Origin of the sequence: Corallococcus sp. CA049B (assembly GCF_003611685.1) — a bacterium.
GTDB classification, from domain to species: domain Bacteria; phylum Myxococcota; class Myxococcia; order Myxococcales; family Myxococcaceae; genus Corallococcus; species Corallococcus coralloides.
On record NZ_RAWC01000021.1, the window covers coordinates 1 to 55816 of the forward strand.

At 71.3% G+C, this 55816-nt stretch carries 51 protein-coding genes (1 of these 51 cut by a window edge); 30 read left to right on the forward strand and 21 right to left on the reverse strand.

Going from position 1 to position 55816, the window contains the following annotated elements; genetic code table 11:
- Positions 1-88 precede the first annotated feature (88 nt).
- On the forward strand, positions 89-1282 hold the full coding sequence (locus tag D7W82_RS07225; protein ID WP_120617623.1) for a glycosyltransferase: 1194 nt from the start codon (positions 89-91) through the stop codon (positions 1280-1282).
- On the opposite strand, the gene D7W82_RS07230 is transcribed toward D7W82_RS07225, so the two are convergent.
- The 3 genes from D7W82_RS07230 to D7W82_RS07240 are packed head-to-tail and all read right to left on the reverse strand — an operon-like array spanning position 1213 to position 4132.
- On the reverse strand, positions 1213-2436 hold the full coding sequence (locus D7W82_RS07230) for a glycosyltransferase family 4 protein (protein WP_120617624.1): 1224 nt from the start codon (positions 2434-2436) through the stop codon (positions 1213-1215). The genes D7W82_RS07225 and D7W82_RS07230 overlap by 70 nt on opposite strands.
- 9 nt (positions 2437-2445) lie before the next feature.
- Positions 2446-3219, reverse strand: coding sequence for a DUF5953 family protein (locus D7W82_RS07235; RefSeq protein WP_120617625.1), 774 nt, complete (start codon positions 3217-3219; stop codon positions 2446-2448).
- 1 nt (position 3220) lies between these two features.
- Entirely contained in the window at positions 3221-4132 is a 912-nt protein-coding gene (locus D7W82_RS07240; protein WP_120617626.1) for a DUF6310 domain-containing protein, read from the reverse strand.
- A 17-nt stretch (positions 4133-4149) separates the two neighbouring features.
- Here D7W82_RS07240 and D7W82_RS07245 point away from each other — a divergent pair, with 17 nt between their 5' ends.
- Positions 4150-4971: a hypothetical protein gene (locus tag D7W82_RS07245; RefSeq protein ID WP_120617627.1), complete on the forward strand. Its 822-nt coding sequence runs from the start codon at positions 4150-4152 to the stop codon at positions 4969-4971.
- Here the strand turns inward: D7W82_RS07245 and D7W82_RS07250 are convergent, their stop codons facing one another.
- Entirely contained in the window at positions 4972-6018 is a 1047-nt protein-coding gene (locus D7W82_RS07250; protein WP_120617672.1) for a pirin family protein, read from the reverse strand.
- A gap of 276 nt (positions 6019-6294) precedes the next feature.
- Between D7W82_RS07250 and D7W82_RS07255 the strand changes: the two genes are divergently transcribed.
- From D7W82_RS07255 to D7W82_RS07275, 5 genes are read left to right on the forward strand one after another with little or no spacing between them, the layout of a single operon-like run.
- Positions 6295-7251, forward strand: coding sequence for a hypothetical protein (locus D7W82_RS07255; RefSeq protein WP_120617628.1), 957 nt, complete (start codon positions 6295-6297; stop codon positions 7249-7251).
- Positions 7252-7283: 32 nt separating this feature from the next.
- Positions 7284-8192, forward strand: a complete 909-nt coding sequence (locus D7W82_RS07260) for a hypothetical protein (protein ID WP_120617629.1) — start codon at positions 7284-7286, stop codon at positions 8190-8192.
- Complete coding sequence (locus D7W82_RS07265) at positions 8189-8866, forward strand: hypothetical protein (protein WP_120617630.1); 678 nt, start codon at positions 8189-8191, stop codon at positions 8864-8866. Before D7W82_RS07260 ends, D7W82_RS07265 begins: the two co-directional genes overlap by 4 nt.
- Before the next feature lie 13 nt (positions 8867-8879).
- Positions 8880-9275: a hypothetical protein gene (locus tag D7W82_RS07270; protein ID WP_120617631.1), complete on the forward strand. Its 396-nt coding sequence runs from the start codon at positions 8880-8882 to the stop codon at positions 9273-9275.
- Between the two features lie 2 nt (positions 9276-9277).
- Entirely contained in the window at positions 9278-10273 is a 996-nt protein-coding gene (locus D7W82_RS07275; protein ID WP_120617632.1) for a hypothetical protein, read from the forward strand.
- Here the strand turns inward: D7W82_RS07275 and D7W82_RS07280 are convergent.
- The gene (locus tag D7W82_RS07280) at positions 10270-10656 is read right to left on the reverse strand and encodes a hypothetical protein (protein WP_014393086.1); all 387 of its coding nucleotides are present in this window, start codon (positions 10654-10656) and stop codon (positions 10270-10272) included. The two genes, D7W82_RS07275 and D7W82_RS07280, sit on opposite strands and share 4 nt — an antisense overlap.
- Positions 10657-10937: 281 nt before the next feature.
- Here D7W82_RS07280 and D7W82_RS07285 point away from each other — a divergent pair, with 281 nt between their 5' ends.
- Both D7W82_RS07285 and D7W82_RS07290 read left to right on the forward strand, forming a co-directional pair.
- Entirely contained in the window at positions 10938-12458 is a 1521-nt protein-coding gene (locus D7W82_RS07285; protein WP_120617633.1) for a HAMP domain-containing sensor histidine kinase, read from the forward strand.
- Between the two features lie 102 nt (positions 12459-12560).
- Positions 12561-13172 (forward strand): hypothetical protein, encoded by a 612-nt coding sequence (locus tag D7W82_RS07290; protein ID WP_233587355.1) that lies wholly within the window; start codon positions 12561-12563, stop codon positions 13170-13172.
- An 11-nt stretch (positions 13173-13183) separates the two neighbouring features.
- Here D7W82_RS07290 and D7W82_RS07295 read toward each other — a convergent pair whose 3' ends face one another.
- Together D7W82_RS07295 and D7W82_RS07300 are read right to left on the reverse strand one after the other, a co-directional pair.
- The gene (locus D7W82_RS07295) at positions 13184-13549 is read right to left on the reverse strand and encodes a response regulator (RefSeq protein ID WP_120617634.1); all 366 of its coding nucleotides are present in this window, start codon (positions 13547-13549) and stop codon (positions 13184-13186) included.
- 80 nt (positions 13550-13629) lie between these two features.
- The gene (locus tag D7W82_RS07300) at positions 13630-13911 is read right to left on the reverse strand and encodes a helix-turn-helix domain-containing protein (protein ID WP_233587365.1); all 282 of its coding nucleotides are present in this window, start codon (positions 13909-13911) and stop codon (positions 13630-13632) included.
- A 519-nt stretch (positions 13912-14430) separates the two neighbouring features.
- Here D7W82_RS07300 and D7W82_RS07305 point away from each other — a divergent pair.
- The 3 genes from D7W82_RS07305 (at position 14431) to D7W82_RS07315 (ending at position 19400) form a co-directional block, all read left to right on the forward strand.
- Positions 14431-15810, forward strand: coding sequence for a GDSL-type esterase/lipase family protein (locus D7W82_RS07305; RefSeq protein WP_233587356.1), 1380 nt, complete (start codon positions 14431-14433; stop codon positions 15808-15810).
- Positions 15807-18116 (forward strand): serine hydrolase domain-containing protein, encoded by a 2310-nt coding sequence (locus D7W82_RS07310; RefSeq protein WP_120617637.1) that lies wholly within the window; start codon positions 15807-15809, stop codon positions 18114-18116. Before D7W82_RS07305 ends, D7W82_RS07310 begins: the two co-directional genes overlap by 4 nt.
- Positions 18117-18515: 399 nt before the next feature.
- The gene (locus D7W82_RS07315) at positions 18516-19400 is read left to right on the forward strand and encodes a zinc ribbon domain-containing protein (RefSeq protein ID WP_147439256.1); all 885 of its coding nucleotides are present in this window, start codon (positions 18516-18518) and stop codon (positions 19398-19400) included.
- Positions 19401-19416: 16 nt separating this feature from the next.
- Here the strand turns inward: D7W82_RS07315 and D7W82_RS07320 are convergent, their stop codons facing one another.
- A complete protein-coding gene (locus D7W82_RS07320; RefSeq protein WP_120617674.1) occupies positions 19417-20487 on the reverse strand; it encodes a hypothetical protein in 1071 nt (356 codons plus the stop codon).
- 235 nt (positions 20488-20722) lie between these two features.
- Here D7W82_RS07320 and D7W82_RS07325 point away from each other — a divergent pair, with 235 nt between their 5' ends.
- Entirely contained in the window at positions 20723-22285 is a 1563-nt protein-coding gene (locus D7W82_RS07325; protein ID WP_120617639.1) for a serine hydrolase, read from the forward strand.
- Between the two features lie 25 nt (positions 22286-22310).
- Here the strand turns inward: D7W82_RS07325 and D7W82_RS07330 are convergent, their stop codons facing one another.
- Both D7W82_RS07330 and D7W82_RS07335 read right to left on the reverse strand, forming a co-directional pair.
- Complete coding sequence (locus tag D7W82_RS07330; RefSeq protein ID WP_120617640.1) at positions 22311-22967, reverse strand: metallophosphoesterase; 657 nt, start codon at positions 22965-22967, stop codon at positions 22311-22313.
- 86 nt (positions 22968-23053) lie between these two features.
- Positions 23054-23914, reverse strand: coding sequence for a sigma-70 family RNA polymerase sigma factor (locus D7W82_RS07335; RefSeq protein WP_120617641.1), 861 nt, complete (start codon positions 23912-23914; stop codon positions 23054-23056).
- A 318-nt stretch (positions 23915-24232) separates the two neighbouring features.
- Here D7W82_RS07335 and alr point away from each other — a divergent pair, with 318 nt between their 5' ends.
- Positions 24233-25450: an alanine racemase gene (gene alr / locus D7W82_RS07340; RefSeq protein ID WP_199727699.1), complete on the forward strand. Its 1218-nt coding sequence runs from the start codon at positions 24233-24235 to the stop codon at positions 25448-25450.
- Positions 25451-25553: 103 nt separating this feature from the next.
- Here the strand turns inward: alr and D7W82_RS07345 are convergent, their stop codons facing one another.
- Complete coding sequence (locus tag D7W82_RS07345; protein WP_233587357.1) at positions 25554-26588, reverse strand: lysophospholipid acyltransferase family protein; 1035 nt, start codon at positions 26586-26588, stop codon at positions 25554-25556.
- A 98-nt stretch (positions 26589-26686) separates the two neighbouring features.
- Here D7W82_RS07345 and D7W82_RS07350 point away from each other — a divergent pair, with 98 nt between their 5' ends.
- Positions 26687-29440, forward strand: coding sequence for a M1 family metallopeptidase (locus tag D7W82_RS07350; protein ID WP_120617643.1), 2754 nt, complete (start codon positions 26687-26689; stop codon positions 29438-29440).
- Positions 29441-29521: 81 nt separating this feature from the next.
- On the opposite strand, the gene D7W82_RS07355 is transcribed toward D7W82_RS07350, so the two are convergent.
- Positions 29522-30274, reverse strand: a complete 753-nt coding sequence (locus D7W82_RS07355) for an enoyl-CoA hydratase (RefSeq protein ID WP_014393101.1) — start codon at positions 30272-30274, stop codon at positions 29522-29524.
- 11 nt (positions 30275-30285) lie between these two features.
- On the reverse strand, positions 30286-31206 hold the full coding sequence (locus tag D7W82_RS07360) for a ribose-phosphate pyrophosphokinase (RefSeq protein ID WP_120617644.1): 921 nt from the start codon (positions 31204-31206) through the stop codon (positions 30286-30288).
- Between the two features lie 123 nt (positions 31207-31329).
- Between D7W82_RS07360 and D7W82_RS07365 the strand changes: the two genes are divergently transcribed.
- The 3 genes from D7W82_RS07365 to orn all read left to right on the forward strand — a co-directional run bounded on the left by D7W82_RS07365 (position 31330) and on the right by orn (position 33205).
- Positions 31330-32016, forward strand: coding sequence for a phosphoribosyltransferase (locus D7W82_RS07365; protein ID WP_120617645.1), 687 nt, complete (start codon positions 31330-31332; stop codon positions 32014-32016).
- Between the two features lie 65 nt (positions 32017-32081).
- Positions 32082-32522: an archease gene (locus D7W82_RS07370; protein ID WP_233587358.1), complete on the forward strand. Its 441-nt coding sequence runs from the start codon at positions 32082-32084 to the stop codon at positions 32520-32522.
- A 131-nt stretch (positions 32523-32653) separates the two neighbouring features.
- On the forward strand, positions 32654-33205 hold the full coding sequence (gene orn, locus D7W82_RS07375) for an oligoribonuclease (RefSeq protein ID WP_014393105.1): 552 nt from the start codon (positions 32654-32656) through the stop codon (positions 33203-33205).
- A gap of 7 nt (positions 33206-33212) precedes the next feature.
- Here the strand turns inward: orn and D7W82_RS07380 are convergent, their stop codons facing one another.
- The 3 genes from D7W82_RS07380 to D7W82_RS07390 form a co-directional block, all read right to left on the reverse strand.
- Positions 33213-33581, reverse strand: a complete 369-nt coding sequence (locus tag D7W82_RS07380; protein WP_120617647.1) for a response regulator — start codon at positions 33579-33581, stop codon at positions 33213-33215.
- Between the two features lie 177 nt (positions 33582-33758).
- Positions 33759-35321, reverse strand: a complete 1563-nt coding sequence (locus D7W82_RS07385) for a class I adenylate-forming enzyme family protein (protein ID WP_120617648.1) — start codon at positions 35319-35321, stop codon at positions 33759-33761.
- Between the two features lie 52 nt (positions 35322-35373).
- Positions 35374-36438, reverse strand: a complete 1065-nt coding sequence (locus D7W82_RS07390) for a hypothetical protein (RefSeq protein ID WP_147439257.1) — start codon at positions 36436-36438, stop codon at positions 35374-35376.
- Positions 36439-36655: 217 nt separating this feature from the next.
- Between D7W82_RS07390 and D7W82_RS07395 the strand changes: the two genes are divergently transcribed.
- From D7W82_RS07395 to D7W82_RS07415, 5 genes are all read left to right on the forward strand, one after another.
- Positions 36656-37900 carry an HlyD family secretion protein gene (locus tag D7W82_RS07395; protein WP_120617676.1) on the forward strand — a complete coding sequence of 415 codons (1245 nt, stop codon included), beginning with the start codon at positions 36656-36658 and terminating at the stop codon, positions 37898-37900.
- Complete coding sequence (locus D7W82_RS07400) at positions 37900-38643, forward strand: ABC transporter ATP-binding protein (protein WP_370450947.1); 744 nt, start codon at positions 37900-37902, stop codon at positions 38641-38643. The genes D7W82_RS07395 and D7W82_RS07400 overlap by 1 nt, the downstream gene beginning before the upstream one ends.
- 19 nt (positions 38644-38662) lie before the next feature.
- On the forward strand, positions 38663-39865 hold the full coding sequence (locus tag D7W82_RS07405) for an ABC transporter permease (protein ID WP_233587359.1): 1203 nt from the start codon (positions 38663-38665) through the stop codon (positions 39863-39865).
- 42 nt (positions 39866-39907) lie between these two features.
- A complete protein-coding gene (locus tag D7W82_RS07410) occupies positions 39908-41317 on the forward strand; it encodes a sigma-54 dependent transcriptional regulator (protein WP_233587360.1) in 1410 nt (469 codons plus the stop codon).
- 68 nt (positions 41318-41385) lie between these two features.
- Complete coding sequence (locus D7W82_RS07415; protein ID WP_120617677.1) at positions 41386-42696, forward strand: PAS domain-containing sensor histidine kinase; 1311 nt, start codon at positions 41386-41388, stop codon at positions 42694-42696.
- Here the strand turns inward: D7W82_RS07415 and D7W82_RS07420 are convergent.
- From D7W82_RS07420 to D7W82_RS07430, 3 genes are all read right to left on the reverse strand, one after another.
- On the reverse strand, positions 42665-43183 hold the full coding sequence (locus tag D7W82_RS07420; protein WP_120617652.1) for a hypothetical protein: 519 nt from the start codon (positions 43181-43183) through the stop codon (positions 42665-42667). The genes D7W82_RS07415 and D7W82_RS07420 overlap by 32 nt on opposite strands.
- Before the next feature lie 142 nt (positions 43184-43325).
- Entirely contained in the window at positions 43326-44603 is a 1278-nt protein-coding gene (locus tag D7W82_RS07425) for a hypothetical protein (protein ID WP_120617653.1), read from the reverse strand.
- Position 44604: 1 nt separating this feature from the next.
- Complete coding sequence (locus D7W82_RS07430) at positions 44605-47379, reverse strand: TonB-dependent receptor domain-containing protein (protein ID WP_120617654.1); 2775 nt, start codon at positions 47377-47379, stop codon at positions 44605-44607.
- Between the two features lie 411 nt (positions 47380-47790).
- Here D7W82_RS07430 and D7W82_RS07435 point away from each other — a divergent pair, with 411 nt between their 5' ends.
- From D7W82_RS07435 to D7W82_RS07465, 7 genes are all read left to right on the forward strand, one after another.
- A complete protein-coding gene (locus tag D7W82_RS07435) occupies positions 47791-48900 on the forward strand; it encodes a GRAS family protein (RefSeq protein WP_120617655.1) in 1110 nt (369 codons plus the stop codon).
- Positions 48897-49388, forward strand: a complete 492-nt coding sequence (locus D7W82_RS07440) for a CinA family protein (protein WP_120617656.1) — start codon at positions 48897-48899, stop codon at positions 49386-49388. Before D7W82_RS07435 ends, D7W82_RS07440 begins: the two co-directional genes overlap by 4 nt.
- A gap of 84 nt (positions 49389-49472) precedes the next feature.
- Positions 49473-49871 (forward strand): STAS/SEC14 domain-containing protein, encoded by a 399-nt coding sequence (locus tag D7W82_RS07445; protein ID WP_120617657.1) that lies wholly within the window; start codon positions 49473-49475, stop codon positions 49869-49871.
- A 12-nt stretch (positions 49872-49883) separates the two neighbouring features.
- On the forward strand, positions 49884-51212 hold the full coding sequence (locus D7W82_RS07450; protein ID WP_120617658.1) for an AHH domain-containing protein: 1329 nt from the start codon (positions 49884-49886) through the stop codon (positions 51210-51212).
- A 12-nt stretch (positions 51213-51224) separates the two neighbouring features.
- Positions 51225-52466, forward strand: coding sequence for an imm11 family protein (locus tag D7W82_RS07455; protein WP_120617659.1), 1242 nt, complete (start codon positions 51225-51227; stop codon positions 52464-52466).
- A 23-nt stretch (positions 52467-52489) separates the two neighbouring features.
- Positions 52490-53815 (forward strand): AHH domain-containing protein, encoded by a 1326-nt coding sequence (locus D7W82_RS07460; protein WP_120617660.1) that lies wholly within the window; start codon positions 52490-52492, stop codon positions 53813-53815.
- Positions 53816-54111: 296 nt separating this feature from the next.
- A complete protein-coding gene (locus tag D7W82_RS07465; protein WP_370450946.1) occupies positions 54112-55074 on the forward strand; it encodes an imm11 family protein in 963 nt (320 codons plus the stop codon).
- On the opposite strand, the gene D7W82_RS07470 is transcribed toward D7W82_RS07465, so the two are convergent.
- Together D7W82_RS07470 and D7W82_RS07475 are read right to left on the reverse strand one after the other, a co-directional pair.
- The gene (locus D7W82_RS07470; RefSeq protein ID WP_120617662.1) at positions 55075-55701 is read right to left on the reverse strand and encodes a hypothetical protein; all 627 of its coding nucleotides are present in this window, start codon (positions 55699-55701) and stop codon (positions 55075-55077) included. It lies immediately after the preceding gene.
- A protein-coding gene (locus D7W82_RS07475) for a fatty acid desaturase (RefSeq protein WP_120617663.1) crosses the window boundary here: on the reverse strand, positions 55701-55816 show its end. It continues 808 nt past the right edge of the window; only the last 116 of its 924 coding nucleotides appear in the window; its start codon lies beyond the right edge, outside the window; it ends in the stop codon at positions 55701-55703. The genes D7W82_RS07470 and D7W82_RS07475 overlap by 1 nt, the downstream gene beginning before the upstream one ends.

Genomic DNA, 55816 nt, shown 5'->3' on the forward strand with positions numbered 1-55816 from the left:
GGATTGGGCGTTGCAACGGGACGCCTTCCGCCTTTCATCCCTCGCGGTTCCCCGCCTGCCGGCGCGCGCGGCCGGGTAGATTCAGGGCATGGCCTCCGGTCCCCGCGTCCTCCTCCTCGCCGAGCGCTTTCCCCCTGACATCGGAGGGCTCGCGCGCAGCGGGGCGCGCACCGCGGGCTCGCTCGTGCGGTTGGGCGCACGCGTGGACGTGGTCGCCTGGACCCGCACGGCGCAACCCGGAGCGCTGGAGACGGTGCAGGACGCGGGGGACGTGTCGCCGTTCGCGAAGGGCGTCACGCTGCACCGGCTGGGGTTGTTCGGCAGCGCGGACCTGTCCATGCAGCACACGCTCGATGTGCTCGGCCACCTGCACTCGCGGCGGAAGTACGACCTGGTGTGGGGGCACTACCTGTACCCGCCGGGCTTCCTCGCGGTGGTGTTCGCGCAGAGCGCGGGGCTCAAGTCCATCCTGAGCGCGCGGGGCAATGACGTGGATCAGCTGATGTTCCCGCCGGGGGACTTCGCCCGCCTGCTCTGGACGCTTCAGCGGGCGGACGTGCTCACCGCCGCGTCCGCGGACCTGGGCCGGAAGATGGCGATGCTGCTGGGCCGCGACCCGGGCGTGGAGGTCATCCCCAACGCGGTGGACACGGCGCTGTTCTCACCGGGCCCGGCGGACGCGGCGCTGCGCGAGCGGTTGGGCATCCAGCCGGGCGAGGCGGTGCTCGGCTTCTCCGGGGAGCTGCGCCACAAGAAGGGGCTGCCGTTCCTCCTGTCCGCGCTCACGGAGGTGCGGCGCGTGCGGCCCGCGTGCCTGCTGGTGATTGGCGAGGTGCGCGCCCGGGACGCGGAGCACCTGGTGGCCTACCGGGCGGAGCATCCGGAGGACGCGGCGCGCATCCTCATCTCCGGCGCGCTGGAGTCCCCGGAGCTCATCGCGGAGCACCTGCGGCTGTGTGATGTGTATCTCCAGCCGTCGCTATGGGAGGGCATGCCCAACGCGCTGCTGGAGGCGATGGCGTGCGCGCGGCCGGTCATCGCCAGCGACGCGGGCGGCATCCCGGAGGCGGTGGAGTCCGGGGTGAATGGCTTCATCGTGGAGAAGGCGCTGCTCAACCACCTGGGGCAGGCGTGCCTGGACGTGCTGGGCATGCCTGAATCGAGGCGCGCGGCGTTGGGGGCGGCGGCGCGGGCGCGAGTCGAGGCGGGCTTTCAGGCGGACGCGGAGGCGGCGGTGTTGTCGCGCGTGCTGACGCGCGCGATGCCCAGGTCGTCCGAGTAGGCGTTCACCAGCGCCTCCTGCGCGCGGCCCCAGGGGAAGTCTCGCTCCACGCGGGCTCGGGCGTTGGCGCTCAGGGCGGCGCCGAGGGCGGGATGGGCGATGAGGTCCCTCACGGCCTCGGCGATGGCCTTGGGCGAGCCGGGGCGGATGCGGTAGGCCTCGGTGGCTTCCGCGAGCGCGCGCACCACGGGCAGGTCGCTGACGACGACGGGCGTGCCGGTGGCCATGGCTTCGAGGAGCTTCAGGGGGCAGCAGCCCTGCACGCAGTTGCGGTCGTTCACGGGCAGCGGCACGAGCACGACGTCGCAGGCGTGGTGCAGCCTTGCGAGGTCTTCCTGGGGCAGGGGTTCGAGGATCTCGACGGCGCCCTGGAGCACGAGGTCGCCGCACCGGTCCAGGAGGGCGCGGCGCGCGTGCTTGCGCAGGGGGCCCACGAGGGTGAGCGTGACGGGCAGGTCGCGGCGCAGGAGGCGGCAGGCCTCGATGGCGTGGTGCACGCCCTGCCACGCGGTCATGGTGCCGCTGTAGAGCAGGCGCACGGGGCGGCTGGCTTCAGGCGCGCGAGGCGGGGCGTAGCGGAACACGTCCAGGTCCACGCCGTTGGGGATGATGCGCAGGCGCTTCGGATCCGCGCCGCGGGAGAGCAGGTGCTCGGCGGTGACGGCGCTGGGCGTGACGAGGAGGTCCGCGGCCTGGAGGCAGGCCTCTTCCTGCGCGAGCAGCTTGCGCATCAGTTCCGCGTCATCGGAGACGTCGGGGTGGTGGTACTTCAGCTCGATGGAGGGCAGGCCGTTGACCTCGTAGACGAGCGCGTCGGTGAGGGCGGCCTTGCGCCGGGCGATGGGGTAGCCCTCGAAGATGGAGCGGACGTGGACGACCTTCGCGCGCGGCCGGCCCCGCCACCACGCACCCAGGTGAGAGCGGAACGTCAGCGCCTGGGCGACCAGGTCTTTCCCGCGGGCACCCAGCGGGTGGTAGGTGACGTGGGGACCCAGGGCAGGCGGGGGAGCGCCGGGCGCGTCGCCGATGGCCACCAGGTCCACCGGGCCGAACGCGGCGCCCAGGGCCTCCACGAAGGCGCGGATGTGCACGGCGGCGCCCTTGGGCGCTGGGAAGCGGTCGAAGGACGCGTAGACGATTCCGGAGGTGCCCACGGAACGGTGCTACCGCGACGGCGGGCTGGCGGCAAACGGGGCGCGTCCGCCGATTTCAGGGAAGCGTGCGTAGGCGCGCAGCAGGGCGTCGAGGTGGGCGGGGTCGTCCAGGTCGAGCGGTGCGTCCGTGAGCTGGACGAGCCAGCCTCCGCTTGAGGTACGGCGTGAGCGGGTCAGCAGCTCCGCGTCGCGTGTTGCATCCGGGAACCCGAGCAGTCGCGCGGTGGCGTCGGACCAGTAGTTGAGCCACCCGAGTCGATGCGGCACCTCCGGTGCACGGAGGGCCTCCGGGAGCTTGAGCGCGGGCAGACCCCTGGGCGGTTGGGGCGGGCCTCCCAACGTAGGGCTTGTCTGCAACGCGATGTCCGATGCCGTGCCGCTGGGGGTCACATGGCCCCAGAAGGCGCGTGTGGCTTCCGCCACTGCGGAGAGCACTGCTGTAGCCACGGTGATGCCGCTGGGATCCCTGCGCCATTTCGCATGGATCTGGAATTGAGCCTGCCGGCCAGCGGAGACGCCTGCTGGGCTCTCCCATCCCGTCAGCGTCACGAGGTGTTCATCCCCGTTGCAGAGGAGGGGCATTCCGCGAGTTGACTGCTCTTGGGCGATCCAGGCATCCCGCTGCGCCAGCGGGATGAACTGACCTTCGTCGGAGATCGACCACGAGAGGCTCAGTCCTGGAATGGCCTGCTCCATGGCGCGGGCTGTCGTGATGGGGCGTTCGTCATCCGCCGCGAGCGCGGGCGCATAGGCGATGAGCAGAAAGCGCGGTGGAGTTGCCATTTCAGCACCAGTCCATGACAACAACGGTGAGGCCAGCAACCAGACTGCGCAATGCTTCCATGTGCGCGGTGCTTCGGACTCCAACCGCGAAGCCATACCCGCAGGCCTGCGCGATGTCGCGCTCCCGCGTCAGCTCCGCCGCCTGCTTCCTGAGAACGATTTCCCGCAGTGCCTCCGAGTACGCATCGAAGTTGTCGGTCTTGATCTCCCAGAGCGTGCGCGTCGCAGGTTGTAGCGCGTCGAAGGCCTTGCCGTTGACCAGCACGTTGGCGCCTCGGAAGGCGTTGCGCGGAATGTTGTCGGCGCACATGTTGTGCAGACCGTTTCCCCCTTTGGGTGGAACCCGCTTGGGGATGCACTCCGGGCCGCGCTCTCGCGGATCCAGTGAGCTGGGCGGCCCTGGCGGAGGAAACCAGTCCCGTCCGGAGGCATTCCCCTCGGGCTCTGGGCTGTGCTCCGCCACGGGTTGCCGTGTGAGGGGCCGCGTCCGGGGCGCATCTTCATCCGGATACGCGTGCCGCAGCTCATACGCTTCCAACTCCTCTTTGATGGCGACCGCCACCACCACCACTCCGATGACGACCACGGCGCCCACCACGAGCTCCGGCTGCGTCAGCAGGCAGACCCCCACCACCATTTGCAGACTCGCCGCGTCCGCCGTGGCCACGGGACATCGCTGCTCGACGTCCTGGAAGCGGACCCGCCGCGTGTCCAGCGCGGGAAAGCACTGCTCCACCACTTCGGCCCAGGTCCGGGACGCCTCCCGCACCACGCACCGGCCGTCGTCCCTCCAGGGCAGCGTCGCCGCGCGCTGGAGGTTGGCGCGCCTCGGGCTTCGGGACTCGGGCGGCTGCGTCGTCGCGCAGGCCGTGACGAGGAAGAGCATCAGTGCGACGCAGGTGCGGAAACGCATGCCCCGGCTGCCATAGCATGGCGCGCATGCTCATGAGCTCCATGGTGATGGTGGCGTTGTTCACGGCCGCGCCCGCTCCCAAGTCCCAGCCTCTCACGTGGAAAGTGACTGGCTCCGACGTGACGTTCGAGATGTCGTCCAAGGACCTGCGCGCCCTGCGCGGCGGCAAGGAGGTCTTCGGACTCCAGTCGCGCAAGAAGGGCTTCCTGGAGAACCTGCGGCCCGACCCGGAGAACCCCCGGGACACGTCCGATTATGAGGCCGCCGAGTCCTACACCGTGCTCTCCGTCGTGGGGCCGTGGGTGAGCTACGAGAAGTCCGTCGGCGGCTTTACCGGCGGAGCGCACCCGTACGCGGCCTCCACCTACGTCACCGATGACGTGACGAAGGACCGCGGCGAATTCTCCCTGCTGGACGTGTTCCCGGAGAAGGAGGTCCTCAAGGCGCTCAAGGCCGATGGCTTCGTGAAGCAGCACATCGACGACGAGAAGGCCTTCAAGGACGCGAAGACCGTGGTGGCCCTGATGGAGAGCCTGAACCCCGGCGAGGACTGCGTGGGCTTCAACTCCTCCGGCATCGAGAGCGTGAATCGCTCCGTCGCCTTCCACCACGTCCAAGGAGACAAGGTCGCCGTGCGCATCGCCTTCAGCTACGACAACGAGTCCTGCCGCGGGAACATGTTCGTGGTGGGCGTGCTGCTGCCCATCCCCGCGTCCCTGAAGCCCGCCCTGGAGCGCGCCCGCACGCGCCAGGAGGGCTTCCTCATGAAGGACGCCAAGACCGTCAAGGCGCCCTCCGTGAACTTCGAGTGGGAGGGCGCCAAGGCGAAGAAGCCCTGATCAGGCCGGCCGCTCCACCTTGCCGTCCGCGTGCCGCGCGAAGCGGCCTTCCTCGCGCGCGTGCACCGGGTCGTGGCTGGGCCAGGGCCAGCCGCCGAAGCCCGTGCGCTGGTAGTCCGCGAAGGCCTGCTGGATCTCCTGCCGCGAGTTCATCACGAACGGGCCGTACTGCACGACCGGCTCGCCAATGGGCCGCCCCTGGAGCAGCAGCAGCTCCGCCGTCTCCGGGCCGTTCTCCAGCACCACGTCCACGTCCGCGCGCAGCTCGATGGCGTTGCGCGCCGGCACCGCCCGGCCTCCCACGCTCATCTTCGAGCCCAGGAAGAAATAGAGCATCCGGTTCGTGCCGCGCTTCGCCGCCGGCAGCGTCCAGCGCGCGCCCGGCTCCATCTTCAGCGTCCAGATGGCCACGTCCGCGTCCGCGTTCGCGGCCCACGACTTGGGCGGCGACGGAGGCGCCTGGAGGTCGCCCAGGTTGCCCGCCACCACGGTGACGTTCGTGGCGCGGCCCGCGTCGTCCTTCGCCACGTGGCGCGGGATGACGTGGTTCCACAGCATGGAGAAGTGCGCGGGCACCATCTTGTTGGCGCGCGGCAGGTTGAGCCAGATTTGAAACAGCTCGATGTGGTTGCCCTGGTCCTGCTTGAGCAGCGGGAACATCTCCGAGTGGTTGATGCCGCCGCCCGCGGTGAGCCACTGCACGTCGCCCTCCCCGAAGCGCGCCGCCGCGCCCAGCGAGTCCGAGTGGTCCAACAGCCCGTTGCGCACGATGGTCACCGTCTCGAAGCCCCGGTGCGGGTGCTGCGGGAAGCCCGGCACCACGGTGCCGTGGTACATGTTCCAGCCGTCCCGCCCCGCGAAGTCCTGGCCGATGTCCCGGCCCGCGAGCGACGCCTGCGGCCCCAGCTTCTCGTTGCCCTGGGGATAGCGGTCGTCATGGTGCACGCAGAAGAGGAACGGATCCGGCGTCCGCCACGGGGTGGGGGACGGCCCCAGGGGATCCACGCGGACCACGGCCTCCGGTTGCTGTGCCTGCTGCTGACTCATCTTCGACTCCTCTGCCTTTCCCGAGCCGCGTGAACACCCCGCGACGGTGGTGACACCCGCCGCCGCGATGAGCTTCAGCGCCGCCCTCCGGCTCACTTCATCCACGGTCCACCTCGCGCTCCATGCCGTTGGGGCCGCCCATCCTACCTAACGTCCTGGCCTTCCCGGCGCTCGGCCTGCCTGCCGGGTCGGCGGTTCACCCCTGGTAGGACGGCCCAGAGGGCCCTACGCTCGCGCACGGGTCCGCCCGACGGGCATCGCAGGGAGTCCACCGCCTTGGCGGTCAACGTCAGCCGCTTCCACGAACTCTTCCGCTACCAGTCCCGCGCGCCGGTGCCGGACCTGCTCGAGGACATGGAGGTCCTGTCCCAACTGGACGCCCGCGCGGAGGGGCAGCGGCGCGCGCTGGCGTGGTCCGGGTGGTCCACCGCGCTTCCGGGCGGGGTGATGGCCGCCGTGACCTACGGCGTGTGGGCGGGCACCGTGGAGCGGGATGAAATCACCGAGGCGGGTGCCCAGCTCCTCAAGGTCACGGGCGTGGTGGGTGGGGCGCTGCTCGTCGTGGGGCTCCTCCTCTTCCTGTGGCGTTACGCCCTCAAGCCGCGCGACCTGGACAACCGGCGCTACGGCCTGGCCCAGGCGCTGCTCCGGCGTCTGGAGATGGACCTGGCCCCGAACGCGCCGGTGCGGCTCAAGCTGGACCTGCGCGCGCCGGACGTGCTCGACAAGCGCGTGAGGCAGGACCTGGTGGGCTGGTGGAACACGGACTTCTTCGTCGACCCGTGGTTCATGCTGGAGACCCGGCTGGCGGACGGCGCCTTCGTGCGGATCCGCATGGTGGAGCGGCTCCAGAAGCGCGAGCGCTCCAAGACGAGCGCCAGCGGCAAGACGAAGACGAAGACCAAGCGCAAGGGCTTCGCCCAGTTGAGCGTGTCCGTGCGCGTGAAGCCAGAGCGCTACCCCGGCCTGGAGCGGCTCAAGGTCCGCGCCACCGCCGCCACGCGCCTGCCCCGGAAGGTCGAACTGGAGCGGGTGCGCGTCGCCCCGGGCCGGCTGCTGCTGCGCGCCCGGCTGTCCGACGAGTGGGTGGCGCGGGCGGAGCGTGAACCGGGGACCCGGGACGACGCGTCCCGCACCGCGACGATGATGCTCCTGAGCCTCTACCAGGTGCTGGGCTACACCCGGCGGCGCGCGAAGCTGCAGGCCGCGCGCGGACGCCGTCAGTCGGTTTGACCGCCCGGGGGCGGCTCCCTACGCTCACGGCCGTGTCGCTCGACCTCTCCGAATTCCAGAAGACGTACGTCTACGAAACCCGCGCTCCGGTGGCGGAGGTGCTGGAGGACCTGAAGGCACTGGGGAAACTGGACGCGCGGGCGGAGCGGAAGCGGATCCTGATGGGGATCGGCTCCTTTGTCTCCATGTGCCTCGGCATCTCGTTCGCCGTCCTGTCGCAGTGGCTGCTGTCCGCCGCGCTCTTCGCGACGAGCATCGTCCTCTTCATCCTCTGGATTCGCTCGAAGCACACGGACCTGGACAACCGGCGCTACGGGCTGGTGGCCGCGCTGCTCCAGCGGTTCCAGGTGGACCTGGACGCGAACGCGCCCGTGGACGTGAAGCTGGACCTGGCGCCGGAGGATGCGGAGCGCAAATGCGTGGGCAAGCGCAAGCGGGGCCGGTGGGACAGCGAGGACTTCACCGACGCGTGGCTGTCCCTGCACGGCCGCTTCGCGGACGGCACGCACCTGCACCTGTCCGTCGTGGAGCACGTCCAGAAGCGCAAGCGCTACGGCCGCGGCAGCAGCGGCAAGACGAAGCTCAAGACCAAGCGCAAGGGCAAGACGCTGCTCCAGGTGGGGCTGCGCGTGAAGCCGGAGCGCTTCCCCGGGCTCACGGCCCTGGAGGCGCGCGCGCGGAACGCCGTGAAGCTGCCCCCCGGCGCCCGGGTGAAGCGGGTGCGCGTGGCCGAGGACCGGGTGGAGCTGCGCGTCCTGCTGGATGAGGGCTGGGTGGCCCGGGGCCCCAAGGTGGCGGAGCCGTCCGAGAGCCTCCCAGGCAGGTCCCCGTCGAAAACGGATGCGTCACGCGCCGTGACGATGATGCTCTTGAGCCTGTATCAGGTGCTCAATTACTCCAGCTCCCGGGGCCAGCCCGGGAACGTGAGGTCCCTGCCGTGAAGCTTCGTGTCCTGTTCCTCGTGGGCCTGGGAGTGCTCGGAGTCTCGGCGTGCCAGCAGGGCGGTGCCCCCGCCTCCAGCGCGCAGCCCACCCAGGCGATCCCCGCCAACGCCGCCGCTTCCGCCGCCGAGCCGAAGGACGCGGGCGCCAAGCTCAAGTTCAAGGACGGCGACGACCGCGAGCGCTTCTCGCTCAAGCCCAAGGACGACGGCGCGAAGCTCGTCGACGGCGAGGACAAGGAGGTCGCCCGCTACAAGTGGAAGGGCGGCGAGCTCAAGGTGTCCGGTCCGGACGACGCGGTGCTGGCCTATGTCACGGGCGGCCCGGACGCGTTCCAGGTGAAGGACGCCGCGCGCTCGGCCGTTCGCTACACGCTCACGCGCGAGGGCTCCGGGTGGGTGCTCACGGATGACCAGGGCATGCTGCTCTACGCCGTGACCTCCGAAGGCGGCGGCGCGTCCGTGAAGGGCGCTTCCGGCGCGGAGGCGCTCCACGTGAAGGTGCGCGACGGCAAGCTGTCCCTGCGCGACCCGTCCGGCAAGACGGTGCTCGCCACCAAGCAGCCGGTGTCCGCGGAGGCCGCCGCGTGCCTCGGCTTCGACTCGCTGGACCTGCCCCTGCGCATGGCCCTGCTCTTCCGCCTCCAGACCCCCGCGGGCGCCGCGTCGCCCTGAGCCTCCAAGAGCCATGTCCCCATCCTTCGCTTCCGCAGAGCCGTGCCTGGAGACCTCCGGCTTCCTCTTCTCCCACCCGTGTGAGCGGGGGGCGACCACGCAGTGCATGCGCTGTCAGAAGCCCATCTGCCTGATGCACATGCGCACGCTCGACGGTGCGGAGACGGTCTGCGTGTCGTGCGCGCGCACCGCCGACAACGGCGATGAGAACCGCGACCTGTCCAACACCTCCGACGAGGACGACCCCAGCTACTACTACGAGGACTACGGCTACTACGGCCGCGACGCGTGGCGCGGCTCCGGGTCCTCGTCCTCGGGCAGCGACCCCAACGACTTCACCGAGGCCGACGGCGAGAGCGTGCGGCGCGAGGACGACGCCTCCTTCGAGGAGGACCTGGGCGGGAGCTGAGCGTGGCCGCGCGACGCCGGCACTGGCGCCTCTACGCGCTCGGCGGAGGCCTGGGGCACCTGACGCGCGCCGCGGCCCTGGCCCGCGTGGCCGTGGCCCGGGGCCATGCGGTGGACCTCCTCACCAACAGCCCGTTCGCCCCCGGCCTGCCCCTGGAGTCGTGGCTGGGCCCCGGCGCCACCGTGCACCGCGTGGACGCGCGGCTGGACAAGGCCGCCACCGTGGCGGCGGTGGGCGCGTGGCTCGCGGAGTCCACGCCGGACGTGCTGGTGGTGGATACGTTTCCGCGAGGGCTCGCGGGAGAGCTGGTGACGCTGCTGCCCACGGTGCGCGCGCCGCGCGTGCTGGTGCACCGCGACCTCAACCCCGTCTACGTGGAGCGCTTCGACGTGGCCCGCGCCGTGGACGCGTTCGACCTGCTCGTCGTGCCCGGGGAGGACGCGCCCTTCGCGCACCACCCGCGCGCGGTGCGCACGGCGCCATGGCTGCTGCTGGACGCGGACGCGCTGCTGTCCCAGGTGGAGGCCCGGCGGCGGCTGGGGCTGGATGACGGGGACTCGAGCCCCCTCGCCGTGGTGATGGGCTGTGGCCGCCCGGAGGAGGTGGCGGAGGCCGGGGAGACGGTGGCCCGGCTGCGCGCGTCACTGGCGGGACGGGCGGCGGTGCTGTGGCTCGTCCCCACGCCCCATGAAGGCGGGCGGACGGTCTGGCCGGCGCTCGAGGTGATGCGGGGCGTGGACGTGCTGGTGGGGGCGGGCGGCTACAACACCGTGCAGGAGGCCCGGGCCACCGGGACGCCGCTGGTGGCCTGGGCCCGGCCCCGGCTCTATGACCGGCAGGCCCTGCGGTTGAGGGAGGAGGAGCGGGTGGGGGACGCGGCGGAGCTGGAGGCGAAGGTCACGTCCCTGCTCCTGCACCAGGCCGGGCCCGCGCGCCCCTCGGCCTGGGTCAACGGCGTCCACGCGGCGGTGGAGGCCATCGAGCGCGTCGCGCGCTAGTGCTTGAAGCCCTGGTGGCCGGTGGCCGGCTCGATGCCGTGGGCCATGATGAAGTGGTACATCACCTGCGGGTCCTCCTTGGGGCCGCCCATCAGCTCCACCAGGAAGTGGCCCGCCTGCGGATCCGCGTCCGGATCCGGGGAGATGGAGACCTCGGAGACCTCACGGCCCACCATCACCATCTCGCCCACCAGGGACTTGCCCTTGATGAGCTGGAGGACGTGCTGGCGCTCCTCTTCCATCAGCATCCAGTGGAAGTCGTCATGGTCGAACAGCGTCATGTCGGGGGAGCCACACCGCAGGATGCAGTTGGTGTGCTCCTGGAGCCAGCGCCAGAAGGCATCGAAGTTCAGGGTGCGGGCCGGTGGTGCGAGCAGATCCATCGGGTGACCTCAGCGAGAAGAGCGGGCGCCCGAGCGCCGGGGGACGCGTCGGGCCGCGTGTCCGTGCTGACTAACATGGCCGGGCCTCGGGAGGCCGGCTCCTTTTGGGGGGCCGTGCCAGGAGTTGGCCCGCCAGCATCCAGGCGCGAATCCACGATATCGGACGCTTGTTGCTTTCCTTGGGAAGAGGGCAGCGACCACCTGGGTTGGCGCGGCCCGGAGGGAGGATGGGCAACCATGACGAAGCGGGACGCCGGCCGAGGGCTCGCGAGGAGGCGGCGATGAGCCTGCGCGCCTTCTTTTCCACCGTGGTGGGTGGGTTGGTGCTGCTCACCATGGTGTCCGCCACCCTGCTCGTGGTGCTGACGACCGCCCTGGAGCGCATGGCTTCCACGCTGAGTGAATCCGTGGAAGGCGTCCGGCAGGCCGAGGAGCTGGAGGTGGACCTGCTCGTCCACTCGCGGCTGCTGACGTCGCCGGGTGCTCCCATGGTGGCGGACCCGTCGCGCGGGCGCTCGCCGCCCCAGCTTGAGGCCGACCTGCGACGCCAGATGCTGGAGATGCACGCCATCGCGTCCACCCGGGAGGAGCGCCAGGCCGTGGCGGAGGTGCAGCAGCAGGTCTTCGCCTACCTGGCCGCGCAGCATGCGCCGCTCGGTCCGGGGGTGTCCCCGGCCCAGCACGAGACGTCGGCGATGACCTCGCTGAACGCGGCGCTGCGCTCGCTGGAGCGCCTCATCCAAATCAACGTGGACCAGGCGCAGGAGGCCCGGCAGAGCGCGTCGCACTGGAGCGAGATGGCCGACCTGCTGGGTCTGCTGTTGGGCCTGCTGCTCCTGACGACGCTGGGCCTGGTGGTCTTCTGGCTGAGGCGCTTCGCGCTGCGCCCGGTGACGGCGCTGCGCAGCGCGATGGCCGGCTTCGGCCGGGGTGGGCGGCACCTGCGCGCGCCCGAGGAGGGCCCGTTGGAGATCCGCGACATGGCCCGCACCTTCAACGAGATGGCGGACAGCCTGACCCACCAGCAGGAGCAGCAGCTGGCGTTCCTGGCGGGCGTGGCGCACGACCTGCGCAACCCCCTGTCCGCGCTGAAGCTGTCCACGGCGCTGACGGGCCGCGGAGAGGTCACCCCGGAGCGGATGCAGCGCACGCTGTCGCTGGTGCGCCGTCAGGTGGCGCGCCTGGACCAGATGGTGGGGGACCTGCTGGACGCGACCCGCATCGAGGCCGGCAAGCTGGACCTGCAGCCGGAGGTGCGCGACACGCGCGAGCTGGCGCGCTCCGTGGTGGAGCTGTACCAGTCCAGCGAGTCCGGGCACACGCTGGAGCTGGTGGTGCCGGAAGCCGCGGTGCTGGTGCGCGCGGACCCCTCCCGGTTGGAGCAGGTGCTGAACAACCTGGTGAGCAACGCGCTCAAGTATTCCCCCGCCGGCAGCCGCGTGGAGGTGTCCGTGCGCGGCGACGGTGAGCACGTGGTGCTGGCCGTGGCGGACCAGGGCATCGGCATGTCGCCGGAGGAGCTCCAGGGGCTCTTCATCCCGTTCCAGCGCGCGGGCAACGCGAAGCAGCGCGCCCCGGGCGTGGGGCTGGGGCTGTCGGTGTCGCGGCGGATCATCGAGGCGCACGGCGGCCGCATCGAGGTGGAGAGCCGGCCCGGCCAGGGCTCCGTGTTCCGCGTCCACCTGGCCCGGGTGTCCGCCGGCCCACCGAGGTCCTCCGTGCCCTCCGACGAGGAGGAGCCCGCCCCAGAAGGCTCCGGCTCCGGCGCCGACTCCGGAGCCGGCTCCGGCTCCGTGCACTGAAGGCCGGGTCAACCGTTGCCTGAAGCGGGCCCGGATGAAGCAGAGGGATGCGCCCGGGCGGGGCAGGGCGTACCTTGCGGCCCCATGTCAGGAGCCGTCTGGATGATGAAGCGTTCTCACCGGGCCGTGCCGCTGGCCGCCGCCCTGCTGGTGCTGGGAGGGTGCGCGGGGCGCACGCAGACCGAGCCCCCCCTGTCCTCCGCCGAGCCCGTGCGGGAGGCGCCGTCCTCCGTCGTCCAGTCGCGGGAGGGTGGCTTCAGCGTGACGTTCCCCGGCCCCGTGACCGAGGAGCGGCGCGTGCAGCCCACGGACGTGGGCGAGGTGACGCTGCACACGTTCATCGCCGCGCGCACGCAGGAGGACACCGCCTACTACGTCTCCTATACGGACTTCCCGCTCGCGGCGGTGGCGCAGGTGAGCCCGCGCGACGTGGTGGACCGCGCCAGCCAGGGCGCGCTGGAGGCCCTGGGGGCGACGGCCATCACCGCGAAGACGCTGGAGCTGGAGGGCGGCTTCCCCGGCCAGGAGGTGGGGGGAATGTCCGGTCCGCGCCGCCTCCGGGGCCGCTTCTTCATGGTGGGCCCGCGCCTGTACCAGCAGCTGCTGCTGCACCCGGAGGGACGCGCGCCCCAGGACGCGGACCGCTTCTTCGATTCGTTCCGCCTGGACCCGGTCATGGTGGGCAAGCTGGGGCAGCGGACGACGGGCGGCTGACGGTTTCGCTCTCAGTGCAGCGGGTGCACGAAGCGGCGCACCCCGGCGAGCAGGGCCTCGCGGTCGAAGGGCTTGGCGAGCACCTCGCGGATGGCGGGGTGGCGCTCCTCGCCGGAGCTGATGGCCATGACGGGCAGGTCCGCGAAGCGGGGCTCGCGGCGCAGGGCGTCCAGCAGCCGCCAGCTGTCCTTGCGCGGCGTCCACATGTCCACGAGCAGCAGCGCGGGGCATGGGTGCGCTTCCAGCCACGCGAGCGCCTCGTCACCGTTCTCCGTGGCGGCGACGGTGTGCCCTTCGGCGAGGAGGATCTCCACGAGCGCGTCGCGCAGGTCGCTGTCGTCCTCGACGAGGAGGAGGGTGGGGGGCGCGCGGCTCATGGGCCCCGACGCATAGGGCAAGCCCGCCTGGAGTGACAGGGAACATCTGCCGGGTGCGACCGGTACGCGGTGCGCGCGCTTCAGCGCTCATCGAACATGGCCTGGAGCACGCGCCAGGCGAGCTTCAGCTCGGAGCCGGAGCGGCACGCGAGGAAGTCGCAGATCTCCGCCACGCCGTCGGTGCGCTCCAGGTCGAAGGAGTGGAAGAGCGTCTTGAGGGACACGTCCAGCCCCACGGACAGCTTGCCCAGCGTGTCGAGCGACGGAGAGAAGGCACCGCGTTCGATGCGGCGGATGGCATCCACCGACAGGTCACTGCGTTCGGCGAGCGCTTCCTGCGTGAGCGCGCGGCTGTTGCGCATGCTGCGCACGTGCCCGCCAAATCGCCGGTGGAGCTTCGTCCACGTTGTGAGCCGGTTCTTCGCCATATTCGCGGCGGATAATTTGGGGCCGCGCCGCGCCATGTGAAGGGACCCTGTTCGCGGCCAGACCCTGCATCTGCACGGGGGTACGGGAAACCGGCGCTTCCCCGGGGAGGGCTGGCCAGGACGTGCGGTCCAGGACGGATGAGATGTCCGGGATGCCACGCCAGGGCGGCTCGCGAGGCGGCCGAGCGTGGAGTCCAGAACATGCGTGTCCCCGGGCTTTCGTCTACGCTCGCGGGCCACATGACGGTTCTCGATGTCTCGCGCGGGCTCCGGCGGGCGGGGTCGCTCGCTCTCCTGGCGGGGGCACTGCTCCCCGGGTGCGAGTCCCGCACACCCCCTCACCGTTTCCCCCTGACGACGACTCCCGCGACGGACTCCGTGCCGCCGCCAGGGCCCGGTGCCGCGCGCCCCGCCTCCGTGGAGGCGCAACCTTCCGCGCATCCTGAGTCCGCGGTGACGGGCGCGAGTGCTCCCCAGGTGGTGCCCGCTTCCTCGAGCCTGCCCGCGCAGGCGCCCGGCAAGGCGCGCTCCGTGTTCCGCGCGCTGCCGCCCACCACCGAGCGCGCCGGACAGTTGCACGCGCTGGCCACGCGGCTGAAGGCTCCGGGCGGCGCGGTGGAGGACCCCTGTCTGGAGCCGGGTGACACGGGCTGCGCGCGGTCCGCGCTGACGCCGTTCTTCACCGCGCTGGATGGGCTGGTGCGGGCGCCGGGCACGACGCCCACCGTCATCGCCGCGTTCGGAAACTCGCTCATCGCGGGGGACCGCATCGTGGACGTGGTCCGCGAGGAATTCGCCGCGGGCTTCGGCGGCGCGGGCCGGGGCGTGCTGCTGGTGGACCGCATGGCGCCCTACGGCGGACGGGGGCGCACGGCCGCCGTGAGCAACGGCTGGCAGCCGCGCACGCTGGGTGAGCTGAAGGCGCCGCCGCACCCGTTCGGCATCACCGGCGTGTACCACCTGGCCACCGAGCACCGGGCCCGGGGCCGCTTCAAGCTGGAGGGCGAGCCGCGCGGGACGCTGTGGTGGAAGGACGTGAAGGGCGCGGGCCGCCTCGTCGTGTCCGTGGACGGCGTGGTGCTGACGCGCACGGAGCCCCAGGAGGACGGGGCCAGCCGCACCACGTCCTTCGACCTGCCCGAGGGCGCGAAGTGGCTGGACATCACCGCGGAGGGCAAGGGCGCCATCGTGCAGGGCGTGGTGCTCCAGAAGGACGGGGCCGGCATCGTGCTGGACATGCTCGGCGTGCCGTCCGCGGATGCCACGCTGTATGGCCGGCTGGAGGAGGACGCGCTGAAGGCGCAGCTTCAGCAGCGCGACCCGAAGCTGCTGCTCTTCTTCCTGGGCGGCAATGAGTCCAAGCGCCTGGAGTGGAAGCGCACGGACCTGCCCACCGTGCGCCAGGACCTGGCCGTGCTCCTGCGCCGCGCCCGCGCCGCGTCGCCCGGCAGCGCGTGCATGGTGGTGGGTCCCATGGACGCGGTGCAGGACGGGCACGCGAAGGGCAAGCCCCTGACGCAGCGGCCGTTCCTGGAGGCCGCCATCCAGGCCGAGCGCGAGGTGGCGCTCGCCGAGGGCTGTGGCTTCTTCGACCTCTACGCGGCGATGGGCGGCGCGGGTTCGCTCGCGCGCTTCAATCAGGCGGGGTTCATGCACGAGGACCTGGTGCATCCGCGCGGTCGGGGATTGGACCTGCTGGGGCAGCTGGTCTCGGACGCGTTGCTCGCGGGCTGGGTGAACGAGGGCGCGGTGCCGGCACCGGCGCTCACGACCTCGCGTGAAGAGGCAGCGGACACCGGTGCGAGCGGCCAGACCGCGGAGGCGGTGCCATGAAGCGGCTCTTCGTCGCGCTGTGGGTGTTGCTGGAGACGGGGCCCGCGTTCGCGCAGGCGTCCGCTGAGAAGCCCGCGTCCGTGGCGCAGGTGGCCGCGCCCGCGCCGTCCGGGTCAGGTGAGAAGCCCGCGTCCCCGCCGGAGTCCAGCGCGAAGGTCGCGCCGGAGCCGGACGCGAAGGGCTCCGAGTTCCCGCCAGAGGTGCAGCGCGCGCTGGACGCGCTGGTGCGCGCGGACCTGAAGCAGGGCCCCACCGCGGGCCTGTCCGTGGGCGTGATGCGGGGCGGACAGCGGTGGATGAACGGCTACGGCTACCGCGACGTGGCGAAGAAGCTGCCGGCCACGGTGCGCACCACGTACCGCATGGCGTCCATCACCAAGTCCTTCACGGCGGTGGCCGTGATGCAGCTGGCGCAAGCGGGCAAGCTGGACCTGGATGCGGACATCCACACGCTGGTGCCCGAGTACCCGGTGAAGCAGTGGCCGGTGACGGTGCGGCAGCTGCTGGGCCACCTGGGCGGGGTGCCCACCTACGACAGCCCGAGCGCCGGCAACAACACGAAGCCGGTGACGACGAAGGAGGCCATCGGCCTGTTCGCGGACCGGCCGCTCGTGTCGGAGCCGGGCACGCGCTACCTGTACACGACGTGGGGCTTCAACCTGCTGGGCGCGGCGGTGGAGACGGCCTCCGGCCAGTCCTATCGCGAGTACCTGCGCGACCACGTCTTCGGCCCCGCGAACATGAGCCACGCGGACGTGGATGACCTCAGCACGCGCGACGCGCAGCAGGCGGTGGGCTACCGCGTGTCGGGCGCCACGCTGAAGCCTTCGCGCTTCCTGGACGTCACCAGCCGCTTCGGTGGCGGTGGCACGCGCGCGACGGTGGAGGACCTGCTGGGCTTCGCGCGCGCGGTGCTGGACCACAAGCTGGTGACGCGCGAGACGACGGGCCGCATGCAGGCGTCGATGGTGACGCGCGACGGGCACATCACCGACTACGGCATGGGCTTCGCGACCTATCCGCTGCGGGGCCACTACATCGTGGCGCACGCGGGCGGGCAGCCGGAGACGACGACGCTGCTGGTGCTGCTGCCGGCGGAGGACACGGCCATCGCGCTCGCCACCAACGTGGAGGACGAGGCGAAGCGGCTGCGCCGGCTGTCCATCCGGTTGATGGAGACGGTGCTGGACGAGGGCGCGCCGGCCCGGGGTGGCCACTTCACGGACCCCGTGGACGCGGTCGTCTACGAGGGCATGGGGCGGCTGGCGAGCTACGGGCTCGCGTACCACGACTGGGCCACGCGCGGTCCGGGCGCGCTGCCGGCGGAGAAGGACCTGTCGGGGGCGTTCGCGAAGGTGTCCTCGCTCCTCGAGCGGGCGGCGATTGGCCGGGACGGCCGGGGCGCGATGGAGCGGATCCGCGGCGCGCACGAGCCGCGCGCCGAGTCGCTCTTCATCCGCGTGGGCGCGCACATGGCGGCCACGGTGGAGAGGGCGATGGGCGCGGAGCGGCTGCGCGCGTACCGGACGCAGGGCGCGGCGGGCTTCTTCGCGGACTACCTCGCTGCGTGCGAGACGCTGAAGTGTCCGGAGGCGGAGCGCTTCAGCCCGTCCGTGCGGAGCGACGTGGCGCGCTTCGTCGCGGGGTGGAAGCGCGCGGAGGTGCCGGCGCTGAAGCGCACGCGCCTGGAGGCGGCGAAGGATCCGGAGCGGCTGTGGCCGTCGCTGAAGGAGGCGGCGGTGCGCGCTCCCGCCGTGCGGCCGGACTACACGGATGAGCTGCTGACGCTGGCGGACCGCGCGAAGCGGAAGCCGGTGGACCGGATGCGCTGGCTGGAGCGAGCGACGGAGCTGCATCCGGAGTCGATGGACGCGCACCTGGCGCAGGCGGTGGGTTTGCTGGAGGCGGGCCGGGAGCCGGAGGCGATTCCCCACGTGCGTGAGGCGTTCGAGACGCCGGAGGGGTCGCTGGTGCTGTCGCCCACGGGTTTCCTGAAGCGACTGCTGGACACGCGTTCGCCGAAGGTGGCGCGAGGCCTGTTGCGCGCGGCGGTGACGCTGCATCCGGACGCGCCGGAGCTGTGGGACGCGCTGGCGAAGCGCGAGCGGGCCCTGGGTGACGCGGGCGCGGCGAAGGCGGCGCTGGCCCAGGCGAAGCGGGCCCGTCAGGTCCGGGCCGCGCAGGAGGCCCGGGCTCCGAAGTCGCAGGGGGTCGTGGCTCCGGCGGGCAACGCGCCGGCGCAGGACAAGGCCGGGAGCACATCCCCCTCGGTGCCGGTGGATCCGGAGTCCGCGCCGGAGCCGTAGTGCGCGAACCGGGCATCCGGGGAAGGCACGACTCCCAAGCCTTCGGACAAGGATGCTGTCCCCAGCGCTGAGAAGGTGAGAACCCTGGGGGCGCCTCCCGGCGGCGGGCCTTGGAAACCTGTCCGACAGTCGGACAGGTTCTGGAACCGCGCGGCCCTGGGGCCTCCGCTTCAACCGGATTGCGGAAACTTGTCCGACAGTCGGACAGGTTCTGGAACCGCGCGGCCCTGGGGCCTCCGCTCCGACCGGACCGCGGAAACTTGTCCGACAGTCGGACCGGTTCTGGAACCGCGCGGCCCTGGGGCCTCCGCTCCGACCGGACCTCGGAAACCTGTCCGACAGTCGGACAGGTTTTGGACGACCGTGGCCAGGGGCCGAGCCGTGCGAGGATGCGCGGCGATGACGCCTTCCTGTCCTTCCTGTCAGGCCCCCTTCACCCCCGGCGCGGAGACGTGCGCGCGGTGCGGGGCCTCACTCTTGGTCGCCCCTGCTCCCGGCGGCGCTGAGCCCGTCTGCGCCGTGCACTCCGAGTGGCGCAGCGTGGCCACCTGCCCGCGCTGTGGCGCGTTCGCCTGCGCCCGCTGCCTGCGCCAGGGCCCCGAGGGCACCGTCTGCGCCACCTGCCTCGAACGTGAACCCCTGGGCCAGCTGCCGTGGGACGAGCGCGCGGAGCTGGGGATGCTCAAGGCGTTCTGGCGGACGTGCTTCGGCATGTTGATGCGGCCCACGGAGACGCTCCGGGGCGTCAACCCCGACGCGCCCGTGAGCAGCTCCATGGGCTTCGTGATGCTGTCGGCGATCGCCGGCTTCCTGACGACAGGCATCGTCTACACCGCGCTCATCGGCGTCATCATGGGGCTCGTCCCCGAGACGGAGACGAGCGGCGCGGATCCAAAGGACGTGAAGCTGTGGATGACCCTCGGCATGGCGGCCTGGACGGTGCTCATGCCCATCTTCAGCACCGGCATGACCCTGGTGAACGCGGGCCTGGACCACCTCATCCTCCGCATGGGCGGCGTGGAGCGCGGCTTCTCCGTGACCCTGCGCGCGCACGCCCTCTCCCAGGCGCCGTACATCGTCGGCGTGATTCCCTTCGTCGCCGTGTACGCCGCGCCCTTCTGGGCCATGGGCCTGCGCGTCTTCACCTACCGCACGCTGCACCGCACCAGCTGGGGCGCGGCGCTCGCGGGCGCGCTCCTGGTGCCCGTGCTCTCCTGCTGCCTCTGTGGCGGCGTCTACGGCGCCATCGTGTTCGCGGCCCTCAAGAGCACGGGCCAGGTCTGAGGAACGGTTCGCGCGCCTACCGCTGCCCGGTCGCCGCCGTGGCCCCGCGCGGCACCCGCGAGCTGGGCTCCGGCCAGAAGCGCGCGCTCCGGAGGCCGTCGAAGGACGCCGCCAGGCGCCGCGAGCCCAGGTCGTAGACGCGCGCCTGCGTCTCGCCCGCGAGCATCAGCAGCTCCCCGCGCGCCATCGCCCGCACGGGGCTCCGGGCGGGCAGGGCGAGTCCCTCGGGTTCGCCCAGGTGACCGTCCTCCATCTCCCAGCGCACCGGCATCATCAGCGCGGTCTGCTCGCCCGCGGTCTGCCACGCGAACAGCGGACCGCCGCGCGACTCCACGCGCGCCCAGCCGCCGAACACGTCGTGCCCCCGGTCGGGCACCACCGCGTCCAGCCGGACCGCGTCCTGGCTGCCCTCATCCAGGCCCTGCGCCGCCAGCGCGTCCAGGTCCCCGGCCACCGTGGAGGACACCAGCATCTCCGTGGTGGCGAGCGCGAACACCGCGTCCGCGTCACCGCGCGTGGCCACCGTCTCGATGCGCTTCCACGCCCCCGCATCCAGCCGGTACGCGTGCGCGAGCCCCGCGCCCTCGTCCAGCTCCGGGATGGGGATGCGCCGGCCCTCGAAGAGGAAGACGTCGTCGCGCCGCACCAGCTCGCCCGTGTGCGCCGTCAAAGCCACCAGCCGCCCCACCGAATCGAACCCCACCGCGCCCGTCAGCCCCTCCTCCGGCAACAGCTGCGCCGAGCCCTGTCCGGACGTCAGGTCCACCGTCCACACGCGCCCGGGCCCCCGAGCGCTGCCGGCCGGGTCGCGCACCGCCGCGTGCTTGCCGTCCGGGCTCCACGCGAGCTGCAACCTGTCACACGCCGCGTCCACCGTGACGAGCGCCCTGCGTCTGCCGTCTGACTCCAGCCGCAGCCAGGTACAGCCCGACGGCGCCGCGTCCTGGAGCACCGACAGCGAGAACGGCGCCACCGTCACCGGCGCGGCCACCGGCACGGCGGCGGGCACGGCCGGGGAGGCCTCCGGGGGCTTCTGGCAGGCGCTCACGAGGAGCAGGGCGCTGAAGAGGCTCGAGGTGCGGACCATGTTGAACTCCACCCGGAAAAAGATGACCTCAAAGGAATATGTCAGAGCCCCGGGTGCGAGCGGAAGTCACTCGGGGTCCGCATGGCGAGGACCGGACGGAGTCGCTCCATCCCTGCTCAAGCCATGGCCAAACCATGACGAACACAGGGAGGAGCCAAGGCCCGAAGGCCTCCGTGGCCTCGTAGGTTGACCGCCTCCGCGGGTTGCCTCCCGCGGGTCAACCCTGGAGGCCGTCATGTCCCCAGTCGTCCCTCGCTTCGTCCCGGTGCTGTTCCTGGGCTGTACGGCGGTCGCCCTGCTCACGGCGGCCGACGCACCCAAGGCCGCCCCCGTCACTCAGTGGACGGCGCGGCCCTCCGAAGCGGGCCGTATCGCCAGGGTGGAGGCGAGCCTCGCGCCGCTGGCCTTGCCGGGGGAGAAGCCCCAGGCCCTCGGCGTGCGGCGCTGGATGGCGCTGTACCGCATCCCGGGGCTGAGCGTGACGGTGTTCGACAAGGACGCCGTGGTGTGGAGCAAGGCGTATGGCGTGACGCAGGCCGGCGGCAAGGACCCCGTCACGCTGGAGACGCTGTTCCAGGCCGCGTCCATCAGCAAGCCGGTGACGGCGATGGCCGCGCTGCGCGCCGTGGAGCAGGGCCAGGTGTCGCTCGACGCGAACGTCAACGACGCGCTGAAGTCCTGGAAGGTCCCCGACAACGACTTCACGTGCGAGCAGAAGGTGACGCTGCGCCGGCTGCTCAGTCACAGCGCGGGGCTCACCGTGCACGGCTTCCCCGGCTACGGCGTGGGAGAACCCCTGCCCACGCTCCAGCAGATCCTCGACGGTGAGAAGCCCGCGAACACGGAAGCGGTGCGCGTGGCCACGGTGCCCGGGAAGGAGTCCCGCTACAGCGGCGGCGGCTACGTCGTCGTCCAGGCGCTGCTCACGGACCTGGCGAAGAAGCCCTTCCCCCAGCTCATGAAGGAGGCTGTGCTGGACCCGGTGGGGATGAAGCACAGCACGTTCGAACAGCCGTTGCCCCCGGCGCTCGCCGCGCGCACGGCCTCGGGCACGCGCGCGAGCGGAGAGGCCGTGGAGGGCCGCTGGAGGGTCTACCCGGAGCTGGCGCCCGCGGGGCTGTGGACGACGCCGTCCGACCTGGCGCTCCTCCAACTGGAGGTGGTGAAGGCGAATGCCGGCAAGTCGAAGCGGGTGCTGTCGCAGGCGATGACGCGGCAGATGCTCACGAAGCAGTCCGGGCCCTCCGGGCTGGGCTTCATGCTGGGGGATTCGCCGGATCGCTTCGAGCACGGCGGGTGGAACGACGGCTTCACCGCCACGGTGGTGACGCTGGGGGACACCGGCAGCGGCGTGGTGCTGATGGCCAACTCGGACAACGGCGTGCTGCTCTTCGAGCGGCTCATCGCGAGCATCGCCGCGGAGTACGGCTGGAAGCCCCTGCCGGACCACCTGAAGTCGCCGGAGATGACGGCGGACCTGCTCTCGCGGGTGAAGGGCGCGGACGCCGTCATCGCCTGGGCGCGGAAGACGAAGGGGAGTGGCCTGCCGCCGCAGGTGCTCAACCAGGTGGGCTACGGGTTGTTCATGTCCGGCAAGGTGGAGGACGGCCTGAAGATGTTCCAGCAGAACGCATCCCTCTTCCCGGACGACCCGGAGGCGCAGGACGGACTGGGCATGGCCTACATGAAGGCCGGCAAGAAGGCCGAAGCGCTCGCTGTGTACCAGAAGCTGCTCAAGGCGGATCCGAAGAACGAGAGCGCCTTGCGGGCCGTGAAGACGCTGAGCTCGAAGCCCTGAGCGTCCGCGCGCGAGAGGCCCGCGCCTACAGCGCCATGTACGCGCGGGCCGCCGGCACGGAGTAGAACCGTCCCTCCGGCAGGATGTACGCGGTGAGCTTGCCGCCGTAGACGCAGCCGGAGTCCAGGCCCACCGCGAAGGGGTGCTTCTGCAGGCCGCGCATGGCGTCGTGGCCGAAGATGACCAGCTCCGGGCCCTGCCACAGGCTGCCCCACGGCTCGCCCGCCTCCAGCCGCTTCGACGGCGTCCCGTCCGCCGCGATGCTGCGCAGGTTGAAGAGGAACTCCTCGCGCTGCTCCTCGAGCGGCACCCCCGGCACCAGCCCCGCGTGCACGGCCAGCGCGTTCAGGTCCGGGAAGCGCAGGTAGGAGGGCAGCCGCTCCATCCAGGCCCAGTCCGCGGCGCTCAGCGTGTCCAGCACCTGCCGGTGCTCCGGCTTGAGCTTCTTGCCCTTGGACGCGTGGCCTCCGTGCCAGCGCAGCACGTGCGCGTCGTGGTTGCCCTTCACCGCCTGGAAGCCATGCTCGCGCGCCCGGCGCACCACGCCCGCGGAGTCCGGCCCCTTCGCCACCAGGTCGCCCACCAGCACCACCCGGTCGCCGGGCTGCCAGTCACACGCCGTCAGGAGCGCGTCCAGCTCACTGGAACAGCCGTGCACATCTCCGATGAAGAGCGTTCGCATCCTCCTCCCTCTTTAACGCACTGGCCCCGAATGCCCCGCCCGGAATCTCGGAGGCCTCGCGCGGGGACGAGGCGTCGCGCGCCGCGTTACTCGGAGGGCGTGCGCAACAGCCGGCTCAGGCTCACGTCCAGCTGGCTGGAGATGAGCCGCAGCACGCTGTCCAGCTGGGAGCGCGTCAGCCGCAGCCGCTCCGTCAGCCGCTGCCGCGTCCCGTCCAGCAGCTCCTCCTGCGCGCCCACCACCCACCGCGCCGCCGTGGAGCGGTGCACGCCGTACAACGCGCCCAGCTGGTCGATGCCCAGCCCGTCCAGGTACTTCAGCCGCAGGAAGTTGCGCTGCCGCGCGGACAGGGCCGCCAGCGCCGCCTGGAACGACGCGCTGAACTCCGCGCGGTACGTCTGCTTGAGGTACGCCAGCTCCGGGTCGTCCCCCGGCGCCACCAGCATGGACAGGTCGCCGTCCTCCGACTGCGCCTGCCCCGAGCGCTGCCGCTGCCAGTCCAGCGCCAGCCACAGCGCCGCCGCGCGCACCCAGCCCGCCAGCGGCCCCGTGCCCGGGTACGCCGCCAGCCGCGCCGGGGCCTCCGCGCTGCCCACCAGCATCCGCTGCCGCAGCGCCTGACGGACCTCATCCAGCCCGGCCGGGGGCAGCTTCAGCCGCGCCACCGCCGCGTCCACCTCCGGCATCAGGCGCTCCTCGAACGTGGCCAGCGCCGAGGGCACGCCGTCCGCCGCCGCCCGGGCTAGGTAGACGTCCGCCATGTGCAGCCTGCCCCACGCGTCCTCGTGGCCGTCCGCGGGGACCAGCCGGGCCAGGTGCGCCGCGAAGCGCGGTCCCTCCAACGCGATGCCCGGCCAGGACTGCCGGGCCGCGTCCAGGGCCTGGGCCAGCCGCTCCTGGAGGACGGAGAGGGCGCCTGCCGGCTCCGTCTTTCCTCGGGCGGTCATGAAAGCCTGGGCTAGGGGCAATTCAGGTGCGGCCACGGCAGGGGACACTAGCACCGGCCCCTGTCGCGCCGCCGGTCCACCCGACATGTCGCGCAGAGGCTCCTACCTGTCGGGTGTCCCCCGGGACACGATCCCGCGTCGCGCGTGTCCACCCGAGCACGCCCGCCTGGCCGTGCGGGGCGCCCCCCTTCCAGCCTCGTCCGCCTGGGTGGCATCCAGCCGGCGCCCCAGCCTCCGTGGCCCTCCGGCCACGGCCGCCCATGGCCTGCGCTTTGCTGGTAGAGCCTTCCGGGACGTTGCTGGTGCGGAGGTGTGAACGTGGAAGAGGTCGGTGTGGGGCTCGGCGTCGGGCCTGGTGACGCGGTGTACTCCTCGTGGCTGGAGGTGAGCGCATCCCACCTCAAGCACAACGTGGCGGCGTTCCGCGCGCTGGAGTCCACCGGTCCTACACCTCGGGCGCTGGGCGCGGTGCTCAAGGGCAACGCCTACGGCCACGGCCTGGCCCAGGTGCTGCCGCTGGTGCACGCGGGCGTGGACGTCCTCTACTTCATCGCGCCGCAGGACGCGCTCACGGTGCGCGCGCACGAATCCGCGCACGGCCTGCCCGCGCGGCAGGTGGTGGTGCTGGGCGCGGTGGCCCCGGAGGAGGCCGTGGTGCTGGCGCACCAGGGCATCGACGTGGTGGTGGCGGACCGCTCGTGGGCGGACGCGGTGCCTTCGTTGCGCGCGGCGAAGCTGGTGCGTCCCCTGCGCGTGCACGTGCACATCGACACGGGCCTGGGCCGCGAGGGCTTCACGTTGGATCAGCTTCCGCGCGAGACGGCGTTCCTCGCGGACGCGCCGGACGTGTTCGAGCCGGTGGGCGTGCTCAGCCACTTCGCCAACACGGAGGACGTGACGGAGCAGGCGTACGCGCTGGCGCAGCTGGACGCGTTCGAGACGGCGCTGGGGCACCTGACCGCGCAGCTGAAGCCCGCGAAGCCGTTGCAGCGGCACATCGCCGCGAGCGCCGCGGCGCTGGTGCTGCCCCGGGCGCGCTACGAGGCGGCGCGCGTGGGCATCTCGCTGTACGGCCTGTGGCCCTCGCCGGAGACGCGGCTGTCCGCGAGGCTGGTGCTGGGCGAGCTGCCGGTGCTCAAGCCGGTGCTGTCGTGGCGCTGCAAGAGCCAGGTGGTGAAGTGGCTGCCGGCGGGCGCCTACGTGGGCTACGGCTGCACGTACCGCTGCCCGGAGCCCACGCGCATCGCTGTCCTGCCGGTGGGCTACTACGACGGCTACCCGCGCCTCGCGTCCGGCAAGGCGCACGTGCTGGTGAACGGGCGGCGGTGCGCGGTGCTGGGCCGCGTGATGATGAACCACCTGATGGTGGACGTGACGCGCGCCACGTCCGACGAGCGCCCCATCACGGCCACGCTCCTGGGCCGCGACGGAGAAGAGTCCGTGTCCGCCGAGTCCCTGGCGGGCTGGGCGCAGACCATCCACTACGAGCTGGTGACGCGCCTGGGCGCGCACCTGCGCCGCGTGGTGGTGGAGTAACGCGGCCCACCGGGTCGCACCTCGGAGCCGGGCGGGCCACCGGCATCGCGCATGGCGGACCACTCCCTGGCGCTCGCGCCGCGCGAGCACCTGGCGTCGCGGGCTACTTCGGCGGCGTGCCCTCGGTCAGGCCCGGCGACGGCGCCGTCGTGAGCGCCGGAGGCTGCACCTTCCAGCGGCGGTGCAGCCACAGCCACTGCTCCGGATGCCGGCGGATGGCGCGCTCCATCGCGGCGGTGACCCGCGCGGTGTGCTCGGTGATGGGGTCGGCGCACTCGCCGGGTCGCGGCGGGAGGATGGGGCCCTCCACCTCCAGCTTGTAGCGCGCCCCCGGGCCCGGAGGCCGCACGCCCATCACCACGAACACCGGCACGCCCGTGCGCTCGGCGGCCACCGCCATCGCGGGCGTCGTGGACGCGAGCCGGCCGAAGAAGGGCACGAACACCGCGGACTTCGCGGGCAGCGCCTGGTCCAGCAGCATGTACGCGGACTCGCCGCGGTTCACCGCGTCCGTAATCTCTTGGATCGCGCCCTTCGGGTAGATGAGCCCCGCGCCCGCGCCCAGCCGGTTCACCGCGATGCGCGTGTTCAGCGCGCCCTTGAGCGGGCGCACCAGCGCGTTGAGCGGGATGCCCCAGCGGATCAGCATCTGGCCCACCAGCTCCCAGTTGCCGAAGTGCGCCGTCACCAGCAGCGCGCCCTTGCCCGTGGCCACGTGCGCCTTCAGCGCCGCGAACGCCTCCTCGCCCTCGATGCCCTGCTGGTCCCAGTCCGGCGTCATCCGGTCCCCGGACGGCAGCGACTCCACCACCACGCGCGCCATGGTGAGGTACGCACCCCGCGCGATGGCGTGGCGCTCGGCTTCACTCTTCTCCGGCATGGCGTGCGCCAGGTTGTCCAGCGCCACCTCGCGGCGGATGCCCAGCGTGTAGGCCAGGTTCGCCACGAAGCGTGCGAGCGCATCCCGCGCCTTGGGTGACATCGCCGTGAGCAGCGCCCAGACGCCGCGCGTCAGGAACGCCACGATGGGGCCCGGCGGCGACCCGATGATGCGGCGCAGGTGCTCCGGCGGCCTTTTCCCCTCGGGAGGGGTGTTCGTTTGCGATGGCAGCGGATGCGAAGAGAGGGGAGCGGACACGGCGGCGCACTCCACCGCGAACACGACCTGACAGCAAGGCCACGCGTCGCATGCTCGTCGCTACCTTGGCAGGCTGCTCTGGTCCACACTGCGCGGCCATGCCCAACCTGCTCCGTCCGGTGGCCCTGGCCACCGCAACCTTCCTTGCGGCATGCGGTGCCCGTCAGGGTAACGCTCCCGCTCCTGGTGCCGTTGAAACGCCGCCTGTCGTCCAGGCACCTGCCGCGCCCACGCCGCCCACGCTGCGGCTGCCGGACGACGTGCGGCCCACGAAGTACGCCATCGTCCTGAAGATGGATCCGAAGGCGGAGACCTTCGAAGGCACCGTCGACGTCATGCTGGAGGTGGCCAAGGCCACGAACGTCATCTGGATGCACGGCAAGGGCCTCGTCGTGAAGGAGGCCACGCTGGAGCAGGGGGGCGTCACGCGGACGCTCAAGGCCTCCTCCTCCGGCGAGGACTTCCTCGGCCTGACGCTGGAGAAGCCCCTGGCCGCGGGCGGCGCGAAGCTGCACCTCACGTACACGGGCACCGCGTCCGAGCGCGAGACCTCCGGCGCCTTCCGCGTCAACGAGGACGGCGACTGGTACATCTACACGCAGTTCGAGCCGCTGGGCGCGCGCCGCGCCTTCCCGTCCTTCGACGAGCCCGGCTTCAAGGTGCCGTGGCAGCTCACCTTCCACGTGCCGGAAGGCAACGTGGCCGTCACCAACACGCCGCAGCTGGCGGAGGAGAAGGGCGCGGACGGCTGGCACATCTACCGCTTCGCCCCCACGCAGCCCCTGCCCAGCTACCTCATCGCCTTCGGCGTGGGCCCGTTCGACTTCCTGCCCGCGCGCGACGCCGGGCAGAAGCAGGTGAAGACGCGCATCATCACGCCGCGCGGCCGGGCGAGCGAGGGCGCGTGGGCCGCGAAGGTGACGCCGGAGATCCTGGAGCGCCTGGAGGGGTACTTCGGCATCCCCTACGCGTACGAGAAGCTGGACGTGCTCGCGGTGCCGCTGATGGGCGGCGCCATGGAGAACCCGGGCCTGGTCACGTTCAACTCGCGCCTCATCCTGGCGAAGCCGGAGGAGGACGCCGTCTGGCGCCAGCGCGCGTTCGCGAACGTGCAGGTGCACGAGCTGGCGCACCAGTGGTTCGGCGACCTGGTCACCATGGCGTGGTGGGACGACCTGTGGCTCAACGAGTCCTTCGCCTCGTGGATGACCCCGCGCATCATGGAGTCGTACCAGCCCACGTGGGACGCGCCGGTGGAGCGCGTGCAGTCCCGCAACGACGCGCTGGACGCGGACAGCCTGGTCGCCGCGCGCTTCATCCGTCAGCCCATCCAGGACGCGGGTGACATCGAGAACGCCTTCGACGGCATCACCTACGGCAAGGGCAGCGCGGTGCTGGCCATGGCGGAGACGTGGCTGGGCCGGGACGTCTTCCAGAAGGGCATCCAGCGCTACATCCGCGCGCACGCGGGCAGGAACGCCACCGCGAAGGACTTCCTGGACGCGCTGGCGCAGGAGTCCGGCAAGGACGTGTCCCAGGTGATGAACAGCTTCCTGGACCAGACGGGCGCGCCCTTCATCACCGCGACCCTGCTGTGCGACGGCGGCAAGCCGCGCGTGGCCCTCACCCAGCAGCGCTACGTGCGCCTGGGCTCCAAGGCCCCGGAGGCGCAGTCGTGGAAGGTGCCGGTGTGCGTGAAGTACCCGGGCGCGGGCAAGGACGCCACCGCGTGCACGCTGATGACGGAGGAGAAGGCGGAGGTCGCCCTGACGGAGGCGAAGGCGTGCCCGGCGTGGGTGTTCCCCAACGCGGACGGCGCGGGCTACTACCGCATGCGCCTGGCGGGCGATGCGCACGCGAAGCTGATGAAGTCCGGCCTGTCCAAGCTGTCGCGCGCGGAGCGGGTGGTGCTGCTGAGTGACTCGCTGGCGCTGGCGAAGGCGGGGCTCATGCCCGCGACGGACGCGCTGCCGCTGCTCACCGGCGTGGCGGAGGACCCGGACCGGCAGGTGCTGGAGGCGGGCCTGGAGCTGATGGACCTGGTGTCGTCGCGGCTGCTCCCGGAGGCGCAGGACGCGGACCGCGCCCGCTACGTCCGGGACACCTTCGGGCCGCGCGCGCGCAAGCTGGGCTTCAAGCCCCGCGCCGGTGAGAGCGAGGACCTGCGCCTGTTGCGTCCGCGCCTGCTGGAGCTCGCCGGCAACGAGGGCAACGACCCGAAGCTCGTCGCCGAGGCGCGCACGCTGGCGGAAGCGTGGCTCAAGGACCGCAAGGCGGTGGCGCCGGACGTCGTGGGCGCGGTGCTCGCCATCGCGGTGGAGCACGGGGACGCGGCCCTGCACGGCAAGCTGATGGAGGCCCTGCGCGGCGAGCAGAGCCGCTACCAGCGCCAGCAGCTGCTGGGCGGCCTGAGCCACGTCACCGACCCGAAGCTGGTGAAGGCGAACCTGGAGCTGCTGCTCGACCCGAAGCAGGACATGCGTGAGAACCTGTGGCTCCTGATGGGCGCGTCGCGCGACCCGCGCACCCGCGACACCGCGGTGGAGTTCCTGAAGGCGAACTTCGACACGCTGGTGGGCACCGACGACAAGCCGGGCCTCTTGCCGGAGGGCATGGGCTCGCGGCTGCCGTACATGGGCGCCGGCTACTGCGACGCGGCCAAGCGCCAGGAGGTGGCCGCCTTCTTCGCGCCGCGCGTGGACAAGGTGCCCGGCTCCGAGCGCGTGCTGCGGCAGGTGCTGGAGATCGTGGACCAGTGCATCGCGCTGAAGGAGGCCCAGGGCGCGAGCATCGGGGCCTTCCTGACCGGCAAGCCGGTCAAGACGCCGCAGGCGCCCCCCGCGCCCCGGTAGTCCGTCCCTGAAACGACACCGGGTCCGCGCGCACGTGCACGCGGACCCGGGGGGGATGCCTTCGTCGCGAAGCGAGCGGGGCTACTTCCGGCCGCGCGACATGAAGGACATGAAGGCTTCCTTCGCTTCGTCGGAGGCGAGGCGCTGGACGAACTCGGCGCCCTCGCGCTTGAGGGCGGCGTCCACCTGCTCACGCAGCGGCCCGCGGATGAGCGCCTTGGTCACCTTCAGGGCCTGGGCGGGACGCTGGGCCAGGGCGCGGGCGCGCTCGGTGGCGACCTCCTTCAGCTGCGCCTCCGGGACGGCCTTGTTGATGATGCCGGCGCGCAGCGCGGTGGCCGCGTCGAACGGGTCGCCGAAGAGCAGCAGCTCCGACGCCAGCGCGAAGCCCGCCGCGCGCGGGAGCAGCAGGCTGCTGGCGCCTTCCGCGCACAGGCCCAGGTTGACGAAGGGCATGCTGAAGCGCGCCTTCTCCCCGGCCACCACGTAGTCGCAGTGCAGGAGCATGGTGGTGCCGATGCCCACCGCCGCGCCCTCCACCGCCGCGAGCACGGGCTTGGAGAGGCCGGCCAGGGCGCGCAGGTACTGGAACACCGCGCTGTCCTCGCCCGTGGGCGGGTGCTCCAGGAAGTCGCCAATGTCGTTGCCCGCCGTGAACGCGCCGCCCGCGCCGGACAGGAGCACCACCCGGACGTCGTCGCGGCGCTCCGCCTCCTGGAGGGCGGCGGTGGCGGCCTCGTACATGGCGTGGGTGAAGGCGTTCTTCTTCTCCGGCCGGTTGAAGGTGACGGAGAAGACCCCGGCGTCGAGCTGCGTCAGAAGCGTGTCGGACATGGCCGGGCAGACTAACGCGCGTCGGGCCGCAGTGCGCGCAAGAGCAGCGGGGCCAGCGTCACCACCTGGTGGGGGAAGGGCAGGTCCTCCCGGTGCTCCACACTGTCCGTGCTGAACAGCCGCTTCACGGGCACGCCGCGCAGGCGCTCCAGCGCGGGGCCCACCAGCAGGGCGTGCGTGGTGGCGAGGATGAAGTCGTCCACGCAGCCCTCGCCCTTCAGCTCCTTCGCCGCCGCCGCCAGCGTGCCGCCGGTGGACACCATGTCGTCCACCAGGATGGGGCGCATGCCGCGCACCTGGCCCAAGAGGCCCAGCGTCTCCACGTCCTTGCCGCTCAGCCGCGCCTTGTGCACCACCGCCCACGGACGGCCGAGCAGCTTCGCCAGCGCCTCCGCCCGCTTCACCGCGCCCAGGTCCGGCGCCACCACCACGGTCGTGTCGGTGACGTGGGGGCGCAGCGCGTCCGCCAGCAGCGGCAGCGCGGACAGGTGCTCCAGCGGGGCGCCGAAGCAGCCCTCCAGCGCCGGGTTGTGCAGGTCCACGGTGAACACCCGCGCGAAGCGGCCGTGGGACACCATGTCGGCCACCAGACGTCCGCCCAGGGGCTCACCCGGCCGGGCCCGCCGGTCCTGGCGCGCGTAGCCCACGTAGGGAATCACCGCCTCCAGCGAGGCCGCGCCCGCCCGCCAGCACGCGTCCGCGAGCAGCAGCAGCTCCATCAGGTTCTCGCCCACGGGCGGCGCGGAGGACTGGAGGACGACGACGCGGCGGCCTCGCACCTCCTCCGGGGGCACCTCGATGTGCAGTTCTCCATCCGGAAAGCGCTCCCGCTTCACTCCCACCGGCTCCGCGCCGAACGCCTGGGCGAGCGCACGGCCGAGGTGGGGACTGGCACTGCCGACGACGAGGGCGATGGGCGTCATGGGCCGCACCCTAGCGCGGGAGGTGCTCGCGGCGCCCTGGCCCCCCGGGCATGCCGCCAGGAGAGCCACTGAACGTGCCTCCGCCGACACACTCCGGAGGGAAGCGCACCTTCCGGGGGTGGAGGCTGGCCAATGCGTTTCCGGGACAGGGCGGAGGCGGGACAGAAGCTCGCGGGGGTGTTGACGCCCTACCGCTCCGGGGACGTGTGCGTCCTGGGGCTGACACGCGGCGGGCTGCGCGTGGCGTACGAGGTGGCCCGGGGATTGAGGGCTCCCCTGGACCTGTGGGTGGCGCGCCGGCTGCGCGTGCCGGGGGGCCGCCTCATGCTGGGCGCGGTGACGGAGGGCGGCGGGCTGTACCTGGACCCCCAGGCCGCGGCCCAGTCGAAGCTGCCCGGGGAGGCGCTCCAGCGCTTCGTGCGCGAGGAGCTGGACGACGTGGAGCATCAGGCCCGGCAGCTGCGAGGCGGCCTCACGCCGCGGATCCGCGGCTGCACGGCGCTGCTGGTGGATGACGGGATGGTGACGGGCGCCACCGTGACCGCGGCGCTCCTGGCGCTGAAGCAGCAGGGCGTGCGTCAGCGCATCGTGGCGGTGGGCGTGGCGACGCCGCGCGCGCTGGAGCTTGTCCGGAGCCGCGCGGACGCGGTGCACGCGCTGACGCTGGACCCCTCGCTGCGCGAGGTCTCCGAGGCCTACGACCTCTTCCCCGCGCTCACCCAGGACGAGCTGCGGCGCTGGCTCACGCGCGCCCGGGAGGCCAGCCCCGCCCGGCCGGAGGGCGTGGCGCCGGACGTGGCGGGCGGGTGGTGGTTCTGAGGGGTTCCGGAGAACGGAAGCGGATGACGACGAGGACATGAGGAGGTCGTATGGATGTGGGAACCGTGCATGCGGAAGACCGCAGGCCCCGGACGCACTGGGAGCACTTCACGCGAGAGGAGTTGCTCGGAGTGCGGGGGGTGGGCCGCTCCATGGAGCAGGCCTTCGAGATGGCGGCGCTGGGACTCTGCGCGTTGGTGACGGACCCTCGGAGCGTGGAGGCGCACGAGGAGCTGGAGGTGGACTGCCAGTCCGCGGACCATGACCAGCTGCTCGCGGACTGGCTGCGCGCGGTGGTGGGCGCGATGGCCGGACGGCGCCTGCGCTTCCAGTGCTTCGTGGTGCGGCTGGACGGGCTGAACCTCTTCGGCCACGGCTTTGGCGAGCGCGCGGGACAGGCTCGCCATGGCACCCACGTGGCGGTGACGGGCGCGTCGTTCACACAGGTGTCCGTGCGCCAGGGGCCGGAAGGCGTGTGGACCGCCGAGGCGCTGGTGGACTTCTAGGCCCGCGACCGGCTTGTCCGGTGCTCGGACGTGCGGGCGCGACAGGAGGATTCGTCCACGGAGGGGGTGCGCCGGGGCTCCGGGCTGCTATAGGGGACGTCTTCCTCTTCGCGACCAGGACCCTTCCGGACATGGCTTCTCGTGACATCCGCTTCGTGTGGCTCGACCTGGAGATGACCGGGCTGGACCCCAATACCTGCGGCATCATCGAGGTGGGCATCATCGTCACCGGCCCGGACCTGCGCCCCCTGGGCGAGTTCGAGCGCGTCGTCTGGCAGCCGGAGGAGATGCTCCAGCGCATGGAGCCCGTCGTGCGCGAGATGCACACGAAGAACGGCCTGCTGGAGAAGGTGCGCGCGTCCACGTCGTCCCTGCGCGTGGTGGAGCGCGAGGTGACGTCCTTCATCGCGGACTACTGCGACCTGGGCGAGGGCATCCTCGCGGGCAACTCCATCCACACGGACCGGCGCTTCCTCATCGACCACATGCCCATGGTGGACCGCTACCTGCACTACCGCATGGTGGACGTGACGAGCCTCAAGGTGATTACGCGCGCCTGGTATCCGGCGCTGGTGGAGCCGCGCAAGCCGCCCAGCGGGCACACCGCGCTCGCGGACCTGCGCTCCAGCATCAGCGAGCTGCAGTACTACCGGGACGTCCTCTTCCGCGCGACGCCGGGCTAGGCGTCCGTCAGGCGCGGGCCCCCTCCGCGGGCAGCTGCTTCGCGATGGTGCCCAAGAGGTCGTCCAGCTCGAAGGGCTTGGCGAGGAAGTGGGAGCTGGCGCGGCGCTCCTCGTCCGTGAGGCGGCCCGCGCTCATCACCACCACGGGCAGGTCGCACAGGTCCGGGTGGGCGCGGATGCGGCGCAGCAGCTCGCCGCCGTCCATCACCGGCATCATCAAATCCAACAGCACCAGGTCCGGCTTGGACGCCAGGAGCCGCTGGAGGCTCTCGTCGCCGTTGTACGCGGTGACGATGTCGTAGCCCTCCAGGGACAGGATGTCCTCGAGCGCCTCCACGATGGCGAGCTCGTCGTCCACGATGAGCAACCGCTTCATGCGCGGGCCCCCTCCACGGACCGCACCCGGTCCGGGCCCCTTGTCGGCCTGGAGGCCGGGGGCGGGCTGGACGGGATGCGGGCGGGATGGGACTTCACGCGGTGGCTCCATTTTCTCTCGCCGCAGAAGGTAGGTCCGCGCGCCAGTTCGGCCAGTGGACGGTGTGGGTTCTGTTGGTCAGGTGGCGGTGGATGTGTCCAGGGCGCCGGCCAGGCGCTCCTTGAGGATGTGTTTCTGGACCTTTCCCAAGGCGTTGCGGGGCAGGGCGTCGGTGAAGACGACGCGGCGGGGCTTCTTGAAGGCGGCGAGCCGTTCGCGGCACCAGTCCACCAGGGCCTGGGCGTCGGTAGGGGCGCCCGGGTGGGGGACGATGACGGCGACGACCTGCTCACCGAAGTCCGGGTCGGGCAGGCCCAGGACGGCGGCCTCGGCGACGGCGGGGTGCGCGGTGAGGACCTCTTCGACTTCGCGGGGGTAGATGTTGAAGCCACCGCTGATGATGAGCTCCCGAGCCCGGCCGGTGATGCGCAGGAATCCGTCCGGGTCCCATTCGCCCAGGTCGCCGGTGCGGAACCAGCCCTCGGCGTCGAAGGCTTCGGCGGTGGCGTCCGGGCGGCGCCAGTAGCCGGTGAAGACGTGGGGGCCGCGGACCTCGATTTCGCCTGTCTCGCCGCGGGGCAGGGGCTGGCGGGAGCGCACGTCCACGACGCGGGCCTCCTGGCCGGGGAAGGGCATGCCCACGGTGCCCGGGCGGCGTTCGCCGTCGTAGGGCTGGGTGGTGTTCATGATGGTCTCCGTCATCCCGTAGCGCTCCAGGATGCGGGCGCCGAAGCGCGCCTCGATGTCCAGGCACAGCTGGGGGCTCAAGGGGGCGGAGCCGGAGACCCAGAGGCGCAAGGGATGCGGCGTCACGCCGGTGCGGCGGGACTCCTCCAGGAGGCGGCCGTACATGGTGGGCACGCCGAAGAAGAGGGTGAGGGACGCGTCGTCATGCAGGGCGGTGAGCGCTTCGGAGGCGACGAAGCGGCGGCGCAGGTCCACGCTGGCGCCGGTGAAGAGGGTGCCGTGGAGGCCCACCATGAGGCCGTGGGTGTGGAAGAGCGGGAGGGTGAGGAGCAGCCGATCCGCATCGGTCCAGCGCCACGCCTCGGTGACAGCGCGCACGTTGGCGAGCAGCTGCCGGTGCTGGAGCATGGCCCCCTTGGAGCGGCCGGTGGTGCCGGACGTGTAGCCCAGCACGGCGAGGTCCTCCGCGCGAGGCAGCGGCAGGGACGCGGTGGAGGCGGCGCCCTGTTCCAAGATGGCGTCGAAGGCCACGGAGGGCAGGGGGAACTCCGCCGGGGGCGGCTCCACGGTGATGAGCCATTGCAGCGAAGGAAGCTGGTCGCGCAGTGGAGCGAGCTCCGAGGCGCCGGAGGTGCTGGTGACGCAGACCTTCACCTCCGCGTCGGAGAGGATGTGGGCCAGCTCCACCTGGCGGTAGGCCGTGTTGACGAGCACGGCGACGCAGCCCGCGGCCTGGACGCCCAGCCAGGTGATGACGAACGCGTCACTGTTCTCCAGGAAGAGCGCGACGCGGTCACCCGGAGCCAGCTCCCGGGCCTTGAGTCCGCGAGCAAACGCGGTGACCCGCTCCGCCAGCTGTCCTCGCGTGTACGAAGTCCCCTCGAAGGAGAGCAGCGGGCGCGAGGGTTCGTGACGGGCATGCTCCAGGAACACTTCAAGCAGGGAGGCCGGCATGGCGCGCGAGCCTACCCGGGACGGGATACGCCAGGCGCGGCGTTCCTCGGGCCTAGAACAGCGTGACGCCCAGCGTGACGCTGGCCAGGAAGCCGCCGTGCTGGCTGGTGGCGATGTCGAGGTCGTCGAAGAGGTTCGGGTCGCGGCCGTCCGCCGTGCGCCAGTTGTCCTCACGCAGGCGGAAGCCCCAGCCCGCGCGCAGACCCAGGTACATGGGGCCCATCGACTGACGCATGCCGACCGCCAGCGTCGCCACCGGCGTGGGCAGCTTCTCCGTCTTCCACTCCTCCGTCTCGCCGTTGATGGTCAGGCTGCTCGTCGACGTCGTGCCCAGGTTGAAGCTCACGCCCGCCTCCAGGAAGGGGCTCGTGCGCGACTCGCCCAGCGGATACAGGCGCGCCAGCGGCCCCACCCGGAAGCCCCAGGCGCCCGTGCCGGCGCTCAGGTTGAGCCCCAGGACGGGCACCACCCGGTACTCCAGCTCACCGCCGAAGATGCCCGAAGGGCTGTTGAAGCCCAACGCCAGACCCAGGTCCAGGTTCGTCCGGCCACCGCCCCGGCGGCGCGGCTCCTCGGCCTCCAGCTCGCGCCCCGACGCGTCCTGGCCCAGGCCCTCCCCCATCGGCGCGTCCGCCCGCGCCAGGGGCACCTCGCTCGTCTCCGCCGCCGCCACCGGCGTCTCCTGGCTCGCGGCGTCCAGCTTCTGGGCCTCGTCCAGCACCGCCTTCGCCATCACCACCGAGCCCTTGTCGCTCAGGCTGGGATTGACGAAGTCGTACGACAACGCCTTGGTGCGCACCGGTGAATGCGTCGTGCTCAGCAGGTACGTCAGCCGGTACTTCTCCCCCGCCCGCGTCACCTTCGCGCTCACCGTCACGTCGGGCGAACCCTCGTGCTGGGGGTCCATCAGGATGGCCTCCGTGGTGGCGTTCTTCAGCGCCTCGCTGATGCCATAGCGCGTGCGCTCCGCCACGGTGCTCGCGGTCAGGCCGCTGGCGTCCACCTCGCTGCCCACGTCCGCGAGCTGGAGGTACAGGGTGTCGGCGAAGGCGGAGAAGGGCAGAAGGGTGGCGGCCAGCAGCATGCTGGCGCGCATCCGGAGACCAGGGGCGCGCATCGGGTGTTCCTCGAAGTTGTGTGGGAATTGAATCGAGCAAGCAGACGGCCTGACGCTGTTTCTATTCAGCCCCAGCACACTTCTTCGCGGTGTCCGTTCCTGGGACGCGCCCTTCGCGCAAGCGGTCAACGCGGCCGGTCCTTCCCCCATCCCCCCGTGTTTCCGGGCGCTTGGCCTTGCTCAAGGCCCTGGCACACGGCTCGCTATGGCCCGGGGCGTGGACATCCCGAAGCCCCGAGCACCCCGCCGCAAACCCTACCTCCTGGCCGCCCTGGGCCTCGCCGCGCTCGTGGCGGTGACGGTGGGGCTGTCCCGGCTGCGCCCCGCCGCGCCCACCGTGGACAAGGCCTCGGTGTGGCTGGACACGGTGAAGCGCGGCCCGCTGGTGCGCCAGGTGAAGGGCACCGGGTCGCTGGTGCCTGAGTCCATCCGCTGGCTCACCGCCGACACCGCCGGCCGCGTGGAGCGCATCCACGTGAGGCCCGGCGCCACCGTCACCGCCGGCACGCTGCTGTTGGAGCTGTCCAACCCGGACGTGCAGCTCCAGGCCCTGGAGGCAGAACGCCAGCTCGCGAGCGCCGAAGGCGACTTCCTGGAGCTGCGCGAGCTGCTCCAGACGCAGCGGCTGTCCCAGCAGGCCACCGTGGCCACCCTCACCGCCGAGTCCGCCGACGCCACCCGCCGCGCGCAGGCCAACGCGGCGCTCTTCCAGAAGGCCTTCGTCGGCGACCTGGAGACGCGCCAGGCGCAGGAGAAGGCGCAGGAGGCGGGCCAGCGTCTGGAGTTGGAGCGCCAGCGCCTGGACGTCATGTCCCAGAGCCTGCGCCAGCGTCTGGCTTCCCAGCAGGAGCAGGTGGAGCGGCTCAAGGCCGTGGCGCGCTTCCGCCGCCAGCAGGTGGAGTCCATGAAGGTGCTCGCGGGCGAGGACGGCGTGCTCCAGGAGCTGCCATTGGAGCTGGGCCAGTGGGTGACGCCCGGCGTGCTCCTGGCCAAGGTGGTGAAGCCGGAGCGGCTCAAGGCGGAGCTGCGAATCGCGGAGACGCAGGCGCGCGACATCCTCCCGGGCCTGAAGGCGCAGGTGGACACGCGCAACGGCGTGGTGGAGGGCACCGTGGCGCGCGTGGCCCCCGCGGCCAGCCAGGGCACGGTGCGCGTGGAGGTGTCGCTGCCGGACGCGCTGCCCAGGGGCGCCCGGCCGGACCTCACCGTGGAGGGCACCGTGGAGCTGGAGCGGCTGGACGACGTGCTGTCCGTGGGCCGCCCGGCGGGAGCCCAGGCGGAGAGCACGCTGGCGCTCTTCCGGCTCTTGCCCGGAGGCGACGAGGCGGTGCGCATCCCCGTGAAGCTGGGCCGCGGCTCGGTGAACGCGGTGGAGGTCGTGCAGGGGCTTTCAGAGGGCGATCAGGTGGTGCTGTCGGACATGACCGCGTGGGATGCGGTGGAGCGCGTGAGGCTGCGATGATGACGACGATGATGAACGACGGCGAGGCGAAGGCCGTGGCCCCGGGCGCGGTGCCGGGCAAGGCGCTGCTCCAACTCGACGGGCTCACCAAGGTGTTCGAGACGGAGGAGGTGGAGACGCACGCCCTCTCCAACATCCAGCTCACCATCCGCCAGAACGAATGGGTGGCCATCGTCGGCCCGTCCGGCTCCGGCAAGTCCACGCTGCTCGCGGTGCTGGGGCTGTTGGACACCGCCACGCGCGGCAGCTACCTGCTGGATGGCAGGAGCGTGCTGGAGCTGTCGCCCACGGACCGGGCGAAGGTGCGCAACCAGCACATCGGCTTCATCTTCCAGAGCTTCAACCTCATCGGCGACCTCACCGTCTTCGAGAACGTGGAGCTGCCGCTCACCTACCGGGGGCTGCCCGCGCAGGAGCGCAAGCAGCGCGTGGAGCGGGCCCTGGAGCGCGTGGGCATGGCGCACCGGGCGCGGCACCTGCCGGGGCAGCTGTCCGGCGGCCAGCAGCAGCGCGTGGCGGTGGCGCGCGCCGTGGCGGGAGACCCCCTCATCCTCCTGGCGGACGAGCCCACCGGCAACCTGGACTCGAAGAACGGCGAGGCGGTGATGCAGCTGTTGTCCGACCTGCACAAGGCGGGCTCCACCCTCTGCATGGTGACGCACGACCCGGCGCACGCGCGCATCGCCACGCGCACGGTGAGCCTGTTCGACGGCCGCGTCGTGCAGGACGAACAGCTTCGCTGAAGGACGGGGGACAAAGGCCATGGAACACCTGCTCGGCGACCTGCGCTACGCGTGGCGCTCCCTGAGGAACGCCCCCGGCTTCGTGGCGGTGGCGGTGCTGACGCTGGCGTTGGGCATCGGCGCGAACAGCGCCGTGTTCAGCGTGGTGAAGGGCGTGCTGCTCACCCCGCCGCCGTTCACCCAGCCGGAGCGGCTGGTGCTGCTGGCCCCGAACTTCGACGCCTTCGGCCTGAAGGAGGTGTCGAACTCCGTCCCCGAGTACCGGGACCTGACCACGCACACGAAGGCCTTCACGTCGCTTGCGGCCTTCCGGCCCGATGACAAGACGCTCACCGGTGGGGATTCACCCCGGCGCCTGCACGTCGTCGTCGCCACGGCGTCCTTCCTGCCCACGCTGGGCGTCGCGCCGGTGCTGGGCCGGGGCTTCACGCAGGAGGAGGAGACGCCGGGCCAGGACCAGGTCGTCGTGCTCACGGACGCCGCGTGGCGCACCCACTTCGCGAAGGACCCGGAGGTGCTGGGGCGCGTGCTGCGGCTGGACGGCGTGCCGCACACGGTGGTGGGCGTGCTGCCCCCGGGCGCCGTCTACCCGGAGGACACGGAGGCGGTGCTGCCCTTCGCGCCCACGCCCGAGCAGCAGGAGGAGTCCCGGCGCGGCAACCGCTTCCTCAGCGTGCTGGCGCGGCTCAAGCCGGGGATGACGCTGGATGGCGCGCGCGCGGACCTTGCGCGCATGGGCAACGCGCGCCCGGCGGACCTGGTGAGCCGGTACCGGGAGTGGGGCGGGTCCATGAGCGTGAAGCCGCTGGAGGACCAGATCGTAGGCGGCGTCCGCGAGACGCTGTGGCTGCTCTGGGGCGCGGTGGGCTTCGTGCTGCTGGTCGCGTGCTCCAGCGTGGCCAACCTGCTGCTCGCGAGGGCGGTGTCCCGGGGCCGCGAGGTGTCCATCCGCGCGGCGCTGGGCGCGGGCCGGCCGCGGCTGGTGGCGCAGTTCCTCACGGAGAGCCTGGTGCTGTCGCTGGTGGCGGGCGCGGTGGGGCTGTGCCTGTCATTGGGATTGGCGCGGCTGCTGGGGTCGCTGCTGTATGGCGTGTCGGCGGCCGACCCGTGGACGTTCGGCGGGGTCGCGCTGCTCTTGACCGGGGTGGCGCTGGGGGCGTCGTGGCTGCCGGCTCGACGGGCGACGCGCGTGGACCCCATCATCGCGCTCCGGGCCGACTGAGCTCCCTCCTTTCTGGCACAGTTCCCAACCGTGGCGTCCTCCGTGTCCGAACCCACCGCTTCTTCTTCCCCTCGTACCACCCGCATCCTCGTGGCCGACGACCAGCCGGACGTGCTGGAGGCGCTGCGGCTGCTGCTCAAGCGCGACGGCTACACCGTGGTGAGCGCGCAGTCCCCCGCGGGCGTGAAGGCCACGCTGGACGCGGAGGACGTGGACCTGGTGTTGATGGACCTCAACTACGCGCGCGACACCACGTCCGGGCGCGAGGGCCTGGACCTGCTGGGCGAGCTGCGCGCGCGGGACGCGCTGCTGCCCGTGGTGGTGATGACGGCGTGGAGCAGCGTGGAGGGCGCGGTGGAGGCGATGCGCCTGGGCGCGCGCGACTACGTGCAGAAGCCCTGGGACAACACGCGCCTGCTGGCCACGCTGCGCACGCAGCTGGAGCTGTCCCGGGCGTTGAAGCGCGGCCGACGGCTGGAGGAGGAGAACCAGCACCTGCGCCGCGAGCAGGGCGGGCGCTCGCCGCTGGTGGGCGAGTCGCGGGCGATGCTGCCGGTGCGCAGGCTCATCGAGCGGGTGGCGCCGTCGTCCGCGCCGGTGCTGGTGACGGGGGAGCACGGCACGGGCAAGGAGGTGGTGGCGCGCCTCCTCCACGCGGTGAGCACGCGCGCGGACCGGCCCTTCGTCGCGGTGAACTCCGGCGGCCTGTCCGAGGGCGTCTTCGAGAGCGAGCTCTTCGGTCACGTGAAGGGAGCCTTCACGGACGCGAAGGCGGACCGCATCGGCTGCTTCGAGCTGGCGGACGGCGGCACGCTCTTCCTGGATGAGATTGGGAACATGCCGCTCACGCAGCAGGCCAAGTTGCTGCGGGTGCTCCAGACGGGAGAGCTGCACCCGGTGGGCTCGTCGCGGACGCGGCGCGTGGACGTGCGCGTGGTGAGCGCGACGAACGTGGACCTGGGCCGGGCGGCGGCGGAGGGCCGCTTCCGCGAGGACCTGCTCTACCGGCTCAACACGGTGGAGGTGCAGCTGCCGCCGCTGCGGGAGCGGCGCGAGGACATCCCGTTGCTCGCGGCACACTTCCTGGCGGTGCAGGGGCAGCGCTACGGCCGCCCCAACATCCACCTGGCACCGGGGGCACTGGAGGCGCTCATCGCGTACCCGTGGCCGGGCAACGTGCGCGAGCTGGAGCACGCGGTGGAGCGCGCGCTGCTGATGGCGGTGGGGGACCGCGTGGAGGCGGAGGACCTGCTGCTCAAGCGGATGGGTCCCCCGGGCGGAGGGAGCGCGCGCCTGGAGGAGATGACGCTGGAGGAGGTGGAGCGCTACCTCATCGAGCGCGCCCTCGGCCGGCATGACGGCAACGTGAGCGAAGCCGCGAAGGCGCTGGGCCTGTCGCGCAGCGCGCTCTACCGGCGGCTCCAGTACTACGGCATCAAGGGCGCAAGGTGAGCCGCGGTCCCGCGCACGAGCACGACGCGCACGAAACGAACGCACGCGTGCCGTACGACCTGCGGGTGATGTGGCTCGCGGTCCTCGCCGGCCTGCCCGCGGTCCTCGTGACGCTCGCGCTCCTGTGGACGGGGGACTTCACCGCCAAGGTGCGCTGGACGCTGTCCGTGCTCGTGGTGGGCATCCACGCCGGAGCCTGTCTGGCGCTCCGCGAGCGCGTCGTGCGGCCCCTGCACACCGTCGCGGGCCTGCTGGCCGCCCTGCGTGAAGGCGACTACTCCGTGCGCGGCAGGGGCGGACGCGCGGGGGATCCGCTCGGCGAGGTGCTCCTGGAGGTCAACGCCCTGGGGGACACCCTGCGCGAACAGCGCCTGGGCGCGATGGAGGCAGGCGCCCTGCTGGGCCAGGTCATGGAGGCCATCGACGTCGCGGTGCTCGCCTTCGACGCCTCCGGCACCCTCAAGCTGGTGAACCGCGCGGGCGCCCGGCTCGTGGGCCTGCCGCGCGCGCAGCTGTTGGGCCAGCGCGCCGAGGCCCTCGGCTGGAGCGACCTGCTGGAAGGTCCCGCCCCCCGCCGCCTCACGCGCGCCTTCGCGCAGCAGGACGGCGGCCCCTACGAGCTGTGGCGAGGCACCTTCCGCGAAGGAGGCCAGCCCCACCAGCTGGTCGTGCTCACCGACCTGCGTCTGGCATTGCGCGAGGAGGAACGCGAGGCCTGGCGCCGGCTGGTCCGCGTGCTCAGCCATGAAATCAACAACTCCCTCACCCCCATCCAATCCATCGCGGACGCCCTCCAAGACACCGTCACCCAGGTGCCGCGCCCCGCCGACTGGGAGGAGGACACCCGTCACGGCCTGGGCATCATCGCCCGCAGAGCAGAAGCCCTGTCCCGCTTCATGTCCGCCCACGCGCGGCTCGCGCGCCTGCCGCCACCCACCCTGGGGCCCGTCGAAGTAGAGCCCTGGGTGCGGCGGGTGGTGGCCCTGGAGCCGCGCCGCCCCGTGGCCGTGCGCCCCGGCCCCGTCCTCACCGTGTCCGGCGATGGAGATCAGCTGGAGCAACTGCTCATCAACCTGGTGCACAACGCCGTGGACGCCGTCCTGTCGGAAGGGGGCGCGGGCGGTGTCTGGGTTTCCTGGGCGGTGCACGCGCCGGGCGCCGTGGAGGTCTGGGTGGAGGATGAAGGCCCCGGCCTCGCCGACACCGCGAACCTCTTCGTGCCCTTCTTCACCACCAAGCCCCAGGGCAGCGGCATCGGCCTGGCGCTCAGCCGGCAGATCGCCGAAGCGCACGGAGGCAGCCTGCGCCTGGAGAACCGCACGGACGGCCGAGGCTGCCGCGCGAGGCTCAGGCTCCCGCTGGACGCTCCGCGCGCGTGAAGCGCTTCTTGCCGGACATGGACGCAGGTCCCGTGGGCGCGGCGGGAGCGGCTTCAGGCTCCGGCACGGGCGCGGCCAGCCGGTAGAGCAGCGCGGTCGCCGCCCAGAAGAACAGCACCGTGAAGCCCACGTGGATCCACCGCGCCCCGGACCACTGCTGCAGCGAGTGGGGCAACGCCTCCAGCGCGACGAAGCCGCCCAGCCACTGCCCCAGCCAGCACAGCGCCGTCACCCACACCACGCGCTGCCACGAAGCCACGCGCGTGCGCCCGAAGGCATACCGGTGCAGGGCCCACAACAGCCCCACGGCGCAGCCCCACAGCGCCAGACGTGTCAGGGAAAGTCCTCGGTGCGAAGGACCCCATGGGTCCAGCTCCAGCACCCCGAAGCTCGGTGCCAGGATGAGCACCTGCACCAGCAGCACCCGGCGCACCCGCTCCGTCAATCCCTTGAGGAGCTGTCCATACGTCCAGGTCAGCGCAATCATTGGAGCCCTCCTCGGGCACGAATGAGCGGTGCTGCAGGAGAAGAACGGTTCGCCCTTTATTTCTTGATTTATTTGATTGGGTGGACTCCCAGGCTCCACCCAGACAAGCAACTTCCGGGGGTTGGATGGTTGTTTGTAATGACTATTCAAAGATGGACAATTCAGAGAGGGTATAGAACTCAGCGGGTGGGGCGGTTCCGCCGTAGGTAAGGGATTCCACGGAGAGCCGCACGAAGCGCACGGGCCCGGTGGGGGTGAGGGGCACGTCCTGGAAGACCGGCTCCTGGACGCCCAGGCGGAGCATCCCGTCCCCATAGGGAGATGCCCCCTCGGCAGGCTCGGTGTAGAGGCCGAACGTCGCATCGCGCAGGGACTGCTCCCGCGGGCTCATGTCCCGCAGTACGACGCGCGCCAGGGATTGCCACTGTTCGCCGTCAACACTGCCCTCCAGGACGAGCCAATCCTTACCGCCCCTGTCTTGCAGGTAGTACAGCCCTCGCACCACCGCGCGGCGCGGCAGGGCCGGCTGGGGCAGGGTGATGACGACGTTGTGGAAGCGGGGGTCGGTCTCCTTCTCCCAGAAGTCCACCGGGGTGAGCAGGCCATCCGTCCATGGACAGACATCCGGAAAGGACGGCTCGCACGTCGCGCCGCGACTGATGGGGCGCAGCGTCCCCGCGGGCAGCGGTTCGGCGCCGGTGCGCCATTCCTGCCGGAAATAGACGGAGCTGGGCTCACCGCCCAGCGGAGAGAACAACCACGAGCCCATGCTGGCGGCGCGCAGCCGCACCTGGGGCGTGGCGAAGTCCTCCAGCACGTACGGGCTCGGCGTCCATGGGGACTCCGTGCCCTTCTGCCGCCAGAGCAGCTCGCCGCCGGACGTGACCCACAGCAGGGGCTCCGGGGCGGTGGGCAGCAGGGGAATCGTCGAACCGTCGTCGGCGAGCAGCTCCAGCGTGTCGCCGGTCTCCGGCACGGGAGGCGCCGGGGGCGCGGGCGGGAAGGCCACGGTGGGGCCCTGGTCGCTGCTGCCCACGAGCGGACGCGCATCCCACGGCTTCAGCGTGGGCAGCTCCACGTCGTCCTGCATCGTGAACGAGAGGAAGGTGCCGCTGCCGTCCGCGTCCAGCGGCAGCGCCAGCCGCAGGCGGTTCGAGCGCATGTAGTAGTCCTCCTCGCGCACGGCGTCCCCGGACAGCAGCTCCAGGGTGAAGTCGCCCGAGGCCTCCGTGGTGGCGGTGGTGAGCGGCGTGAAGACGTCGTCCTCCAGCCGCTCCAGGGTCAGCGTCTCGCCGGAGCGCGGCGTGCCGTCGCGGTGGAGCGCGCGGCCGTACGCGAAGATGGGGTCCTCGGGATGGCGGTCGCAGCCAGCGGTGGTGAAGGCCAGCAGTCCCAGGGAAGTGACGAGTGCGCGTCGCATGTCAGTAGGTCGCCTTGAGCCCGAAGAGGGGGAGGATGACGGGGATGCGCATGGGGACCCGCACGGGGCGGACGTCCTTGTGGGGGGAGCTCTCGTAGTCGCCGCCTTCGGAGCGGTACTCGTAGGCCACCACCTCCTGCCGCGCGGAGAGGTTGAGCACGTCCAGCGACGCATCCAGGGTGAAGTCCTGGTAGGCCCACGACTTCGCGATGCGCGCGTCCACGCGGAAGAACGGCGCCAGGCGCTGCGTGCGGTCCAGATCCTGCCGCACCCATTCGGTCGAGCCGTCCGGGTTCGTCACCCAGCGCTGGGTCTGCGAGGTGATCTGCCCCGTCTCCGGACGGCCGGTGTTGAAGTGCACCACCGTGCCCACGGTCCAGTTGTTGCCGAACTTGTAGCTGAGCGCGGCGTTGAAGGTGTGCGCCTGCTCGAAGGCGAAGGGCAGCGTGCCCTCCACCGTCTCCAGCACGCGGTTGTCGTCGCTGATGCGGCCGAAGCGCGCCTTCCGCTTGCTCTGCAGGAAGCTGTAGGACACCCAGCCGAACCAGTGGCGGCCCAGCGGGTGGCGCGCCATCAGGTCGAAGCCGTAGGCATAGCCGGTGGTGGCGGGGTCCTCGCCCAGGCCGCCCCGGCGGCGGCGGTTCTCCGCCACGTCCACCAGGTCGAACTCCACCGCGCGGGAGAGCGGGTTGAAGAACGCGTCCGCGCTCAGCTCCAGCCCCTCGAAGGCCTTCCACTCCGCGCCCACGTCGAATTGGGCGCCGGACTGGAGGCCGTAGCGCAGGCTCGCGGTGTCGATGGCGGGCACGTGCACGAGCACGGTGGGCGGCTGGTGGAACAGGCCCGCGCCGCCCTTGAGCGTGAGGGTGTCCGTCAGCGAGTGGCGCACGGACAGGCGCGGCTCCACCGCGGTGAAGGTCATGCCCGGCACCAGGTGGTACGCATCCACGCGCAGACCCGGCGTCACCACCCAGGTGTCGGACGGCCTCCAGGTGGCGGACGCATATGCGCCGGAGAAGGTGGCCAGCGCGCTGGGCCGCTTGAGCGGATCCGCGTCGTCGGAGGGCCGCCAGCCCGGAGGCCGCGCGGTGCCGGTGAGCGTGGTGGCGGAGCGGCGGTGCTCCACGTCCGCGCCCACGGCGACGTCGAGCGACGGCGTCAGCGCTCGCCGCCACCCCGCGCGAGCGGCGACGCTGACCTGGCTCAGCCCGTACTCGCCCACGTCCTGGCGGACGAGGGTACCCCCGGCGTTTTGTGTCTCCTCGCCGGTGAGGCCCAGGCCGTCCCAGCCCAGGGTGACGCCGACCTCGCCCTCGCCCTCCGCCACCGGGTGCGTGCCGCGCAGGTCGATGCGGTGGAAGCGCGACACGACGCCGCCGCCCTCCGCCCCTGCCAGCAGCTCCGGCGCGATGCCCACGTCGTCGGAGCTTCCCAGCGCGAACAGACGCAGGCGTCCCCGGCCCACCTTCTGCTCGACGCGCGCCTGGTAGTCCCAGAAGCCCGCGCGCACCCGCTCCGCCTCCGAGTTCTGGACGGTGTTGGCCATCAGGGAGATGAGCAGCGCGGAGTAGCTGAAGCGGCCCGCCAGGCTGACGCTGGTGCCGGTGGACTCGAAGGGCTGCTCGATGAAGCCGCCTGCGTTGAGCAGGTCCGCGTACGCGGTGAAGTGCAGCCGGTCCTCGCGAGGACGGCTGAGGCGCCCCTCCACCGCGCCGCCCAGCACGCGGCCGTACTGCACCGGCGGCGCGCCCGGATAGAAGTCCACGGTGTCGATGAAGTCCGGGTGCACCACCGCGGGCCCGAGCAGCAGGTGGTACAGCATCGGGATGCGCACACCATCCAGGAAGAAGCCCGTGGCCGCGGGCTGGCTGCCGCGCACCACCGGATAGCTGATGCCTGAGGCGAGGCTGCCCACGCCGGGCATCAGCATCACCACGCGGAAGGGGTCGCCCAGCGTGCCGGGCACCTCGCGGATCTCCTGTTCGTGCAGGCTGATGCGGGTGACTTCCGTGCGGGGGCGCTCGTCGCGCACCACGGTCTCGTAGGGGTTCACCTCGCGAGGCTGGAGCCGGTAGATGACCTGGAGCGTCTGCCCTTGCGTCAGCGTCTCCGTGAACGTCGTCGTCGCGTGGCCTGGAGCGCGGACCTCCAGCGTGTGCGAGCCCGGCGACACGTCCACCGTGAAGAGGCCCTGCGCGTCCGTGGTGGCGGTGGGCTGGAGCGCGCCGTCCAGGAAGAGGGCCGCGTCCGACAGCGGGCGGCGCGTGCCGCGTGCGCGCACCTCGCCGGCGAGGCGCGTGGTGGAGGCGGGGAGCTGCACGGGGGGCGTGAACCGGTAGACGAACGGCAGGCGCACGGCCACGGGAGTGCCGCCCAACGTGGCCGGGGTGAAGCGCAGGCCCGGGGCCGCGGCGAGCGCCGCGTCGGTGAGGCGCGGCTCGGCGGCGGCGCGCACGACCTTCGCCTCCGCGACGCGGCCCTCCACGTCCACCAGCAGCTCCAGCTCTACTTCGCCGGGCGTGCCCTCCAGGCCTTCCGGCCACGCGGCGGGAGCATCGGCGGTGAGGCTGGGAGGCACGAGCGTCGTGTCGCCCGCGTCGGGAGAGAGGCCCAGGCGGAGGGCGTCCTCGGCGGAGAGGGCCTGGCCCGCGTCGGTGGCGTGGACGTCCACCTCCACGGCGCGAGGTTCGCTGGTGGCGGAGGGCACGCCCTGCGCGAGGGCGGTCGAGGCGGACAGGAGCGCCAGCGCCAGGGGGAAGGCACGGGAGAGGAACATGGGCGGGCGCTTCAACACCGGCCCCCTACAAAAGTGACACCCGCGCTGTCGCCAGAGTGCTCCGGCCCGGCGGGGACACTGCATGCATTCATGGATTCAGCCCAAGGCGCCCAGGACTTCCCCGGCCCGGGGCGGAAGCCGGTTCACGCAGGGCATACGGACCGGGACGCGAATCCCGGTGGTGCCTTTTCACGCGAAGTCTAGGGGACGCGGTGTCAGGAGTCGCCGGGCTGCTCGAGTCCCCTGCCATTCCCCCCGCGCCGCGCCACTCCGTCCCCAAGGGTGGCGCGCTGTGCGAACGCGCACGGCCCTCTGTCCCGAGGTGCCGCCCCCTGGAGCCGCGACCTGAGCGGTCGTTACACTTTTTCATGTCGAGCGGAAGCCACGGCCAGGGTTCCGCGGGGAGGGCGCATGCGGACGCCGAAGGACGAACTGCTGCTCCGGGCGATGGACCATGCGTTGTCAGCGCGAACAATGGATGCGGTGGAGGCGCTGGCTGCGCTCTACCGGTTGTTGGACGCGGAGCGCATTCCCGAGGACGAGAACTACGCCGTGTTCGCCACGGCCTTGTCGCGCCGGTTGGAGGGCGCGACAGGGGCGCTGCATCCGTACCGGGCGTCGGAGGTGGATGGGAGCGCGCCACAGATTGAGTTGTTCCGGCGGTTGATGAAGCACCTGCCGCTGGCGTCGGCGGCGGACGCGGTGGCGAACGCACTGCTCGCGGATTTCCTGCGAGGACACGCGGAGGCGACGCTGCTGGACGTGGGCATCGGGCAGGGGCGGCAGGAGTGCAACCTGCTGCGCGCATTGGCGAAGGCGGGCGCGCTGCCCCGGCACCTGACGGTGGTGGGGGTGGATCCCAGCGGCACGAGCCTGGTGGAGGCGCGCGACGCGGTGCTGGCGGTGGCGGACGAGGTGGGGCTGCCGCTCGAGTTCGTGAAGCTGGAGGCGCCGGTGGAGGACCTGGACATGGCGACATGGGCGGCGTTGCGAGCCGTGCGCCGGCCGCTGGTGGTGAACGCGGCGTTCGCGCTGCACCACGTGGCGGAGAAGGAGACGTCGGGATTGGAGGCGCGCGACGCGGTGTTGGCGAGGCTGGCGTCGCTGGGCCCGGTGGGCGTGGTGATGTGCGAGCCCCACGTCGACCACCACCGGGCACCGGCACGTGAGCGATTGAAGAACGCGTGGAATCACTTCTCCCGGGTGTTCCAGCTGCTGGATACGCTGGAGATACCGGGGGCGGAGCGTCGCGCCATCAAGCGGTTCTTCGGCCGGGAGGTGGATGACATCGTGGGCACGGTGAACGAGTCGGAGCGGTGTGAGCGCCACGAGCCGGCGCTGGCCTGGTGGGAGCGGTTGCAGCGCGCGGGCTTCGCGCCGAGAGGCGGGCTGGCGGCGCTGTGTCCGGCTGACGTGCACCCGGCGGTGGGGCTGTTCGTGGAGGAGGGCACGGTGGGCATCACCTTCCGGGGCGATGTGCTGGTGTCGGTGCTGGCGGCGGTGCCGGGGGAGGGCGCGTGAGCGACTTGGAGGCATTGGCGCCGAAGGTCATCGCGAGGTGCCGTGAGGCCGGGGTGCGGTTGGCATTGGCGGAGGCGTGCACGGGAGGGCTGATGACGGCGGCGCTGACGGAGGTGCCGGGAGCATCCGCGGTGGTGGAGCGCGGGTTCGTGCCGTACTCGAACGAGTCGAAGGGGGAGCAGCTGGGAGTGCCGCTGGCGTTGTTGCAGGCGCACGGGTCGGTGAGCGCGGAGGCGGTGGGCGCGATGACGGCGGGGGCGTTGGAGCGTTCGTGGGCGGACTGGGCGGTGGCGGAGACAGGCATCGCGGGGCCGGGAGGCGGGACGGAGACGAAGCCGGTGGGGCTGGTGTTCATCGCGGTGCAGCGGCGCGGGAGGGCCGCGGTGGTGGAGCGTCACCGGTTCGAAGGGGACCGGCGCCAGGTGCGGCAGGCCGCGGCGGCGCGAGGGCTGGCCCTCCTTCTGGAGCAGGTGGGAGTGGAGTCCTGAATAGGGGACTCATCCCTCGGGACGTTGGCACGTGGAGGCCTGATGGAGGAGAAGGTTTGACGCAGTCTCACGAAGGGGGCCTCGATGTACCGAATCGACGTGGACCGAGCGGAATCCATCGTGAGCTTCGCGCTGGAGGGCTACATCCGGCTGGAGGAGATGCAGCGCTTCGTGGAGGACCTGCGCGCCGCGACGGATGAAGTGGCGGGGCAGGCCATCAAGATCGAAGCGGACCTGCGCACGTTCCGGCCGGCGTCACCGGAGGCAGCGGACCTCATCCGGAGGGTGCAGGAGTACGGGCTGCGCTCCGGGGTGACGCGGGTGGCGGAGCTGGTGCAGAACCAGATCGTCGCGTTGCAGCTGAACCGGGTGGCGTCCGGAAGCGGGACGGACAAGATCCTCCGCCGCTTCTGGCAGGAGTCCGCGGCAAGGACCTGGCTGAAGCACGGAGACGCGGAGCTGGGAGTGGCGCTGCAGAGCTGAGCGGAAACGAACATGCCAGCGCGCGGGTGGTGCGTGCTGTGGGTGTTGTTCGTGACGGGCTGCGCGACGTCACGGACGGTGCGGTTGGACACGGGAGAAGGCCGGGCGCGTGAGCACACGCCGCGCAGGGACACGAGGCCCGTGGCGCTGGAGGCAGACACCTTCGAGAAGGCGGTGCGGACGCTGGCGCGAGGAGCGCCGGTGTCGGTGCATCCGAGAAGGGAAGCGCTCCGGCTGTTGGGCCCCGGAGCGGAGCGTCCGCGGGCCTCGCTGGGCGTCGTGTCCGTGGACGACCCGAGGCAGGGGCGAGTCCGCGTGGCGCAAGGGAGCACGGAGCTGGAGGCCGCCTACGGGCGCTGGTGCGTGCGCAAGCGGCTGTCCGGAGACTGCCTGCACCTGTTGGACCGGGGGCTGACGCTGGATGAGGAGGGCAAGCGGACGCTGGCCTTCCGGATTGCGTTGGACTCGGTGTGGGAGGAGACGGCCGAAGCGCTGGAGGGGATGGTGGACCCCGAGGCGACGGTGTCGCTGCTGGTGATGACGGGAGCTGTGTACTTCAGCCTGTGGCTGGTGCCGGAGCCGCTGCTGACGAAGGGAGTGGCGGCGACGCTGACAGTGGCGCTGATTGCGTACCTGGGCTGGGACACGGTGTGGAGTCTCATCCAGGGCTGGAGGGTGCTGGCGGTGGAGGTGAAGGACGCGGAGACGTTCGACGGCGTCCGGGACGCGGGAGAGAAGTACGGCGAGGTGATGGGAAAGCAGGCGGCACGGGCCTTCGTGATGCTGGCGATGGCGGCGCTGGGGAGCACGGCGCAGACGCTGGCGAGCCGGGTCGCGACGCTGCCGGGCTCAGCGCAGGCCGCGCTGGTAGGAGCGGAGCAGGGAGGCTTCCGGCTGGTGGCCGCGGCGGAGGTCTCGGCCATCGCGGTGTCCGCAAGCGGCGAGGTGACCATTGCACTGGCGCCCAACGCGGTGGCGATGTCCGCCAAGGGGCCGAATGTCCCGGCGCCGGTCGACGTGCATGAACATCACATCGCCACGAACAAGTGGTGGGACGCCACGCACAACGGCGGGCCCTGGTCGCCCCAGTTCCAGAAGATCTTCGACCGGGCGGGCATGTCCCTGGATGATCCCGCGAACAAGGTCAGCATCGCGGGACACAGGGGGCCACATCCCGAGGAGTACCATCGAGAAGTCTTGAGGCGCTTGCTGCGGGCAACAGGCCGCTGCCGAAGCATGAATCAATGTAGAGAGGCCCTGGTGACCGGACTGAAGTCCCTGGCATTGGAGATCCGGACAGAAGGCAGCAAGCTCAACAAGTGGGTCACTCGGACCGAGTAACAAGGAGCCCCTATGCCGGGACGGTACTTCGACCTGCACGATGACATGGGCATCCAGACCCGCTGGCTGCTCGACGATCCCAGGAACTCACAGGGGAATGAGGTCGATGACCCCTGGCAATTCGCGGATGGCTGCCCGGTGAGAGTGGAGGAGCGACTCCGGATCCCCATCTATCACCCGGGAACCTCGCTCGAGTTCTCCCATGCGGGCGTAGGTGGGGCTCCTGTCGTGCATCAGCGAGTCGCGAGCATCTTCAAGAAGCTGGCGCCAGAGGACGTGCAAATCCTCCCTGTCGATGTTGATGGTCAGGCCGAGCCGTACTGCTTGCTCGTCGCGACCCGGAACATCCGATGCATTGATGATCAGCAGACGGCGGAAGTGCAGTACTGGAAGCCGGAGGACGGCCAACCCGAGAAGGTGGGCGAGTATCGCGCCGTTTCCGGCATGCGCATTGACGTGACAAAAGTAGGGGACACGAAGGTGTTCCGTCCCTGGGGCTGGACCCTCGCGCTCATCGTCTCCGAGGACATCAAGGAGGCGTTGGAGCGCGCGAATGTCACAGGGGTGAGGTTCACGGAAGTCACAGGTCCCAGCGAAGTCACTCCGGAGGAGCGTGAACACAACCGCAAGCTCCAGGTGCTCTACGACCGAACAGAAACAGCCCGCACCGCGTTCTGGCGCACCCTGGGCACGCTGGACGAAGACGCCATCCTCCCCATCGTCGTCGGAGGAGGCTGGCCCGCGAGGCGCCAGGTCTGGCGCGTCATCCACCGGCCCGAAGGACGCACCCTCTTCGTGACGGACGGGCTCTCCGACTTCTTCGTGGCTGCCGTGGAGCCCTCCGTTGGCTACGGCCTGGAGCTCGCGCTCGAAACTGATGAACCCGTGGAGAACATGGCGAAGAGCTGGCAGCAGCTGCTGCTGGAGCGCATCGCCAACGAGCTCGCGGGCCACGAACACCTGCGCGAACCCGCGAGGACCGGCATCCTCTCCATGGAAGTGGACGGAGAGCGCATGCCCGAACCGCTCCTGACCAAAGACGGTCGAGTCGCCGTGCTCCTGGGCATGGACACTCCAGTCCTCCCAGGTCACTTCACGATGCCAGACGGACAGGTCCGGCTCGTCACCGTGAAGACGCTGATGCCCCGGGAGCTCACGTACCTGTTGGAGCACGGCCGGGAGGAGCTGCTCCACCGCTTCAACCAGTCCCCCCCCGGCCACCTGTCCAAGGCCTGGCGCCAGCCCGTGGTGTAGTAGCCCAGACCCGGAGGCAGTCCATGTCGCTGCGCTGGCTGTGCGTGCTGTGGATGCTGCTGGTGACGGGCTGCGCGACGTCACGGACGGTGCGGTTGGACACGGGAGAAGGCCGGGCGCGTGAGCACACGCCGCGCAGGGACACGAGGCCCGTGGCGCTGGAGGCAGACACCTTCGAGAAGGCGGTGCGGACGCTGGCGCGAGGAGCGCCGGTGTCGGTGCATCCGAGAAGGGAGGCACTCCGGCTGTCGAGCCCCGGAGCGGAGCGTCCGCGGGCCTCGCTGGGCGTCGTGTCCGTGGACGACCCGAGGCAGGGTCGAGTCCGGGTGGCGCAAGGGAGCACGGAGCTGGAGGCCGCCTATGGGCGCTGGTGCGTGCGCAAGCGGCTGTCCGGAGACTGCCTGCACCTGTTGGACCGGGGGCTGACGCTGGATGAGGAGGGCAAGCGGACGCTGGCCTTCCGGATTGCGTTGGACTCGGTGTGGGAGGAGACGGCCGAAGCGCTGGAGGGGATGGTGGACCCCGAGGCGACGGTGTCGCTGCTGGTGATGACGGGAGCTGTGTACTTCAGCCTGTGGCTGGTGCCGGAGCCGCTGCTGACGAAGGGAGTGGCGGCGACGCTGACAGTGGCGCTGATTGCGTACCTGGGCTGGGACACGGTGTGGAGTCTCATCCAGGGCTGGAGGGTGCTGGCTGCGGAGGTGAAGGAGGCGCAGACGTTCGACGGCGTCCGGGACGCGGGGGAGAAGTACGGCGAGGTGATGGGAAAGCAGGCGGCGCGGGCCTTCGTGATGCTGGCGATGGCGGCGCTGGGGAGCACGGCGCAGATGCTGGCAACGAGGGTCGCGACGCTGCCGGGCTCAGCGCAGGCCGCACTGGTGGGAGCGGAGCAGGGAGGCTTCCGGCTGGTGGCCGCGGCGGAGGTCTCGGCCATCGCGGTGTCCGTGAGCGGCGAGGTGACCCTTGCACTGGCGCCCAACGCGGTGGCGATGTCCGCCAAGGGACCGAATGTCCCGGCGCCAGTCGACGTCCACGAGCACCACATCGCCACGAACAAGTGGTGGGAAGCCACGCACAACGGGGGGCCGTGGTCGCCCCAGTTCCAGAAGATCTTCGACCGGGCGGGCATGTCCCTGGATGATCCAGCGAACAAAGTCCGTGTCCCGGGCCATAAGGGTCCTCATCCCGAGGCGTACCATCAAAGAGTGCTCTCCCGGCTGAACGAAGCAATGGAAGACTGTGCCAGCATCCATCAATGCCGCGAGGCGCTCACCAACGAGCTTCGTCGGCTCGCCAGCGACATCTTGAACACGAGCACGACGCTCCATAAGTGGGTCACGAAGTCATAGCTGGGCGGGAGCCTCTCGTGGCGATGCGGTACTTCGAGCTGATCGACGATCTGTACGTCCCCGGTCGGTGGTCGCTGGGCGATCCCATCGATGCGTCCGGCCGGGAGGTCGCCAATCCATGGATGTTCAGGAAGGGTGAACCCGTCAGCCTGGAAACGCCCTTGAGGATTCCGGTCGACCCTGCTGGTCAGCCCTTGGACTTCACGCTGGCTGGCATCGGCTTGGCGCCCGTCATTCAGGCTGAAGCGGCAGCCATCCTGACCCGGCTCGCACCGGATGATGTTCAGCTGCTCCCCGTGACGGTCGCGTCGGAGCCCGGACCGCATTTCCTCGTCAACGTGCTCCGGCTTGTCAGGTGCATTGACGACGAGGCTTCCGCAGAGGTGCTGTATTGGAAGCCTGAAGATGGGCGTCCAGAGAAGGTGGGGAAGTACAGGGACGTCGCTGGCATGCGCATCGATCCGACGAAGGTGGGCGGTGCCAGAGTCTTCCGCACCTGGGGATGGACCGTTGCGCTCATCGTCTCCGAGGACATCAAGGAAGCGCTGGAGCACGCGAACATCACCGGAGTGAAGTTCCGGGAAGTCACAGGCCCCAGCGAAGTCAGCCCGGAACAGCGTGAACACAACCGCAAGCTCCAGGTGCTCTACGACCGAACAGAAACAGCCCGCACCGCGTTCTGGCGCACCCTGGGCACGCTGGACGAAGACGCCATCCTCCCCATCGTCGTCGGAGGAGGCTGGCCCGCGAGGCGCCAGGTCTGGCGCGTCATCCACCGTCCCGAAGGACGCACCCTCTTCGTGACGGACGGCCTCTCCGACTTCTTCGTGGCTGCCGTGGAGCCCTCCGTGGGCTACGGCCTGGAGCTCGCGCTCGAAACCGACGAGTCCGTGGAGAACGTGGCGAAGAGCTGGCAGCAGCTGCTGCTGGAGCGCATCGCCAACGAGCTCGCGGGCCACGAACACCTGCGCGAACCCGCGAGGACCGGCATCCTCTCCATGGAAGTGGACGGAGAGCGCATGCCCGAACCGCTCCTGACCAAAGACGGTCGAGTCGCCGTGCTCCTGGGCATGGACACCCCATTCCTCCCAGGTCACTTCACGATGCCAGACGGACAGGTCCGGCTCGTCACCGTGAAGACGCTGATGCCCCGGGAGCTCACGTACCTGCTGGAGCACGGCCGGGAGGAATTGCTCCACCGCTTCAACCAGTCCCCCCCCGGCCACCTGTCCAAGGCCTGGCGCCAGCCCGTGGTGTGACTACCGCATCCCCAGCAACAGCCACACGGCCAGTGCTCCATACAGCGGCACGTTGAGCGCCAGCGTCAGCCGGTTGATGCGCCGGAACCGCTCCTGCTCCGCGTCCGCGAACCACACCCCGTCCTCGCCGGTGGTGCGTCCCTCCACGGCCTGATGGAACAGCGCCGCATACGCCACCTCCACCAGCAGGCTCACCAGGACCAACCCCACCAACGCCAGCGCCCACACATCGCGTCCATCGAGCACCCCGGCCCACTTCTCCCCGGTGTACACGAGCCCCGCTCCGACCAGCGCGATGCACCCCAGGTCATGGCCCACGCCGTACGGGGGCCGCCAGTTGCGCGACACGTAGAGCATGTAGAGCTCCGCGGCCCCGCGCAGCCACATGGACACCGCGAACGCCCCCAACACGACGCGCGCCTCCACCGGCACGGACGCGTCCATCGCCACCAGCGGGCACACCAGGAACCAGAGGAACACCGCGTACAGCAGCCACGCCATCTTGGGTCCGGAGATGCGTCCGCCCCGGCCACCCTGCGCGTTCTGCCTGCGCCGGAACACCACCGCCGCGCTCGCGCACGCCAGCAACGCCACCACCAGGAACACCCGCGTCGACGAAGTGAGCATCAGGAGGAACGAGGCCGGGGATAGTGGTGGGGAAACCGCTCGACGTACCACGCGCGAAGCCGGGGCAGATGCGTGAGGGACACCTGCGGGTGCAGGTGATGCACCACGTGCATCC

What these genes read in the sequence shown, in the direction of transcription:
- D7W82_RS07240 (WP_120617626.1), bottom strand. Translation starts at nt 4,132, where the DNA reads ATGCGTTTCCGCACCTGCGTCGCACTGATGCTCTTCCTCGTCACGGCC.
- D7W82_RS07390 (WP_147439257.1), bottom strand. Translation starts at nt 36,438, where the DNA reads ATGCGCGCCCCTGGTCTCCGGATGCGCGCCAGCATGCTGCTGGCCGCC.
- D7W82_RS07310 (WP_120617637.1), top strand. Translation starts at nt 15,807, where the DNA reads ATGAAGCGGCTCTTCGTCGCGCTGTGGGTGTTGCTGGAGACGGGGCCC.
- D7W82_RS07405 (WP_233587359.1), top strand. Translation starts at nt 38,663, where the DNA reads ATGGAACACCTGCTCGGCGACCTGCGCTACGCGTGGCGCTCCCTGAGG.
- D7W82_RS07315 (WP_147439256.1), top strand. Translation starts at nt 18,516, where the DNA reads ATGACGCCTTCCTGTCCTTCCTGTCAGGCCCCCTTCACCCCCGGCGCG.
- D7W82_RS07270 (WP_120617631.1), top strand. Translation starts at nt 8,880, where the DNA reads ATGTCCCCATCCTTCGCTTCCGCAGAGCCGTGCCTGGAGACCTCCGGC.
- D7W82_RS07355 (WP_014393101.1), bottom strand. Translation starts at nt 30,274, where the DNA reads ATGTCCGACACGCTTCTGACGCAGCTCGACGCCGGGGTCTTCTCCGTC.
- D7W82_RS07235 (WP_120617625.1), bottom strand. Translation starts at nt 3,219, where the DNA reads ATGGCAACTCCACCGCGCTTTCTGCTCATCGCCTATGCGCCCGCGCTC.
- D7W82_RS07455 (WP_120617659.1), top strand. Translation starts at nt 51,225, where the DNA reads ATGCCGGGACGGTACTTCGACCTGCACGATGACATGGGCATCCAGACC.
- D7W82_RS07420 (WP_120617652.1), bottom strand. Translation starts at nt 43,183, where the DNA reads ATGATTGCGCTGACCTGGACGTATGGACAGCTCCTCAAGGGATTGACG.
- orn (WP_014393105.1), top strand. Translation starts at nt 32,654, where the DNA reads ATGGCTTCTCGTGACATCCGCTTCGTGTGGCTCGACCTGGAGATGACC.
- D7W82_RS07415 (WP_120617677.1), top strand. Translation starts at nt 41,386, where the DNA reads ATGTGGCTCGCGGTCCTCGCCGGCCTGCCCGCGGTCCTCGTGACGCTC.
- D7W82_RS07470 (WP_120617662.1), bottom strand. Translation starts at nt 55,701, where the DNA reads ATGCTCACTTCGTCGACGCGGGTGTTCCTGGTGGTGGCGTTGCTGGCG.
- D7W82_RS07385 (WP_120617648.1), bottom strand. Translation starts at nt 35,321, where the DNA reads ATGCCGGCCTCCCTGCTTGAAGTGTTCCTGGAGCATGCCCGTCACGAA.
- D7W82_RS07460 (WP_120617660.1), top strand. Translation starts at nt 52,490, where the DNA reads ATGTCGCTGCGCTGGCTGTGCGTGCTGTGGATGCTGCTGGTGACGGGC.
- D7W82_RS07250 (WP_120617672.1), bottom strand. Translation starts at nt 6,018, where the DNA reads ATGAGTCAGCAGCAGGCACAGCAACCGGAGGCCGTGGTCCGCGTGGAT.
- D7W82_RS07445 (WP_120617657.1), top strand. Translation starts at nt 49,473, where the DNA reads ATGTACCGAATCGACGTGGACCGAGCGGAATCCATCGTGAGCTTCGCG.
- D7W82_RS07300 (WP_233587365.1), bottom strand. Translation starts at nt 13,911, where the DNA reads ATGCGCAACAGCCGCGCGCTCACGCAGGAAGCGCTCGCCGAACGCAGT.
- D7W82_RS07425 (WP_120617653.1), bottom strand. Translation starts at nt 44,603, where the DNA reads ATGCGACGCGCACTCGTCACTTCCCTGGGACTGCTGGCCTTCACCACC.
- D7W82_RS07290 (WP_233587355.1), top strand. Translation starts at nt 12,561, where the DNA reads ATGATGAAGCGTTCTCACCGGGCCGTGCCGCTGGCCGCCGCCCTGCTG.
- D7W82_RS07295 (WP_120617634.1), bottom strand. Translation starts at nt 13,549, where the DNA reads ATGAGCCGCGCGCCCCCCACCCTCCTCCTCGTCGAGGACGACAGCGAC.
- D7W82_RS07245 (WP_120617627.1), top strand. Translation starts at nt 4,150, where the DNA reads ATGGCGCGCATGCTCATGAGCTCCATGGTGATGGTGGCGTTGTTCACG.
- D7W82_RS07350 (WP_120617643.1), top strand. Translation starts at nt 26,687, where the DNA reads ATGCCCAACCTGCTCCGTCCGGTGGCCCTGGCCACCGCAACCTTCCTT.
- D7W82_RS07225 (WP_120617623.1), top strand. Translation starts at nt 89, where the DNA reads ATGGCCTCCGGTCCCCGCGTCCTCCTCCTCGCCGAGCGCTTTCCCCCT.
- D7W82_RS07325 (WP_120617639.1), top strand. Translation starts at nt 20,723, where the DNA reads ATGTCCCCAGTCGTCCCTCGCTTCGTCCCGGTGCTGTTCCTGGGCTGT.
- D7W82_RS07280 (WP_014393086.1), bottom strand. Translation starts at nt 10,656, where the DNA reads ATGGATCTGCTCGCACCACCGGCCCGCACCCTGAACTTCGATGCCTTC.
- D7W82_RS07330 (WP_120617640.1), bottom strand. Translation starts at nt 22,967, where the DNA reads ATGCGAACGCTCTTCATCGGAGATGTGCACGGCTGTTCCAGTGAGCTG.
- D7W82_RS07430 (WP_120617654.1), bottom strand. Translation starts at nt 47,379, where the DNA reads ATGTTCCTCTCCCGTGCCTTCCCCCTGGCGCTGGCGCTCCTGTCCGCC.
- D7W82_RS07400 (WP_370450947.1), top strand. Translation starts at nt 37,900, where the DNA reads ATGACGACGATGATGAACGACGGCGAGGCGAAGGCCGTGGCCCCGGGC.
- D7W82_RS07380 (WP_120617647.1), bottom strand. Translation starts at nt 33,581, where the DNA reads ATGAAGCGGTTGCTCATCGTGGACGACGAGCTCGCCATCGTGGAGGCG.
- D7W82_RS07365 (WP_120617645.1), top strand. Translation starts at nt 31,330, where the DNA reads ATGCGTTTCCGGGACAGGGCGGAGGCGGGACAGAAGCTCGCGGGGGTG.
- D7W82_RS07435 (WP_120617655.1), top strand. Translation starts at nt 47,791, where the DNA reads ATGCGGACGCCGAAGGACGAACTGCTGCTCCGGGCGATGGACCATGCG.
- D7W82_RS07450 (WP_120617658.1), top strand. Translation starts at nt 49,884, where the DNA reads ATGCCAGCGCGCGGGTGGTGCGTGCTGTGGGTGTTGTTCGTGACGGGC.
- D7W82_RS07320 (WP_120617674.1), bottom strand. Translation starts at nt 20,487, where the DNA reads ATGGTCCGCACCTCGAGCCTCTTCAGCGCCCTGCTCCTCGTGAGCGCC.
- D7W82_RS07335 (WP_120617641.1), bottom strand. Translation starts at nt 23,914, where the DNA reads ATGACCGCCCGAGGAAAGACGGAGCCGGCAGGCGCCCTCTCCGTCCTC.
- D7W82_RS07285 (WP_120617633.1), top strand. Translation starts at nt 10,938, where the DNA reads ATGAGCCTGCGCGCCTTCTTTTCCACCGTGGTGGGTGGGTTGGTGCTG.